Below are 46,187 nucleotides of genomic sequence, written 5' to 3' on the forward strand. Positions count from 1 at the left end.
CGCGCGGAGCGAAGATAGAAATTTTAATGATTTTTGGCTAGTATTTGTGACTTAGGGAATTGCTATATTACCCCCGAAATTTCTTGGGAAAATAGGAGAACATCCATGAAACAAGCCTTTATTGCAGCTGTCGCTGCATCTGTATTCTTATTTGCCGCCTGTAGCAATAGCGATTCGTTAAATGCAGAGCCGGAATCCCTGTCAGAAGAACCGTTGATCGAACCGGAAGAGGAACCGGAAGATGAACCGGAACAGGGACCCACGCGTGTGCTTGATACCATGGGAACCGCAACGGTATTCGAGTTCCCGGGCGCACTCACCGCGAACGAAAAAGAGCACAAAATTACGATTACCCCCAATACAAAGACGATGGAAGCCTGTGTTGCCGAAGGGAACAGCTACACCTGGAAAACGATTTCCGTTGCCGACGCACCTTACAGCTACTGGTATGAATTTCGGGGCGATTCCCTGTTGCTTTACTATATCGACCCCGATGAGGATGACGGCTCTTGGGAAAAACGCGCATACGGTGCAATACTTGTAGGCGGTAAAGATGGAAGTCTCGAAGGAACATGGGAGTTTACCGGCTGCGAGTATACTACGGAAAACCGGAAAATCAAATGCTATGACCCGCTGGACGAACAAACTGCGGTATCGTTCAAGTTTACAGGGAAAAAGGCCGTCAAAATAGAGAGACGCTTCCACGAAAAATACCTTGAAGAACTCGAAGCCGTTAGTTATGTGGATATTCTTATAAGTGGATTGTACGAATCGTTGGCAAGTGTCTACGGTTATGGATATTCTTTAGGCTGGCCTTTTGGATTTTCTTCAGAAGGGGTTATTGAGTATAATAAGAATGCGGCTTCCCGATACAAAGTCGATATTACCGATTCGACCGAAAATAGCCAGACATTCATCATCGGTAAGAAAACCTACACTTTCAAGGTCAACAAGGTCGAGCAGAAACTAGGCGAATATAACGATCTGCTGATGGACATAAGCGCAGAAGTGACAGATGGCACGACCACTTGTAGCGGCTACTATAAAATACAGAATATCGAAAAAGAGCAGTGCAATGCGGAAAATGCTGGCATATTCTATGAAGAAACGGGATACGGGGACAATAACCGCGAGGTCCATTATTCCTATATGTACGTGGACCAGAATGAAGATGAATTCGACAAGTGCATCGATAAAATCGCCGCGAAGACTTTCGATCCCGAAAGTGAATACAGCGATTCCGAAAAATAATTTTGTCAAAAAGATTGCTATATTGGTTGTTGACAAACTAAAATACGGAGAACAAACAATGAAGCATTCCCTGCTTAACGCCCTCGCCATATCGGCAATCGCCACGTCCATGCTGCTCGTCAGTGCATGCGGCGACGATTCATCTTCCAATGCCAGCGGCGGAATTTCGAGAAAGGCCTCGCTCTATGTCGACGAATCGCAGCAACTCCTGGTGATGACTCTCGACAAGCTGACCGAAGATATGTGCGTTGTCGAAGGCGACAACCTTACATGGAAATCCATGGACATTTACGTGAAACCCGACTCCTTGCACTACGAGTTCCACGGTGACACCTTGCTCCTTTTCAGCATTTACCAGGGCAAGCCGGAAAACTACGCCCAGATGCTGACCGGGGGCTCTGCCGGAAACATCTACGGCACATGGACCTATATCGCATGCAGTTTTGAAGCAGACGAAAACGTAACCCAATGTTCCGCCAACAACAAAAAGTACTATCACCGTACCATCACGTTCTCCCATGGATCAGTCGAAGCCGATTATGAATTCCACTTCGACCTCTACCTTGCCGACCACGACGACTACATGAATTCATACTTCATGGCACAGCTTTTCCAGATTCTCGAAGGAAGGTCTTCCGACCTCTACCTGGACGAAGTGATGTACATGGATTCTGCGGAAGTACAGAAACATGCAGAAGATAACGGGATCGTATTCAAGGAAAAGACCAAGACGAACGCGACATTCGAGCTGGGAGGCAAGACGTATACTGTTAGCGCTAAGGTCGACCGCTCCCTGCAGGAATCCGGCTACTACACAGGGAACGACAACAACGAAATCCACGTGGAAGTAAGCGACGGCGCTACAGTCTGCAAAGCGGACTATGTCACACACTACGTCAACAGTTCCTACTGCAAGGCCGAATACTGGGACGACCTCTATTTTGACGATGACTGGGAAGACATCAACCACAACAATTTCACCACCGCCGAAAGGTACAGATACAGCAACTCCGTAACATTCAAGGAATGTATCCAGGGAATCGGCATGAAATTCGACCCCATGGACGGATACAACTTCCCCTCACCCATCGATGGACTCGCCAAGAAGGCCGTACAGGCGGAAACGGACAGCGCCGAACCCCGCCATGAAACCCGCGAAGAAAAATTCTTCCGCAAGTTGATGAAGTACGCGAAATAGCAGGCGCCCCGACGGCACCGTTTCTGAGAGGAGGCCCGAAGGCCTCCTTTTTTTGTAAAAAAATCGGCGCGAATGTAAAATTATCACCCAACCAGTCATAGACGCCGCGAAAAAAGCGTGTATAGAATAGAGGCTCTATGAACAGACACGAATCCATGTTACGCATCGCGGCAAGCTCCGACATCTCGGTTCTGCTCCTCGGCGAATCGGGAAGCGGCAAGGAAGTCGCCGCCCGCTTTGTACATGCCCACAGCAAGCGGGCGGGCGGCCCCTTTGTCGCACTCAACTGCGGCGCGATTGCCAAGGGGCTTGCCGAAAGCATCCTGGAGGGGCACCGCAAGGGGGCGTTCACCGGCGCCACCGAGGAACGCCTCGGAGTGGTACGCTCGGCGGATAGCGGCACGCTCTTTCTCGACGAAATCGGCGAAATGCCGCTCGAAACACAGTGCAAGCTGCTGCGTATTCTGCAGGAACACTCGGTGATGCCGCTCGGCGAAAGTACCTCCATTCCCGTCAACTTCCGCCTGATCTGCGCCACCAACCGCGACCTGCGCGGCGAGGTGCAGGCGGGGCGATTCCGCGAAGACCTCTTCTTTCGTCTGAACGTCTTTCCGATACGCATCCCGCCACTCCGCGAACGCGAAGATTTCGGCAACATCACCGATGAGCTGTGGCGAGAAATCCACGGAATGAAACATCCAGACGCGCCACGCCCAAGTGAATACCCCACCGGAGTTTCCAGGCTATCTGCACGCGAAGTCTCGCTTCTTGCAAGCAGGGAATGGCCCGGCAACGTGCGACAACTCAAGAACATTCTGCAGCGCTATTCGCTGCTTCGTCCTTATGGAATTACCTTGTCTAAAATCCTGGACGAGGAATTCTGCGAGGCGCCCCTGAACCATTCCGCAGCGAGGCCCGCCGCATCCCCAAAAACAGGGGCGCACGAGCATACCGCAGCAAACGACGTCAAAGCCTACTGCGGCTATATCGACTCGCTCTACGAAAAACCGAGGCGCTATTCGGTCTCCCCCACGTGGGACTTAATTTGTACAGAACTTTCACGTAACGACGGCAACAAAAGCATTACCGCGCAAAAGCTAGGAATCAGCCGCGGCTGCCTCAGTTACCAGATCAAGAAGCACAGCAGTTGAAAAGTTAAGTTTCCTAGAAGCGCATGCCGAGTGTCAGGTAGTGGTAGCCGCCGTCAAAGGCTTTTTTCGGGCTGTAGGCGTAGTCGAAACTGACCATGCCGAATATGACGCCAATACCCGCGCTCACGCCATCTTCGGTGTCGGGGCGTGCCGCATAACCGATGCGAAGAGCAAGCGTCTCGTTGTAGTCGAGTTCACCGCCGAAACGCCATTCGGGGTCTTCCATGTCGGCACGGCGGTAGGCGTCGGCAGAAACGTGGAGATCCCAGCGGCTCTGGAACCCGAAAAGCCTTGCAACGGGAACGACACCCGTCACGCCCGCCTGGAGCGCCATCGGGGCGGTCTCGCTTTCACCGTCATAGTCACCCATGTAGCCGAAATTCGTGAGGGTGGCCGCAAAGGCAAAATACTCGTTCACGTGGTAGGCACCACCAATATCGCCGAGGAACGCGAGGGCGGTCTCGTCGTCAATGGTCTGCTGGCTGAAGCGGGCCGTCGCCGCCCAATTGAACACCTTGTTCCTGTTGCCAAGACCCGCCTGGAGCGTCCAGGCGTAGGCACCGTAATCCGATGTCTTGAAGCCTTCTTCGTCACGGCCCTCGATACCGTCGTACCCGAGGAACTCGAAACCCGCCGCGAAAGTGAGCGGAAAATCGAACAGGCTAAACGGGAGCGCCAAATACGCCGTGGTAAAGTCGTCGGCAGTGTATTCGGGGAAGATCACGTGGTTCACGCCCGCCTCGGATTCCTGCACGGCGCCCATGGCAAGCGGATTGCGCGAAATTTCGGAAGCGCTCGTCGCATCCGCGACACCCGCACCCGAAAGGCCAGCGTTACGCGCCGAGACCTGCATCGAAAGGTATTTCATCGAAACGGCGCCCGCATCGACTCCCCAATGCTCCCCGGCAAATACAAGGGAACATGCGGCGAAGGCGATGGCAGCGAAACGTTTCAACATATAGATATAAAATACAAAAAAAGAACTTAGAACTTCGGTTCGGCAAGCTCACCAACCTATAATAAGGTCCTTGAGCTCTACCAACTAACTTCTACGATCTCCAGCCTTCCATGATTTTCATGCAGCCGGCCAGGAGTTCAGCGGAACGCACCTTGTCGTCGGTTTCCACGTAGCAGCGGAATTCCGGGGCGTTTCCGCTCGGGCGCAGGTGCACGATATCGCCGGAATCGAATTCCATGCGGTAACCGTCGGTCTCGTCGATAGAGACGATTTCGCCGTGGAACGGAGCCGGAGTCGAACCGTCCTTGGGCTTGAAGCGGCTGGGCTTCGCGGTGAGGCCACCGAAAAGTTTCTTGCCGAGTTTCTGTTCGCGGATTTCGGCAAGCTTCGCCTTCGACGTCTCGGTCGGGAATTCCTTTAAGCGGTCGCTGAGCGTAAAGCGCTTCGGGAGCTTCTTCAGGAGGTCCACGACGCACATGCGTTCTTCGCGGACACGCACCATCACGGCAATCATCGGGAGGAGCGCATCGCGGGTGGGGAGCGCCTTGAGCGTACGGCTCACGCGCTTTTCAACGCCACCGTCGCGTTCCACGAATTCGCGGGTGAGGTCGGTCTGCAACAGGAATCCGCCGTTCGCCTCGTAACCTGCGACGGAGACGCTCTTGTCCGCTGCATCCACCAGGCTTTCCATGCCGGCGATCACGTAGGGGCTTCCGATGCGGGTACGGCAAATACCCTCAAAGCTGTTCGACTTTTCGAGCGACGTGTTGCAACTCACCGGAGTTGCAATGCGCTTGATGCCAAGCGCCTGGGCAGCGAGGATGCCCAGCACGTCGCCACGCAGCCACATGCCTACATCGTCTGCCAGAAGCGGGCGGTCGCTATCGCCGTCGGTGCTGAAGATGGCATCCACGAAATCCTTGTGCGCAAAGTCGCGTGCCAAGTCCTCGTCTTCCTTGCGAATAGCCTCGGTATCGACCGGAATAAACGTCTCGCTCCTTGCAAAGGGCTTTACCGTTGCGCCCAGACTTTCAAGAACCTTCACCACGATGTCGCGGCCCACGGCGGAATGCTGGTACACGCCGATGGTGAGTCCCTGCAAGGCCTTCGTGCCGAAGAATTCCGGGTAACGCTTCACGTAGTTTTCTTCGGCTTCGGTTTCAACAGCGGGGAGCGCGGGGGCGTTCTTCAGCATGCCCTTCGCATCGAAAATCGCCTCGTCGAAATCCACCGACTGCGAAACGATTCCCTGTTCGTCCTTCTTGGTAATTTCGCCCTGCGGGTGGTTAAACTTGATTCCGTTACGGTCGGCGGGAATGTGGCTTCCCGTCACCATGATAGTCGGGAGCGCCTTGTCGATACCGTACAGCGCAATGGCCGGGCTCGGAATGCGACCGCAGTAGACGACTTTCCACGCGGAATCCTCGCCCGCCTTCACCAAGGCCTTCAGAATACGTTCGGTACTCGGACGCAGATCCCCTGCAATCGCAATCGTATGTTCGCACTTGTAGCTAGATTCGCAGTACTTGATAAACGAACGCGCATACACGTAGCACACGCGATCCGTCATCGCCGTTACCAGGCCGCGCGCACCGCTAGTGCCGAATGCCACGCCGGACTGTTTCATCACTTCTTGCATCGAAACGCTCATAAGAACCTCTAGTTATCGTAAATGCAGCGAACGTATGCTGCGGTATATTTGTGTGCATTATCTGAAGCTACGGACAAGTCCTTACGGTACGCCCAAAGATACGCATATTCAAATTCGTGAGACGTTCCCGTCACGTCGTATTCCGTGGAGCTCCAGAAAAGGGCCTGTTCGCCTTCCTTGATATACTGGCCGTAATACTCGTACTCGCCACCAAGCTGGTTTATAAAATTCTCCTTCGCACTGGGATTGCTGAGAACATAGTCATAAAGGGCGACCCATTCTTCCTCACTTGGAATGTGCGTCCCTTCGGGGCAGATTCCACGGTACGGCAAGTCGATTTCGCCCAGCTGTTCGTGGTCGAACCTCGTATTCACCGCCATCGCCGTCGCCCAGGTGTACAGCCTGCCGTACTTTTCGCAATTGGCTTCATCATCTTCATAGCAGCGGCTGTCCTTCATGGGAACCTCCAGATTCTTGGTCGTCCAGACCTGATCGCCAATCTCTACACGCCCCATGTCGGGATACTCGTAGGTAAGCCAGGTCTCGTCCGCAAAGTCCTCGCCCGAAGACGACTCCACACTAGAAGAGGATTCATCCGCGCTGCTCGAAGATAAGAGATCCACGGAAGCCTCGCCCCTGACGCAGCGCACATAGGCACCCATGTACTTGTGCGGATTGCTTCTCGCTATGGAACCGTCCTTGCGGTAAGCCCAAATCCAGGCGTACTCATAATCGTAACCGGTTCCCGCCGCCTCGTATTCCGTCGTCGTCCAGAAAACCGTTTCCACGTCTTCGGACCTGTAGAAAGACTTCCAGTCGTAAGCTCCGCCAATCTGGTTCGTGAAATACGCCTTGTATTCAGGATCCTGGTTGATATACATTTCAAGGAGCGCCCATTCCTCGTCAGAAGGCAAGTGCGTTCCCTCGGGGCAGATTCCCTGGTACGGAAGTTCGATTTCGCCCAGTTTTTGCCTGTCGTACTTCGGGTCTATACCCATCGCAGCCGACCAGGTATAGATCCTACCGTATTTTTCGCAATTCACCGGATCGTCATCGTAGCACATGCTCCCTTCGACATCGATGTCCAAATTCCTAGTCATCCATTCTAGCGAACCGATTTTCACGAAATCACCCGCCGTGAGCACGAAAGAGCTGCTAGAAACCTTCGCCTTCGAAGACGAACTTTCCGGCGTGTCAAAATTCCACCTGGAAGAACTCGAGAAACTGGCAGAAGAACTTGATTCGGCTTTCAGGGAACTGGAACTTTCCTCCGGTTTCCTGGGCGAAACATTGCGGTAGTAGGTCACGCCGTTATCAACCTTGCAGAAACATTCGTCAAGGCCCCATTCGCTGACCGTCGAGGTCCAGTCCTTAAAATCGCCGTCGCTATCGAACTTGTACTTGCAACCCGAGACATCCGCCCAGATATACTTTTCGCCACGTTCGGTAATGATTTCTATATCGAAACGGTTCTTGGACTTGTTATATTCCGCCGACACGCACCGTGCGTAAAACGAGAACATGGTGTTCATGTACTCGGACAACCTGTCGCAAAGCCACGTTTCCATATAGGAATCGGCAGAAATTGCCTTGGACCAGGCGGAATCCTTTTCGAAGCCGTACTCTTCTGCACAACGGTCCACTACAGGAAATTCCCTTTCGTCCTCTCCGCTTCCGCTACCGGAATCATGGTTACATCCATACGAAAAAAACGACGCGGCACACGCCAACAACAAAATAGAACGGCTAAACTTATTCATGCGCTAAAATATAAAAAAAGAGAGACGCCCCTCGGCCAAAAGCCTAGGAGTCTACAGTCCATACAAGGTATCTTTCCTTTCGCCGTAGCGCCTACTGTTCACCTCGACGGTTCCGCTTGCATTCATACATGCGGTTGTCGGCTTCACGTAACAGGCCGTCGATATTTCGGTTGCCGTTCGTCACCGAAATGCCGTAACTGATGGAAACACGCAAATCACCCGCACGGAATATCGAACAAACGTTCTTGTCCAGCTGTTCGCAGCGCCTTTCCACTTCGTGTTCGGGAATCAGGCGTTCCATAATGACCGTGAACTCATCGCCTCCCAGGCGCGACACCACGCCGTCGGGGAAACATTCGAGCATATATTTCGCGATTTCCTTCAGAATATCGTCGCCACGCCTATGGCCGAACGTATCGTTGACTTCCTTGAACCGGTCAAGATCCATATAGATCAGCGTCATTGGCTTTCCGACATTATTACGGATAAAGTCTTCAAAGTAGCGCCTGTTGTAAAGCCCCGTGAGGGCATCGGTGTTGGCTTCGTTCAAAATCATCTTTTCATAGTTCCACGCCACCGTCACATCGCGTAAAAAGACAAAGTAACCAGACGTATTATGGAAATAGTCGGCAATTTCCTGCTCGATTACTATAAAGTAACGCGACTGCCCGTCAACGTTCAGTACATACTCGCCTTCCCTGGAACGCCCCTTCTCATTCACCTTTTCTTCGCCGACAATCATCATGTTGCGGCCGAACCACTCCCTATAAGAGAAATCCTCGATAGGCTTGTCCCCCAGGCCCACCAGTTTCTTGAAGATGTCGTTCATCTTCAAGGTTTTCCAGTTCACGTCGCAGAGAATCAGCGGGAAGGGAATGTTTTCCACCAGGATCGAAAGTTCCAGACCCATGTTGCCGAAATCCGTCACGTCATGCGCGACACCGACCGTTCCCTCGATATTCCCGAACATGTCGAAAAGCGGAGTCTTGTACGTCTTGAGCTGCTTCATTCCCTCGCTTGTCTTGAGCGGTTCGTCAAAGACGCAGGTATGCCCCGCGTTCATGGTATCCGTCTCGGATTCCATACAAACAAATTCACCCTTCTTGTATTCCTCTTCGGAAATATCCCAGATGTAATAGTGGCCGCGTCCGCGAATGTCTTCCTTGGTCTTGTGGACCGTATCGCAGAATTCCTGGTTCACCATCATGTGGGCGCCCACCTTGTCCTTGAACCATACCAAGTCCGGAACACTGTCAATCGCCGTCGTGAGCAGGTTCTTGTAATGCCAGGCATCAAAACGCGTCTGCAAATTCCCCAGAAGTTTTTCGAAACGCTGCCTGCGGATATCCGACGACTCTTCCCTAGGCCACACGTCCAGAAGCGCTGCGTACACATCCTTGACCTCGGACATATCGCCCAGATAGACCACTTCGAAATGGGGTCGCCCGTTCTGCAGGGCGAGAGCGACATCCGCGGCACTATCCGAGAGCATTACCTCGAAGGCGTCATCGGAGGGAGCATCTACAGAAATGCTCGTATCCCACATCAGGGGGCATACCGTGACAAAGCTCCTGAAAACACGCTTGTCGTCTTCGGATTTTACATCTAGCGAAAAATTCAGTTTCATAGGCAACGCCCCCTATATTTATGCATAAGATATATAATTTTAGACGTAAAAGAAAAAAAACATTGTTCCAAGTTGGAATAACCTTCAAAAGAGGCAAACAAGCGAAAAAAACACCTTTTTTCAAATTTTTATGTCCGCAACATCAAAAAAAGTGTATATTCCCCTAAGACACAAGGGAAGTTTTTAAAACAAACGCCCACAACCCAAGAAGAGGAAATTATGGCAAACAAGTACGCCGGAACCCAGACCGAAAAGAACCTCCAGGCCGCCTTTGCAGGCGAATCCCAGGCCCGCAACAAGTACACCTACTTTGCTAGCTGCGCCAAGAAGGAAGGCTACGAACAGATCGCCGAACTGTTCCTGAAGACCGCCGACAACGAAAAGGAACACGCCAAGCTGTGGTTCAAGGAACTCGACGGCATCGGTGACACCGCCGCCAACCTGAAGGCTGCCGCCGAAGGCGAAAACTACGAATGGACCGACATGTACGAAGACTTCGCGAAGACCGCCGAAGCCGAAGGCTTTGCCGCACTCGCCAAGAAGTTCCGCATGGTCGCCGCCATCGAAAAGCGCCACGAGGAACGCTACCGCGCCCTCCTCAAGAACGTGGAAACCGCAGCCGTGTTCGAGAAGAGCGAAGTCAAGGTGTGGGAATGTCGCAACTGCGGCCACATCGTCGTGGGCACCAAGGCCCCGGCCGCATGCCCGGTATGCGCCCATCCGCAGTCCTTCTTCGAAGTCACCGCAGAAAACTATTAAGACCGCGCGAGCTGAAATTAACTCAGTTCTTATTATTGGCTCGCGCTCTCGCAACCGCCCTCGGTTAATACCGAGGGTTTCGTTGCTCACAGAAGGAGCCAAGTGTCGCAGCAGACTGCGCAAGCTGCATATATCAAAAACGCCTCGTTTACACGAGGCGTTCATTTCTTTTTCTGCGACAGTGTCTTGATATCATATTTCTTCTGGATTTCGCTTACGTACTCGTAATCGGAAAGGAATGCAACAAAAAATATACTTCTGGTTCAAATGGAGTCCGAAACCCCTAGTCCTTCACGCAGCGAATCGAAAGTCCGCTGTCCTTGAATACGGAACCGCCGCCAAAGCTGAAGTTTTCCCAGTAGCTCCAGCTGCGTGCATTGCGCGGACCGCCTAATTCCGAATGGTCTTCGTCGGCTGTCCAGAGATAAGCCTCTCTTCCTAAATCATCGAAGCCCGCGAAGGAATTTCTGCCACCGTACTGGAAGTTGAATTCGTCCACATTGTCTCCAAGATAGGCGATAAGGATATCCGTTTCGGCGTCGCTGGGGATATGGTATCCGGCAGGGCAGAGTCCCCTAGTCACGGTACCGTCGGCCAGGTTCACGTAATTTTTCTGGTAAGATTTATCGAGCCCCATTGCGGCTGTCCAAGTATAGAGGCGACCGTACTGTTCGCAGTTTTCGGGTTTGTCCTCGTAGCACCAGTTTTCGCCGCTGATGTTGCAAGAGGTGTAATCCAAGTTTTCGATCATCCATGTCTGCGTACCGAAAGCTTTAATCTTGTAATGCTTGCAGTCGCGAATGTCGTAAACTTCGTTTTCGTATTCAACATCTGGACAATTTACAGGTTCGTCGGTGCAGGTGACATCTGCACCGCCGTTACCTCCATTGCCGCCATCGTTTCCACCGTTGTCGCTTGCGGAAGTGGAATCATCGCAGGCCATGAATGCCATCGCCAAGGAGATGGCCGCAATTTTATAAAGACTCTTCATGTTTTCCTCACTAAATGAATTTGCACACAAAATAAAAAAAAGACGCCCTCACATGGGAGCATCTTCTAAAAATCTGGTAGAGATCCTTCGACAAGCTCAGGGACCTTATTTCAGTTAGCGAGCTTGCGAAGCGTGAGCTTGGCGATTGGGAGCTATTTCAACTCGACCGTTTCGCTCTTGCCATCGACAGTCACCTTGTACTTGCCGGGGTAGCCACGGAACTTCACGTTGCCATCGGCGTCCGCCGTAAACGTCCCGTTGGTGGTCCACACCTTATGCCACAGGTCGTAAATGAGCTTTGCCGCCGGCTTTTCGCGACCGTCCATGGCGACGATACCGCCGTTTTTCACCCAGTGGCGGCCATCCCAGAAGCCCCACAGCAGAATGCCTTCGACAGCCGGGTGGCTAAAGGCGATGCGCAGGAACATCTCGTAACGCTTGGCCTGTTCCTCTTCGCCAAAATACATACCCTTCTGCCAGTCGCCAAAGTCAAGTTCGGTCACCTTGATCGGGAGTCCGAGAGAGCCGAGCCTGTCGAAGCGGGCCTTGATGAAGGCCGGGTTCAGCTGACGGTCGCCGAAGTGGCACTGCACGCCGATTCCGTGTACGGGCACCTTGCGGTCGAGCATACCCTTCACAAGTTCGTAGAAGCGGTCGGTTTCGCCGGCGGCCACCACGTTGTATTCGTTAATGAAAAGCTTTGCATCGGGGTCTGCACGATGTGCCCAGACATGGGCGGAATCCAGCAAGTCCCAGCCGCACTTGTTAAAGAGGTAAGGTTCGTGGAATGCCTCGTTCCACACGTCGTATTCCTTGATGCGGCCCTTGTATTCCTTGACGTCACGTTCAATGCGGGCCTTGATCTTTTTCGAGATATCCTTACAGCTACCCTGGTTGCCGAAATGCTTGTCGTAGCCGTAACCCTGATGGCCCCACATAAGCGTATGGGCGCGGAAACCCCACTTGTAGTCGTTCACGTAATCCAGGTACTGCTTGAATTCGTCACGGCGGATCTTGCCCTTCTTGGGTTCGTATTCCGGCCACTTGAACTGGTTCTCGGGAACGCCGTACCAGAAATACTTATTGGCAGTCTTCCTATACCAGGTTTCAACACTGTCGTTGGTGGCATAAAGCGCAAGGGCCGTACCGAAGGGGAACGCGTGACGCATGAGTTCCACCTTCACCTGGGCACCCGGCGCAGCCTTGAGCGTCAAGTCCTTCTTGCGAAGGCTATCGATACGGGCGGCGGAATTGTTGTACCAGGTCATGTCATCCATGCCCTCGACCTTCTCGATAGTCACATCGTCCATCTGCAGCCAGCCCTTGGCAAGGCCTACGTGGAAGGTGACGTTGTTGAGACCGTAACCCTTCTGGTCGGCAAGGAAAACCATGGAATATTCCTTCCAGTCCTTCGTGAGCATGAACGAGGCACTTTCCTTCTGTCGCCAGTCAGGAGCGCCCCCCTGAATAATGGCGTTGATAGGCACGTTTCCCTTCGCCTTGAAACTGAGCTTATAATAAGCGGAATCGGCAAGCCACTTGGGCGGCTGCAACTGGAGTCCCCAGGAGGGGTTCGGAAGTTCGGTCACCGTGAGCTTGACACCTTCGCTGCCGTTCACGCCAAGGCCCATTTCGCCGAGCTTGCTTTCGTACTTGGCGGGACCATCGGGGTTGTTCCAGATATACCAGCCGCCATCACCATAAGACAAGTCGCCGTTGGTGAGGAGCGGGGCCGCCATAAGGGCAGAGGCACCCACGGAGGCGCCGATAGCGAACGCCGTCAAGAATTTCTTAAGCATAATCATCCCTTTATTATCAACTACGCAATGCCAAAATGTCAATAGAAGTTACCCAAAACATCGCTGCACTGCATAACCAGTTTAACCTTCAAGGTAGAAAATAAATTGATTTTTCGGGGGGTGGTACAGAAAAAGCACTCATTATACCTATCGGTGTATCAAGTGTTTTTAGAATTAAAAATGAAAAATTAAAAAAGAAGGGAGAGGTCTCTCCCTGGTTCGCACTGCGTAGCTCTCCACCCTCTCTCCTAGGGGTTCCACCCCTAACACCCCGATTCCACTGCCTACAATCGCGACTTGATTAACTTGTACAAATCGGCAAATACTTTGTCTGGAGTGCGGTCCGCATCGATCGCAGAAACGCAGTCGCTGTAGTCACGGGCCGCGGCCAAGTACCCTTGGCGCACCCGCTCGAAAAAGTCCGCTTTTTCGCTCTCCAGTCGATCGGGTGCCTCGCCCCGCTTCGCGGTGCGAGCGCGGCTCGCCTCCACCGTCAAGTCCAGCACCACCGTCAGTTCGGGGAAACACCCGCCGCAGGTGATTTCCGTAAGGCGCTGCACCAAGTCGGCACCTAGACCTCGGGCGTATCCCTGGTACGCAAAGGTACTCCACGCGAATCTATCCGCAATCACGATCTTCCCTGCATCGAGCGCCGGCTGAATCACCTCGTGAATCACCTGAGCCCGCGCCGCATTGTACAAGAGCAGCTCCGTCTTGTCGCCCATGATTCCCTTGAACGCCGGGTCGAGCAAAAGTCCACGAATCCCTTCCGAAATCTTTGCCCCACCCGGCTCGCGCAATTTCACCACGGAGTAACCTTCCCTGGTAAGTGCATCGATAAGCATGTCGATCTGAGTGGATTTTCCGGAACCGTCGATTCCCTCGAGACTAAAAAAATGTTTCGCCGTCTGCATACGCATAAAATAAAAAATAACTGACCCTAAGTAAAAAGGACTGCCTCGCAGCAATCCTTCACATTCACTTCTGATTCCCTCCGCCACAGGCGTCGGAAAAAAAACTAGTTATTGGTCTTGAGGCCCGCGGCTTCAAAATGAGCCTTGTTCTTCGGGTCCGGCAGGGCGACCTTCGTAATCCAGTTGTATTCGGCAATGCCGGCAAGCCCCACGCGTGCGCAAAGCTGGTCGCGGGCCACGTTGTAGGCATTCAGAATCTGGATCTTTTCGGTTTCGTTCGCGTTGTCGATACGTTCGGACCAGCGCACGCCGAGTTCCACGAGGGCGGCACTCGCCTTCACGTAGATACGGGCCTTGTCCGCAGTGATTTCCGAAGAGGTCGGAGCGGTAAAGGCGTCCACCTTTACAATAGGCACACTCTTCGGGGTAGAAGTCTGCACCTGGCTCATTTCGGGAACATTCTGTTCTTCACTGTCGCACGCGGTCACAGTCGCCGCTACGAAAAAAGAGGCGATCATCAACAACGCCACTTTTAGGATTCGTCTTGACATATCAGCCTCTTTTTCAAAATACTAGCGGCTTGTGGGCTCGAACCACAGACCTGCGGATTATGATTCCGACGCTCTACCAACTGAGCTAAGCCGCCAAATTTTTCCCAAATTTAGTCAAAAAGGTTTAAAATTTCAAGGGGTTATTCAAAATAAACTTCAGTTTCTACAAAATTTTCGCCCCATTTGATCACTTGCCAGCCCGGAGCGGCACTCTGCAAGTTAAAATAGGGCATGTTGGGGTCAATCTGCATCTGGGTAGAAGGCGCCACATGGACAATCTGGCGTCCCATGGACACCTCGAACTGCGCGTGGTAGTGTCCGGTATAAATGTGCGTCAAGTTCTCTATTCCTGCGAGCGTTTCCTGGACCTCCACCATATTTCTCAAGTGGTAGCGCAAGTCCATAAAGCGGTGTCCACAAAAACAGGGCGGATGGTGCATGAACAGGATTATTTCGCCCTTGACCTTCGCGGCTTCCGACTTCAGCCATTCAAGCTGCTCCATAGAGACATCGCCGCAGGCACTGTCCAAAAAGAAGATGCTCTTGCCGCATAAATCGTAGCGGTAGAAACACTTGCCGTTCTGAACCTTGCCCTTAAGATCGAGGTACTTTTCCATCACCTCGATACGGTCATGGTTTCCGGGAATAACGCATACAGGAACAGACGACTTCTTGATAAAGTCCGCAAAATACCTGTAGGCACCGGGTTCTGCATCCTCGTTCGCCAAGTCTCCAGATAAAACCAGCAAATCCAGGTCCTGCATGGACTTGGAATCAACCGCCTTCATGAAATTGGCGCGAACGTCAATTCCCTGGACAAGGCTTTCGTCTTCTCCGATATGCATATCGGAAATCTGGCCTATCTTTAGAATTTTAGACGACATTTTGTCTGCATAATATAACTATTATATTACGAATGCGTGTAAAGATTTTCGACTTTATTGAATAATGTGACAAAAATCATGTCAAAAAGGCCAAATTTTCACCATTTTCAACACCATTCTGTCGATTCGCTGTTGACTTGCATTGAAAACTCACCTTCAACACTTATCCACATTGAAAAAAGTGAACACATTTGAAGTTTTCAACATTTTTTTCCGATATTTTTAAGTCTATAACTTTTTGAGCATCATACACTTACAATTCCATTTTCACCATTTTATCCACTATTCACCGTATCAATTACTATTTACTATTTATATAAATATATAGTCTACAATGATATAGATGTGTACTTAGGCGCCCTCCCCTTTCTTGGCCTATTTCAACACAATCTGCTGAGTCAGTGGGACATTTCCTTTGACTGTGAGAATGTAGTTTCCTGACTTGACCCCTGAAAGGTCGATAACACGATCCACATTTCCCTTGTCGATTATATTCCCCTGGATATCCAGGAGTGTATAGTGATTATAATGATGGAATCTATCCAAGTAAACCTGATGACCTGCAATAGATATAGCTGCCCTTTTCATGGTATTTTGAAATCCACCCTTTTCCTTACCTATATAAATCGGAGGCTGACAACAAGGTTGAAAATGTCCTTCCCAATCAATATCTTGAGAATAAGAGGATGGTTCTTCCGTTACCTTTATTTCAGCTTTTCCAGTACAGGTACCAATCGGCCCGATTTCAAAAATTCGAATTCTTCCATATAAGTGGTCTTTGTTAAGATCACTATTTTCGATATTGAAAAAGATAGACTGCGTTGCAGCAAATGCTTCGGCACAACTATCTAGCCTATTGGAATCGGGAGTCCAGACAGGTTGCTTGAAACTGGATATTTCGCTGGAGACGGTTATCGGGTCTTCTGACTTTGGCAATGTTACATAACAGTAGGCTACTCCCGATTTTTCTTCTTTTACTTGAAGACTTGCTTCATCGTCAGATGTATAAGTGATGCACAGACCTCCTGTAGAAGTGATATCTAGAGGTTCACGTCGACCGCTTACCGTATTGAATCCAAAACTGACAAAGTTACTCAAAGAGTTTTCCCTTGGATCTGTCGTATCTGGTTTGTCTATGTAATATTCAATAGTTAAATATCCCAGTATGTCTATCATTGGAGCCGTTAGGGAGCCATAGTATCCACATGTATCAAATGGATATTTAGGTTTTGGATATATTTTATTCTTTTTTCCGTCCTGGCTATATAGGTATTTTCGTCCATCTTGGGTATACCAGTAACCCATGGTGGTACCTTCACATACACCAAATTCATACATACATTCTGCGCCGGTATTGACCTGTTCATTCGTACCGTCATACCACAACTCCGAATTGACGGTTTGTGCGATAGCGGGAATGAATAAAAGTATCAATGCTACTATTCTTTTCATCTTAAAAAGACCAGGATTTTGTTCCTGGTCTTGTGCTAAGAGTTAAGCCTAGTTCAAGGTGATTTTCTTTGTCATCTCGAAGCTTCCCTTGACCTTGAGCAAGTAGCTACCGGACTTCACGTCGCTCAGGTCGATGTTTCCGCTGGTGTAGCCGCTATCGACCGTGTTCCCCTGCATGTCGAAGAGTCTGTAGTAGGTGTTGTCGCCAAATCCATCCAGGGTTACCTTGCGACCCTTTACGTAGATGGAGAGCGTGGACGGTGCCGACTTCTTGGAAACATTGTCTTCGGATTCATCCTCGATGGTGCAGGTGAATGTCGATTCGGTTTCGGTGCAGGTAAGAGTGCTTGCCTTGCTGTTGTTCTTGATGGTGCCGACATTTGCTCCGTTGCACATGACGTTGTAGCCGCTCTTTGTCTTCTTCAGGGAACACTCTGCAGATTCGTTCCTTTCGGACGGATTGTAGACAGCGAATACCTTGATGTTGTCGCAGTAGAAGTAGGTGGAATCGTTCTTCGTGAAGGTCTGGCATTTTGTCTTGTAATCAATGATGGGATCGACCGGAATGCCTGTACCTTCGGATTTATGGGCGAATGTTTTGGGTTCGCTCTTAGAAATATCCTTGCCTCCCTTACAGGTTCCGCTGGGGCCGACTTCAAAGATGCGGAGCTGACCGTCTGCTGCGCTTGCGCCTCCGTCAAGCTTGAATCTGATAGTCTGGGCTTTGGCAAATGCCTGGGCGCAGCTATTGAGTTTATTTGCAGTTGGAGTCCAAGTCGGTTGCAAGAAGTCAGAAATACTCTTGCTTACCGTCTTTACCTTGCTGCTCTTGGGCAAGGTGATATAGCAGGCGTTCTTTTCCGTACTATAGGGGTCGACAACTTCGAGGTTTACGTTTATACTAGATGTATAGGTGGCGCAAAGTCCCTGTGTATCGGTGATATCGAACGGTGTCTTTTCCGTATTCACGATGTTGAATGCAAGTCCAACGAAGTTGTACGGGTATTCTTCTTCTTGTCCTGTCAGTGTGGGATCCTCAAGGTGATACTTGATAGTCACGTAGCCCAGGTTATCGATTTCCGGATAGATATAGGAAGCAGGATCGCCTTCGGCACCATACGGGTAGAGTGCATACGAGCCACCATGGTCGTTTGCGCGATCGTCGAAGTCGTACCAGATGCCCATCGTGCTATTATCATGTACGCCGTATTCGTACATATCGTCAGCACCGGTATTGACTTGATAATCGGAACCGTTGAACCAGATGCCGGTATTTACGGACCTGGCAACGCTAGAGGAACTTAAGTTCAGGGCCGATGAACTGGAGGAATGATTTTTGTTCAAATCGAAACGGAATTTATCGGGTTCGTTCTCTGACATTTTCTTGTCCCCTTGGCATGTTCCATAGGGGCCGACTTCGAAGATACGGAGTTTTCCGTCGCGTTCGGTAGCCCCGCCTTCAATCTTGAACTTGACCGCCGTGGCTTTGCTAAAGGCTTCGGCACAAGAGGATAGCTTATATTTTTTATCTACCCATGCAGGTTGCTTAAAGTCGGAAATTAAGGTGTTGACTGTTTTCGGAGTCGGAGATGAAGTCGCTTTTAATGTTACGTTGCAAAGTGCATCGCTGTAAGTGGATGTGGAATCTTCGACTTCCAGTGTAACGTTATCGTCGGACATATAGGTCACGCAAAGGCCACCCGTCTCGGTGATGTCTACAGATTCATTGTAAAAACCTATGTTGAATCTCATTCCGGCGAAATTGTACGGATATTCGGCTGTCTGTCCGGTAGTAGTCGGATCGACCAAGTGGTATTCGACGGCCAGGTAGCCAAGGTTATCGATGGTTGCGATAAGGGCGGAATTGTTATCTTCATCGAAATACGGGTAAAGAATGTACGAGCCACCATGGTCGTTTGCGCGATCGTCAAAGTCGAACCAGTAGCCGTAACATTCCGGGCCATCGGTATAGTCGCAGTTCAGTCCAGTCTCTACACTGTATTGGGTACCGTTGAACCAAAGACCGGTATTAAGAGCGGTATTGTCTGAAGCTGCGAAAGCCATTGCCGAAGTGATTGCCATAGTCGCAATTACTTGTCTCTTCATAATTCCTCCATGATATAAACACCTAAAAGGTGACATCCAACTTTGAATATAACCTAAATTACAAAAAAGTGTCTATCTAATTTAAAAAAATAAAAAAAATGTGATTTCGCTACAAGGAAAGAAATTCAATGTAAAATAACGCACTCTTAATTTGCACGGAGAATAACACAAAAGTCCCCCTTTTAAAGGGGGAAAAGCAACAAACAGTTTATGTGCAATTAAAGGAGGTTGGCTTCTTTCTTGGGTGCCGGTGCGGACTTTTCACCTGCGCTCTTGAGACCCATCTGGCAGTTGCCCTGGAATACGGCGCCTTCCTGGATAATGAGGCGCTTGGTCTTGATGTTGCCTTCGAACTGCGAGGAGCTTTCGAGAATCAGTTTGTCGGAGCAGTCGATGTTGCCCTTCACGGAACCTGCGATCACGGCGGTAGTGGTCTTGATTTCGGCCTGGACACTCCCCTGGCGTTCCACGATAAGTTCGCCTTCGATAGAGATGCTTCCGCTGATGGTACCTGCGACGCGGACGTCGCTATTGCCGCTGATGTCGCCCTTGATCGTTACGCTATGACCGATCTGGGTAATTTCCTGTTCTTTTGTTGCCATGGTTTACCTCTTGGTTCTTACTTAATAATTTATAAACAGTTCCGGGTCCATTTCCTTGCCGTTCTTGGTAATGGTGTAATGCAGGTGCGGTGCACTGCTGTTTCCCGTGTTACCGACGGTTCCGATAATGTCGCCCTTGCCTACGTTTTTCCCCTTGCGGGTGCGGATATCCTTCAGGTGTGAATAACTCGTCACGTATCCGTTCTGGTGGTCGATGATGACCGTGTTTCCCAGTTCGTCCTTTGAACCGGCGAATTCCACGATACCGCTACCCGAGGCAAAGACGGGGTTGCCGGTCTGGGCCGAAAAGTCCGTACCCAGGTGGTCGTTTTCTTCGCTGAACTTCTTGCTTACGATTCCGACAACGGGAATCACGTTCGGGATATGTTCCAGGCGAATCTTTTCTTCCATTGGTTTCCAGCCGTTGATCCCTTCGTAGTCCACGTCGATTTTTTGCGAGGGCGTGTGGGCGAAACGATTCTTGTCGATCAGGCTGTTGATCTTGTTGGAGTCGTTCTCGATGAAAGTGCCGAGGATATTCTGGATGCGTTCTTCCAGTACCCAGAGCGAGTCGATTCGCGAAAAGAGTTCTTCGTAGTTTGCGTTCTGCTTTGCAAGCTGGGCGTTCGCGGTGCGGATTTTTTCGTAATTCACGAGCGTGCGCCCGATGCGCCCGGCATTGTAGATGACAAAGCCGGCTGCAATCACCAGCACCACCAGGAAAATCTTCAGGAAAAAGAACCACTTCGTGTTGACGCGGTACTTCTTGATCTCTTTGGAATTTTCCGGGATGATCTGTATGGTATAGTAATTGCCTTTCATTTAGCGTTCCATGAGTTCCTGGATTCGGGTGAGGTCGTCCATGGAATAATAGTTAATGACGATGGTACCCTTGGTCTCAGTCGAGGCGCTCGGGTTCAGTTGCACCTTGGTACCGAAGTATGTTTCGAGACGGGACTCGAACTGCTTCATGTCGGCGCTGAGTTCCGGCTTCGGCTTGGCTTCGACTTCGGGCTTGTGGACTTCCGGCTGTTCCTCTGAAGACTGCTCCGGTTCACCCTCTCTCGTCTCTCGTTTCTCGTCTTTCGTCTGGCTAATATCTTCTCCCCTAGCAATCGCCTCGATCTGGCGGACGTTCAGTCCTTCCTCAATGACGCGCTTCGCGACTTCTTCAGGATTTTCGATCTTGTCGCTACAGAGGGCACGTGCCGCACCGCCCGAAATCTTTCCTTCCTCTATCCACAAAAGTACGACTTCCGGGAGCTTGAGAAGACGGAGACTGTTGGTAATCGCGGAACGGGACTTGCTCACAATTTTGGAGAGGTCGTCGTGCGTATAATTATGATTGTTGATAAGTTGTTGATAAGAACGGGCGACTTCGACCGGGTTCAGGTCTACGCGCTGGATGTTTTCGATAAGCGCCCATTCGGCCATTGCCTTGTCGCCCACATTTTCGTAAACCTGGGCCTTGATGGTCGGGAGGCCTGCGAGCTTGGTGGCGCGGGTACGGCGTTCACCGCTGATCAGCTGGTAACGGTCGCCGACCTTGCGGACGACGATTGCCTGGATAAGACCGTGCTGCTCGATGGATTCGGCGAGTTCCACCAGTTCGTCGTCGCTGAAAACCTTGCGCGGCTGGAACGGGTTCGGGTCGATGAGTTCGACGTTGATTTCAACGATTTTTTCGGAGTTGTCAACAGCGGCATTACCGGTCGATTCATCGGCACCATTCTGTGAATTGTTTTCACTGGACTGTTGAATGTCGGACGCTGCCGGAGCGGAGTGATCCTTGAGAATGTCGGCGAGGCTGCGACCCAGTGCGAAAGATTTTTTACCCATTGACTACTTTCCCTTGTTCAAGATTTCTTCGGCGAGTTTCATGTAGGCCTGTGCGCCGCTGCTCTGCACATCGTAAAGAATGGCGGGCTTGCCGTGGCTCGGTGCTTCGGAGAGTTTCACGTTTCTCGGAATCATCGCCTGGAACACGGTGTCGCTCAGGTTCTCGCGGACTTCCTCGGCAACCTGCTTGCAGAGGCTCAGGCGGGAATCGTACATAGTGAGCAGCGCCCCTTCGATTTTCAAGTTAGCGTTCAGGTTCTTCTGGACTTCGCGGATGGTCTTGAAAAGTTCGGTCATACCCTGCAGGGCGTAGTATTCGCACTGCACCGGGATCAGCACGCTGGTGGCGGCGGTCAGCACGTTCAGCGTCAAAAGGTTCAGGCTCGGAGGAGCGTCGATGATGATAAATTCGAACGCCTGCTTCAACACGTTCATCACGCGCTCGAGTCGACGTTCGCGGCTCATGGCGTTCACCAGTTCGATTTCCATGACGGCGAGGTCCGGTCCGGAAGTGATGACCTTGAGGTAGTCGAGGCTCGTGTCGAGAATAGCTTCCTTGATGTTGTCGTAGGTGACATTGTCCGGATTGTCGGCCATGTTCAGGATTTCGTGGATATCCACATCCTGAAGTTCATTGTAGCCGAGACCCTGCGACGCGTTCCCCTGCGGGTCCATGTCGATCAGGAGCGTCTTCTTTTCCAATGCGGCAAAACTGGCGGCCAGGTTGACGGCAGTCGTGGTCTTGCCCACGCCACCTTTCTGGTTGCAGACTGCTATCACTTTACTCATTCATTACCTCGAGTGACTAAGGCGTAAACTTGTTCTTCCTGCGGGAGTGCATATTTATATATGTGTACTTCCGGATTGCTTTCCAGGTGAACAATATTGTTGAAACTTTTCAGCGTGAGGAACTTTCCACCGCGCTTGAGTCCCGGCTGGGCACGTTCCCAGTCGTTTTCGAAAGTCGACAGGGCGCGGCAGCTCACAAAATCCAGATAGGCAAGTCCCGAAGTTTCGAAGCGCTTGCCTACGACGGTCAGGTTATCCAGGTGCAGTTTTTCCTTGGCGTACTTCATGAACTCCACGCGCATGTGACGGGGTTCGACTGCAAAGAATTCCACCTGGGGCATTACGATGGCGAGCGGGAAAATCGGACAACCTGCACCGGCTCCCATATCAGCCCATTTGATAGACGAGAGAGAAGAGACGAGAGACGAGAGAGATTCTTTGTTATCAATTCTCTCGTCTTTAGTCTGTAGCCCCGCAGGGGCGTTCTCTCGTCTAATATATATATAGGGAACCAATGAATCGGCGATGTGCCTGCTCAAAAACTTTTCGGAATCCTTCGCCGAAATCAGGTTGCCAAACTGCTTGGTCTCTACGACCAAGTCCGCAAAATCATAAAGCTTGCCGAGAGTATCGTCGGACAGCTGCACACCATGTTCTGTCAAGAACTGGTTCAAAAGATTCTGCTGATTTTTGTTTTCTCTATAACTCAATGAAAACCTAAAAATTGTTTGGACTTTGGCAAAGCCAAAGGCCGACACCCTGCGGTTTCCAAATAAAAATATGCGAACATATTTTTGCTTGGAAACCTTGGTTGTGTTTGGACACTTCGTGTCCGACCTTAATCGGCTCGGAAATAAAAACAAATAAATTTGTTTTTGCTTCACTCGCCTCATAAGGTTTCACGTGGAACGTTAGCGAGGTGAGTGCAGCGAAAAATACATTAGGTATTTTTCATTGCCGAACCGAAGCAAGTTGGCTCCGAAGGAGCAAACATTGATTGCGTAGCAATCTAACGTGCCTAACATAATTTAGTATTATGATTTGTGAATACAAGAAAAAAGGGCGGGCGCCCTTTCACTTTTTAAAAATATCCGTGGATAAGTTTTTGATAAATGTGGATTTTGTGTGAATAGGAAATAGTTTAGAATGTTCCACGTGGAACACTTATGATATATTTTCTGTTAGCAGGGCGACCGAGGAGGTCAAAATGTTTGGACTTTTCGGGGATAAATGCCGGCTTGTTTTTGCGGAGGATCGAGGTGGTGGAATTGGGGTTGACCAAAATATAGAACATCTTTTCCTCGCTATTTTTGTTCGACACAACGAATCCGTTTTCGGTATTTGTTATAATTTGCTGGGTTGTGCTGGAGAGGGAATCGTAGGAGGTTATGATGCAGGTGTTTTCGTCATTGGGGTCTGGGGTGATGAAGGAGCTTTGTTCCTTTTGGAGTGTGTTTTCGGGTAGGTCCCATACTTCCCTATAAAGGGTGTCGTTTCGCAAGTATGAAATTCTCATGTAACTGATCTTCGGTTCATCGGAGATCGCGGGACTATAGACATAAGCTAGGGAGGAATCCTTTCCTATGATGTAGGTTTCTTCTTGGATGATTTGGTCGTTGTAATAGGTAGTTGTCTTGATGTTTTTTTCAGATTTTTCCTGAACCATCTTTTGATGAATTGTTGAACAATTGTCCTCTACGCATCGGACGATGCTGTCCAGGTTGTTTCCTGTATAGTGGTATTTCATGGAGGCGTAGTAAGTAAAATCGTGAGCGTAGTTTTCGATGTAGGCACTGTCTACCAAATATGTATTTGCGATGCTGGATGTAAAAGATGTCTGGAACATGTCGCGGCAGTTGAAGGCGAAGGCATTCAATGCAATAAAGAAGAGAATTAGGATGAGCTTTTTCATGTTAATAAATATAGTTTATTTTAAATGAAAAAAAGAATGCAGGGAGGGAACCCAGCTCGGAGTTGACGCCTATGGCGTCCGTGGCTTCATTCGGTCATATTGACAAATAAATTTGTCAATGCGACACTCATTTTGCGCACTTTTGCGAAGGCCGCACGGTTCCCTCCCTGCACCCTCCCTTTCCTGGCGCAAGCGCCAACCTTACGGCTCAGCCATGACCATACAAGTATGGCCGCGGCACTCGCCTTGATCGGTTGTGGCCGACGCAGCCAGGCTCGTCCAGACGATGAACATTTTTTTTGATATTGATTGTATTTCACGCAAATGTTGGGACACTTCGTGTCCTACCTTAATCGGCTCGGAAATATATACGAAACTCGAAACTTTAGTTTCGTAGTTGAGTTATCCTCTGCGGGGAGAAACAAGCTTGCTTGTTTCTGCTTCACTCGCCTCATAAGGTTTCACGTGGAACAATTAGAAAGTTATTTCTTATAATATATAGTGGTATATTCATTGCCGCCTGTGCAGGGGCCGGGGGCTTTGATGTATCTATTATAGTCGAACTTGATTGATTTCTGGATGAGGTTACTCCCCTTCATTTCGTATTCATAGGTGTCGATGATGAGGTTCTTTTCGCTTTTCCGGGTACATTTGCTTTCGTTATTCGGGTCGCGATAGATGATCCAGTTCCTGGGAATCCAGCTGTTGACTTCGTGGATGGTATCGTTTTTGATATAGAATATCTGGTGCAGTTCCTTATCCTTATTGATATAGACGGAATCCTTTGTGCGGTAGACCGTAAAGTGCCATCTGTCCTTCGTGGATTTCCAGTCGTATTTCTTGACCTTGCCTACTTTGGTAGAGTCAATTTCCCAGTCGGGAATGTAGGTGGATCTTTCTTCGATATTGTGTGCAGGGCAAGATTGGTATAGGTTCATGCTGTCGAGATGATTGCCTGTCCAATGGTATTTGATAGTATAGACTAGCCCGTTTTGTTCCTGATAGAGACTATCCGGCGACATTTCGCCGGGCATGACGAGTGCATTATTCTCGAAGTTCGTTGCGAAATAATCGAACAGGGGTCGGATACAATCAACCGAATGGGCATTCAAAAATGCCGCTACCAATATTATAAATGTTCTCCTCATGTTATTTAATATAGATTATTTATAGTAGAGAAGGAGATGCCCGCTCAAGGCGGGCATGACAATCTGGAAAAGTTGTATGTTTGGCCTTTGGCTTTGCCAAAGGCCGACATGCTCATACTCGGTCATAAAATATGCAAGCATATTTTGCGACGCTCGTAATCGCATGTTGGGCCTCTGGTTTCACCATAGGCCTACACCCTGCGGTTCCCAAATAAAAATGTGCAAGCACATTTTGTGACGCTCGTAATCGCATGTTTGGACACTTCGTGTCCGACACCCTGGGGCTCAGCAATGTCCATACAAGTATGGACGCTGCATTCGCCCTGCGGATGTTTCACGTGGAACATTGAACTTCATTTTGACAATCTTTGTCAGGGCAATGAAGCTATATTAAAAGTGAACGTCTTTTATGGGAACTTCTATGTGTTGCTCTCTTGTTGCTGCAGTCTTTTTGGTAATGCTATTTATAATGTGGTACTAGATAGTAATCTCTACCCTATTGCCTTCGGGGTCGAGAACGACACTTTCATAATACCCGTCGCCGGTGGTTTGTGGCTCTCCCACTACCTGGATACCGTCATTGGACATTTGTTGGGTGAGGAGGTCCACCTCTTCTTTGGAACCCACAGAAAAAGATAGGTGTGCATACCCGAGATGTTCTGAAGAGGATAATGGTTCTATGTCAGGGCGGTGCATTATTTCTAGCCGGGCGCCACTTTCGAAGGTAACAAACCTGCTGGTGAATTGTTTTGCCGGATTATGGTAAACTGGGTGGACTACCCCATCGAAATACTTTCGGTAGAATTCGCAGACCTTGTCTATGTCTTTTACCCAGATGGCGATATGTTCTATTTTCATAAGGAACCCACTATAATATATATAAAAAGTGTTTATTGAAACCGAGTTTTCAACATCTATTCACATAGTAGTTGATAATTATATGTTTCACGTGGAACGTTTGCAAACCGAGGAAGCGGCGATAAACTTGTTTATCGACATTTCCGAGGTGTAGCAAGTTGGCTCCGAAGGAGCAAACCTGCGATTGTGAGTGTCGCGACGAAATGCTAGCATTTCGGCATGACCGAGCATGAGCATGTCGGACTATGACATATTCATAGTCCCAACAATACATTATTCAATTTCACATTTCGGATTATTTATCTATATTCTTCCTGGAGGTTCTTATGATCGAGATTGAAATTATCCAGGGTGATATTACCAAGCTGAAGGTCGACGCGATTGTGAATGCGGCGAATTGTTCGCTTCTGGGGGGTGGCGGTGTCGATGGGGCGATTCACCGGGCCGCCGGTCCTGAACTTTTGCGGGCTTGCATTCCATTGAACGGTTGCGAAACCGGCAAGGCAAAAATCACTCCGGGGTTTAGGCTTCCGGCGAAGTTTGTTATCCATACTCCGGGGCCTGTCTATGAGGATGGCCTGCATGGTGAACCCGAACTTCTGAAGTCCTGCTATAAAAACTGTCTTGACCTGGCCGAAGAAAATGGATGCGAGTCGGTCGCCTTCCCCGCTATTTCGACGGGCGTTTACGGATACCCCTGGGAGGCTGCCACCGAGATTGCCGTGAAAACGGTTTGTGAATATCCAAATAAGACTGTGAAAAAGGTCATCTTCTGTTGTTTCTCTGCCCAAATGGAAGGAATATATAGGCAGTTCGTTACAGCCTCCCGTTAGTCCTTTTTACTATATTATGAATAGGAAAAAGCCGGTCTGATGGATGGCCGGAAAGACAGTGTTGAAATAAATAGGAGATAATCATGGAAGAAGTCGTAAAATTTCTCAAGGAATGTGGCGCCTACTTTTTGGCAACGGTAGACGGTGACCAGCCGCGTGTCCGCCCGTTCGGTACCGCCAATATTTTCGAGGGCAAGCTCTATATCCAGACTGGCAAGTCCAAGGACTGCTCCAAGCAGATCCAGAAGAACGGCAAGGTCGAAATCTGCGCGATGAACGCCGCGGGTAACGAGTGGGTCCGCGTTGCCGGCACCCTGGTCCGCGACGACCGCCGCGAACCGAAGGTTGACATGCTGGAGCACTACCCCGAGCTCAAGTCGATGTACTCCCCCGACGACGACAACACCGAGACGCTCTACTTTAAGGATGCGACCGCCACGTTCTACTGTTTCACGGCCGCTCCCCGCACCATCAAATTCTAGTATCGAATCTAGAAATAATTCTTCAAAATTCCCGGACTGCTGCTCCGGGATTTTTTGTTCTCCCCCTTCTCGCCATCCTGACGCCCCTAGGGCGGAAGGGTCTAGAATCTACATTTTTACTTGAACAATAACACTGATTGTTGATAAATTTTGTAAACATTCTATTAACACCACGTTTCATGTAAAACCCGAATCATATTTGTATGGTGGATAAATTTGGGATTAATTTCCGCCACTTACCAACAGTAACGAATTTTTATCCGTATTTTTGAAAATGTTCCACGTGAAACATTTGGCAAATGTGAATATGTTGTGTTATTGTGTCAAAACCTGTGGAAACTGATTTTTAATGTATCAACAAGATATTAACATATATTTGGAGGTGTACGACGTCCAAAATAACGATGATTTTTACTAGAACAGTACTTGTTGATAGATGCTAAATTACTAATTTTAGGTAAGTCACCGGTTATTGAGGTAGATTCTATGCAGCCCTATATTCATCATTTTGCCAGCTTTTTAAGATTACACCTTGATTCCATTTCGGTAGGCCTGGTTGCAACGCTCCTGATGATTTACGGTGCCTTCATCAATAACTACTTCAAGAAGATTACAAGGAGCATTCCATTTGTGGGTCGGTTTGCCCTGTTCGTGGTTCTGTGCAGTGCGGGTTATGCGTTCCTGTCGTCGCAGATGGTGCGTTTCCTGAAAATGTTCCTGCGCGGACAGACGGACCTTGCGCTTATCGGAATTATCGCGGGCGCCTTCATCGTGCTAGCCTTTCTTGCCCGTAGCGGAAAGGACGTCTGATTTTTTTCCGCCCTGTTTACGGATGAATCCATTTGTGTGAATCCGGTGGCGACCTCGATGATAAAAATGAGTGTATATTGATGGCGCTGCGGGTGTCCGTAGCGGTTGTGCGGGGAATCCGCTTGAGGTTTTTATGAGTTCGGTTCTCAGGTTCGGAATTTTAGGAAGCGGATTTATCGCGACGAAAATGGTAGAGGCTGTCAAGGCGCTCGAAAGTCGCGGAATGGGAGTTGAGGCCTATGCGGTTGCCTCGCGTACGCTTTCGCGGGCGCAGAAGTTTGCCGCCGATTATGGAGTCAGGCATGCCTATGGCAGTTACGAGGAACTTGCGAACGATCCGCAGGTAGACCTGATTTATGTGGCGACGCCGCACTCCGAGCATTATAATAATATTCTGCTTTGCCTGGAACACAATAAGAACCTGTTGGTGGAAAAGGCGTTTACCGCAAATGCGCTAATGGCATCCGAAGTGATTGCCCTTGCCGAAGAAAAGGGCGTGTTCCTGTGCGAGGCGATGTGGACGCGTTTCTTGCCCGCGGTGCAGATGGTGAAGGACTGGATTTCCGCCGGGAAGATCGGCAAGGTCGAAAGTGTGGAGGCCGATTTCTCGATGCCGCTCACGCATATCGATCGCCTGCGCAAGCCTGAACTGGCCGGTGGCGCCCTCCTGGATTTGGGCATTTATAGCCTCACGTTTGCGGACATGTTCCTGAATGGCGACGCTGCGAACCCTATTGTCAAAACCGAGTCTAAGTGTGTCAAGTTCTCTACGGGTGTCGATGCCACGGACTGGATGGACCTGGTTTATGCGAGTGGACAGGTGGCGCATCTCAAGACCTCGATGGTGGCGCCGCTCAAGAACGAAGGTGTCATTTACGGCACTGAAGGTTTTATCCGGGTGCAGAACCTGAACGACATGGTGGAAATCCAGCTATTCGATGTTGCCGGAACTTTGGTGGAATCCGTCATTCCTCCTCGCATCGAAAATTGCTACGAGTACGAGGTGCTGGGCTGCAAGGCCGCCCTGGAGAAAGGCCTCAAGGAATGTCCCGAGATGCCACATTCGAAAACCATGCAGATGATGACGCAAATGGATAGCCTCCGTGCCGCGTGGGGTGTAAGTTACCCGTTCGAGCTCAGCCCCGGCGAAGTCTGGGACCGCAGCGGCGACAGGTCAATTCTCGAAGTTTATGATATTGAAACGGGCAAGTCGGAAGTGCTCGACGAATTCGACCGCGTGATAGAGGCGCCCAACTGGAGCGCCGACGGAAAGTTCCTTACTTTCAATAGCGAAGGCCGCATCTATAAATACGAGATTGCGTCGGGCGACGTGAGCGAAGTGCCGAGCTATTTCGTGGACAACTGCAACAATGACCATGTGCTTTCGCCGGATGGCGAAGGTCTCTACGTGAGTCACCACACCAAGGAAGACGGACTTTCGCGCATTTACAAGATTTTCTTTGACGGACGCATGCCGGAGCTCGTGACTCCGCTTGCCCCGAGCTACCTCCACGGTATCACTCCCGATGGCAAGGCACTCGCCTACTGTGCCGAACGGAATGGCGAATATGACATATACACCATTCCTGCGGTGGGTGGCAACGAAACGCAACTCACTACAGCTCTCGGCTTGAATGACGGTCCCGAATATGACTGCGACGGGGAATATATCTGGTTCAACTCGGTCCGCACCGGCCGTATGCAGGCGTGGCGCATGAAAGCCGACGGCTCCGAACAGACGCAGATGACGTTTGACGCACACTCAAACACCTGGTTCCCGCATATTTCGCCCGACCGCACGAAGGTCGTGATGCTAGCCTACCATGAACGTGACGTGCGCCCCGGCGAACATGTCCCGAACAAGAATGTGGAAATCCGCCTGATGACCGGCAGCGATAAGATCGGCTGGAGTGAGCCGCGTACGATTCTCAAGCTGTTCGGCGGCCAGGGAACGATCAACGTGAACTCGTGGGCCCCCGACAGCAAGCGCTTTGCGTACGTGAGATATTCCAGGTAGGGAATTTTACCTCCCCAGATATTCCTTGACGGCGTCTACAAAACGCTGGCCGAATTTTTCGATCTTCTTTTCGCCGAAACCGAATACGTTATGCAGGTCGCTTAACGACTGTGGCATTTGGGCGGCGAGATCTTTCAGAGTCTTGTCGGAGAGTACGACGTAGGCTGGCCAAGAATTTTCGTCGGCGATTTGCTTGCGGACTTTCCGCAGAATTTCGAATAGGGCACTTGTCTCGTCGCCGCCATCGGCCTGCCCGCTCCATGTTGCCGTTGTTCCGCGGCCTTTTGCGAATTTGCTGCGTCCGCTTCTTGCCCTGCTTTTCGGTTCGCTGTCCTGCCTTGCCTCGACACTTGCGGCGAGCGCGAGTTCCGCAGTTTTCTTGCCGAAAAGCACCTCGTTTCCGCTTTCGGTAATTTTGAGATGGTTGTTTTCGTTGTAGGCGATTTCGATGTAGCCCAGTTGCAGCATCTGGAGCAGGTAATCGTGCCAATGCTTGAGAGTCGTCTTTTCGCCCGCGCCAAAAGTCTTCAGTTTGTCGTATCCGTTCTTCACGATTTCTTCGCTGCGGGTCCCCTTGAGAATGTCCGCGGTCATCGTGAAACCGATGCGTTCGCCGGTGCGTTTGATGGCCGAAAGTGCCTTTTGCACGAGGATGGTTCCGTCGAAGCGCCGGGGCGGATGCTTGCAGATGTCGCAGTTTCCGCAGTTGCTGTTGCCGCTTTCGCTGTTTTCGCCGAAGTAGTTGAGCAGAATTCTGCGGCGGCAGATTTGCGATTCGGCGTATTCCTGCATACGGTCGAGTTTTTCGGAGTTGATATCTTTTTGGCCGCTTTCGTTCACGAAGCTGCGGAGGGTCACGATGTCCTGGAAGTTGTAGAACAGCACCGTTTCGGAAGGGAGCCCGTCGCGGCCCGCGCGCCCGATTTCCTGGTAGAAGTTCTCGATGCTTTTGGGCAGGTTGTAGTGAATCACGTAGCGGACGTTGCTTTTGTCGATTCCCATGCCGAATGCGACGGTCGCACACACGACATCGACGCGGTCATTGATAAAGTCCTCTTGCACGGCGTTGCGTTCATCGGCGCTCATTCCCGCGTGGTACGCCTTGGCCGAAATTCCAGCGTCCACAAGCTGTTCCGCGACTTTTTCGGTGTTCTTTCGCGAAAGGCAGTAGATGATCCCCGATTCGTTTTCGTGCTTCGAGATAATGGAGAGAATCGCCCTCAGCTTGTCCTGCCCCGTGTAGCCACGTCGTACGTCTAGACTTAAATTCGGGCGATCGAACGAACTGACGAAAAGCTTGAATTCGCGCAGGTTCAGTTGACGAACGATGTCTTCTTTCGTTAACTTGTCTGCGGTAGCCGTCAGCGCCATGAGGGTGGCGCCAGGGAACATCTGGTGGAGTCCGCCGAGCTGCGTATATTCGGGCCGAAAATCGTGCCCCCACTGCGAAATGCAATGTGCCTCGTCGATAGCGAACAGCGAAACGTTCAGGCTGTGCTGCATCCACGGAATTTCGCGTTGCAGGCGTTCCGGAGAAATGTAGAGGATCTTTGTTAAACCCGACTCACACCGCTTACGGATTGTCTCGTTTGCGGATTCGTCATTGTTACTGTTGAGCGCGTCCGCTCCGATTCCGTTTGCGTTGAGTGCATCCACCTGGTCTTTCATCAACGAAATCAGCGGCGAAATCACCACCGTGATTCCCTCGAAAATCAGCGCCGGAATCTGGTAGCAAATCGACTTGCCACCCCCTGTGGGCATCAGCACCAATGCATCGTGATGCGCCACGACATGCTCGATGATATCTTCCTGCATCGGGCGGAAAGAATCGTAGCCAAAGACGGCTTTCAGGATTTCGCGGGCAGCGGACATAAGGACGTTTGCGGTATTGGTTCGTAGCTTTTGCTGGATGCTAGTTTATTCGCAACTAAAGCCTTGCAGTTCAAGGCCCGCGCGCATCTCGCCGTAAGTCGAGGTGCGTTTCATATCCATCGCCTTCATGAATCGGCAGTCATTGTCGATATGCATGCGGAATCCGGTCATGGTGGGTTCCACCTCCCCCTTGCCGCTTGCACGTACGTGCTCAATCATCTGTTCGCGCCTGTCGCCCATTTCCGGCGGTACGAATACGTCTGTCACGATGTCGACATTTTCAATTTCGGTGGCGCCGAATACAAATGAGATGGTCACCAGGTTCTTTAGCCCGTGGAACTGGCCGGGTGTTTTGCAAACAAGGTTCTTCGGAGAATTTTTTGCTTTCTTGGCTTTGACGGGCTTGGCGGCGTTCTTATTGGGCGTGTAATGCAAAGCTGCGAGCAGTTCCTCTTCTTTGACTGCGCCGACCAATTTATTCACAATTCTGCCGTCCTTGATGAGGAAAAACGTGGGGAAAGCCTGAATCGGGAGCGATGCCTTGATATTGTCGATACCCGGTTCGTCAATGCCGACCGATGCAATCTTGATGTCGCTGTAGTTTTTCGCGATGCTGATGAGTGTCGGAATCATGATGAGGCAAGGCGGGCAACTGGTCGAAGAAATTTCCAGGATGACCGGTTTCTTGGATTGCAGAATTTCACTTTCGAAATTGCTATCGTTCACCTTGACGATTTTAATGTCTTCCAGCGCCGTTTTTGCGGCTCCGTTTGCAATCTGTGCCGCGCCTGCGTTGGATAAGGTTCCTGCAACTAAGGCCACCACGCAGGCAACTGCCGCGATATTCGTCATAAAAAATTTTTTCGGTTTCATGGGGAACAATGTAGAATTTTATTACTTTTCCATATATTCCCGAGAGGTTCCCTATGCCGAATACACTTCCCGATCCGATGACGGTTCACCCGATTGCGGGCTACGACAAAGAGATTTACGTGAAACCGACACTCAAGAATCCGCAGATTGTCGTGGGCGATTTCACCTACATTGCCGATAGCGATTTCGAGAGCCACGTGACTCACTTGTATCCGTGGAATGAAGACAAGTTAATTATCGGAAAGTTCTGCCAGATTGCCGCCGGCGTGGAATTCGTGATGAACGGTGCGAACCACCAGATGAATGCGGTTTCGACATTCCCGTTTTACACGCTTGCGGGCTGGAACATGGCGCCCCCTGCGAAAAAGGATTTGCCGCTCAAGGGCGATACGGTGATTGGGAACGATGTGTGGATCGGGCAGAATGCAGTCATTTTGCCGGGTGTGCATATTGGTGACGGCGCGATTGTCGGTGCGAATGCGGTCGTGGGGAGCGACGTGGAACCCTACACAATCGTGGCGGGGAATCCGGCGCAGTTTATCCGCAACCGTTTCGACGACGAACTCGTGCAAATTCTGCTCCAGTGGAAATGGTGGGACAAGCCCGTCGAAGAAATCAACGAGCTTATCCCGATTCTCACGAACAGCGATCTGGAATTTGTCAAGTCACGGGTGAAGGAACTTAGTGTGAGCAAGCCATAATCAGTAGGATTGCGAACACTATTGTGCCGAGGCAGCCGCTACACATGGCTTACCTGTTGCGGTTTCCGCGGCGGATGTAGTCGGCGTCCACGTTCTTTTTCCAAGCGCCTTCGTTGATGCGATTGTTTCGAATGTCGCTCACCAGGCAGCATTCCGCCATGTACATGGTTTTAATGCCTTCGCCGTCGTTTACGAAGTTTGCCGCGCGGTCTTCGAGAATGCCGAAGCTTTTCGCGGTTTCGATGGCATCGATGTTTGCACCGAGGAAAATGAATTCCCAGCCGTATTTCTGCTTCTGGCGTTCAATCATCTGCTTCACGCGTTCGGCGGAATACTTGCTGCTTGCGTTTTCGTAGCCGTCGGTGGTGATGACGAAGATGGTCTTTTCGGGGCGGTCTTCATCGCGGGCGTACTTGTGCACGTTTCCTATATGGTGAATGGCGCCGCCGATGGCGTCGAGGAGTGCGGTGCAGCCGCGGGCGTAGTATTCCTTGTCGGTGAGCGGGGCGATGCTTGCGAGCGGTACGCGGTCGTGGAGTACCTCACTGCAGTTGTCGAAGAGGATGGTGGAGACGTATGCCTCGCCCGTTTCCTGCTTCTGCTTTTCGATGGTGCTGTTGAATCCCCCGATGGTGTCCTTTTCGAGCCCGCTCATGGATCCGCTGCGGTCGAGGATGAATACGATTTCGGTGAGTCCCTGTTTCATGATTGCCTCCGTGCCGCTATTTGTGCGGCTTAGATGATGGTCGCTGGCTTGGTGCGTTCGCGCCTTTGCGTTCGCGATCGGTGAACGGAAACAATTATAGATGCCGAAAAGGCAAAAATGGTCGCTTGACAGGCGACATTTTAAAAGGGACTATTTTGGCGTTTTTAGCGGTTATGCGCCTAGGGATGGTTGCCCAAACTTGAAAAGCATGCTGTTGATTTCCCAAATGTCGTACTTTTCGCGTTCAATGAAAAATTTGACAATCAGATCACCTGTGTTGGAGGGTGAAAGCGCGAGTCCCGCGCGTGCGAGCAGGTCGGCCGTTTCGTCGAGATTCAGGTGCAGGGCGATGGCGAGTGCGAGCGCTGTCTTCTTGGTGGGCTTGTAATCCACGTTGCTACGGATCTTGGAAAAATGCTTGCGGTCAAGATTCGCCTTCTTGTAGACGTCGACATCGTCCAGGTTCTTTTCGTGAATCAAGTGGAAAAGCTTGTCGCAGAAAGTCTCGCCCGGTTTCGCAAGAATGTCGTCGAGGGATTCGGCGCATAGACATTTTGCATTGTCGTGCAGTTTGTCGATGCAATCTTCAATGTTGAGTTTAATGCAATCCCTTTCGCAGTTTGCATTGTTCCAATTGGTGTTCCTGAGAATATCTCGGCGCTGCCTCAAGTAATCGTGTACATCGTTGTATTTGTCTTGTACATAATTGTCGTCGATATAGGCGTGAATATCGCTGTACAGGTCTTCGGAAACTTCGAATGACTTGCGGTCAAAAACGACCAGCTGCACGTCCATCTCGTTTGTCTGCAAAAAGGCGCTGATAGCCTTTAACGCAATCTTCAGCGCGCTGTCCTTGGGGAACTTAAACACGCCGCTTGAAATCAGCGGGAATGCGATCGATTCGCAGTCGAGTTCCTTCGCCTTTTCGAGTGCGCCCGTGTAGCAGTTTTCAAGCGCAAGCATTTCGCCGGAAGCGCCACTGTTCCACTTGGGCCCGACGGTGTGGATGATGTATTTTGCCTTCAAAGCGAATGCGGGGGTCACCGCGACTTCGGCGACCTTCAATGCCCCGACTTTTTCACGTGCCGCAAGCAGTTCCGCGTGGCCAGCCGCCTGGTAAATATGGTACTCCGCGCCACCACCGCAAATGGGGTTCTTGTTTGCGGAATTCACGATGGCGTCGGCCTTGACTTTGGTGATGTCGTTGCGAACAATTTTTAAAGGCATAGTAACAGTCCGGTTTGACCTTAATATAGTTAAAAACCCAAATTTAGGTGCTAAAATAAAAAGGTCACTGAGTGGTACACTGAGCTTGTCGAAGTGACTGAGAAATAGATGTGGGTAACGAAAGGTCACTGAGCCTGCCGAAGTGACCGAAAAAAATTGGCCAGAATTGTGGAATTTATATATATTTGAATTGTACTTTTAACGGAGACTGGATGTTATCTAGTAAATCTTGGTTCATTGTTTAAGGCCTTGGGAGACTTTCCTTAGGCTGTCTTCCAAGGTAATTTTTGCCGAAACAGTAAAAATTAATAGGCAACTAGATTGCCGGGAGATAAACAATGAAAAATTACACTATCCGCACGGAACAACCGCGCGACTTTAAGACCGTCGAAAACCTTACCCGCGAAGCCTTCTGGAACGTGTACCGTCCCGGATGCACCGAGCATTACGTGCTGCACTGCTACAGGAGCGAGCCCGACTTTGTGCCGGAACTCTCGCTCGTGCTGGAAGTGGACGGCGAAATCATCGGGCACGTGATGTACGCGTGGTCGCATATTGACGCCGACGACGGACGCAAAATCCGCATGATGACCTTCGGGCCCATCAGCATTCGTCCCGATTACAAGCGCAAAGGCTACGGAAAAATCCTGCTTGACCATTCCATGCGAATTGCCGCCGAGATGGGCGCGGGCTGCCTCCTGATTTGCGGGAACATCGCGTTCTACGGCAAGAGCGGCTTTGTAGTCGCGAGCACCAGGGGAATCCGCTACGCTGACGACCCCGAAAGCGACGCGCCTTACTTCCTCTGCAAGGAACTGCAAGAAGGGTTCCTCGACGGAATCACCGGCAGCTACCACGATCCTGAACCGTACTTTGTCGCCATGCGCAATCCCGAAGCATTCGAGAAGTACGATAAGGAGTTTCCGCAGAAGGAAAAGCTCGTGTTGCCTGGGCAGCTCTAACCCTGTCACCCTCGCGAAAGCGGAGAGCTCTTAAATGAAGGGCGTCGGAGTAATCTGGCGCCTGTTTTCTAAAGTAGTCAAATTCAACCACTTTAAGTCACTTTTTCAAAGAATATGTCCTATTTCTATTCGCTCCATTGGAAACAATTTTGCCTTCTTCTACAAGATCAGCGAGATAAATCTTTGTGCGAGAAATCTTCAAGCCGATGTAAGCAGAGATTTCTTGAGAGCGGGCTTCTTCGTGTTCAGCAAGGAATTCAACAATCATTTTCTTGAACTTTGTCGATTTTTTATCGCCACTTTTATCGCCGTTTTCGGCGTTTATCGCCACTTTTTCGCCATATTTATCGCCATTTTCGGGATTTATCGCCGTTTTATCGCCACTTTTTAAGTTTATCGCCACTTTTTCGTCGTTATTGTGGCGATAAAAGTTCACCCGGAACATATCCCCGATTTCGGTGAATTCGGGGAGTGCCACGCCGTATTCCTGGCACATCGTATTAATCCGCTGAAAACCGGAGCCCCACCCTTCGAGAACATGAACCTTTTCCAGCGTGCGAGCAAGAGTCTTGTTACGGATAGACGAGCGGCCACTTAGTGCCTCTTCCAAAGTCAGCGTTCCGTAAAGAGTTCCCGGCGAAGAAATCTCCACGCGGTCATCATATACAGCCACTTGCACGCTGGAATTCATTTGATAATTCCTATGAATTGCGGCATTGATAATCAGTTCTCGGATAGCCTTTGGCGGAAGTTCATACTTTTCATCATGAACGACTCCGTTTATTTCGATAGCCATATTCAGGTGGTTGAGAACGAATTTATAAGCGTCGTCAATCTGCTTGCAGAGCGGACCTTCGTAGTCCTTCTTATCCAAAAAGTCGGCCCGCATTGTTCCGCGGAACCGTGCACACTGAATTCGCGAAGTATATTCATGCTTGCCCAAGAGAATAGCCAACGCATTCGTCGCCTTGTCATGCGAACGACCTGCAAGCAAGTGCAAGTTTTCCAAATCAGCCTTTGTGATTTTTCGTTTGGAACGTTTTGAAAAATCCTTGCAAAGAAATTCTATATCATCATCGGTCACCTTGAGCGATCGGTACGGAAGTTCATCGTAAGAGATGTTTTTTCCGCGATTTTCAAGTTCACTAAGGGCAGCCAAATCGGCGTTGCGAGTGGTTGCTCCAAGGCGGATATACGTTCCGTTTTCTTTCCCCTGCGACTTTATATAATACGGGGTCGCCATTCCTGGGAACACCTGAATAATCAAAAGCTGCGCACCCTCAACAATTTCTGCCGTTATGTCGAACATTATTTGCGGTTCGCACATCTGCGAAATCTTGTCGGCAATACCGTCCTTGAGTTCGAACAGGTCGGCTTTTTTAGGGATGCCGATAAACTCCCGTCGATTATTCACGCCGATGACGAATTTACCGCCGGCACCGTTTGCAAAGGCGACGATAGACTTAATCCACTTTACGGAATCTTCGGGCAATTCCACCTTGTATTCCAAGGTGCGACTTTCGCCATTCAGAATTTCTTGCTGTAAAGACATCCGCTTTTCCTCTTGTCCTTAAAGTTAATCCGTCATCCCATTAAATATACATTCTTGCCAAGACATAATTTGACATTTTAGAATTTTTATCCGTCAAGTTTTTTTCACTATTTTTTCTAACATTCAGTCCCGCAACAGACTCGGCCATCATCGATTTCTACATCCATTTATTTCGAATATCAGAGAACTCATTATTATCATTAGACTCGTTCTCCCATCTTAAAACTTCCTTTTCAGCAGAACAGTCAGCATCCTTTTTCATAATATATGCTAAACGCATAGATCTTTGACGAATGATTAATTTTTCGTCAAAAGATAGTGCAGAATTTTCATTTCCATAATCAGTAATTATTGCTAAATGTTCCAAAATTTTCATTAATAATATTTTAAATTCTTTTGCCATTGCGTTATTTTGTTCAATAAACTTAATTAGAAAATCGATGTTATGATAAATCAAGACGTCATCATCATAAAGAATTGAAAATAACAAAGCCTTAAAAAGAAATTTTACTTCATCTCCACTTTGAAGGGTACAAAATATTTCATCAAGACAATATAAAGCGTCTATTCGTTTGTTTGAGTCCTTGTTGGCAATATTTATTTCCAATTCTGTTCGCATTTTATTTCTATTTTGAGAATCACTTATTATTAGTCGTACATAGAAACAAGATAAACCAGACTGTTCTATAATTTTTAATAAATCGTTCAATTTTGTAGATGCATAGTAGTTTTTATTCACTTTTTTTAGTAATAGTCCTATAGTTCTTTGCATCAGACAATAACAAGGAATAAACTCTTCTCGCATTTCCTTATTATTCAAAACATCATTGTTACTATTCCCAAAAGTTACAATTTTATCAACAAGGGGTTCCTGATCCACCTCATCTAAATAATTGTTGTCAATCAAATAGTTGATAATCATGAAAAAATTATTCATTTCAGAAACATATTGTGTCGAAATTCCCTCTTGAGTTATAAACAACTTGCACTGAAAAGATTTTACATAATCCCTTAAAACATTTAAAGGATTATAATTAGGAGGGTATGGAAGGTTTACAAAGCATGTTTTTGAGTAATAAGGCATAAATGGCAAACCATCATCACCTATTTTATCCCAAAGAAGGTTCGCAAACCTCTGTTGTTCACCGTTATCTAGGAAATTCAATTCATAAAGCCTTGCTAGTGTTATAAAGCCCCATTTTCTTATGGTTATACAAGATGAGGACATTGCCTTATAATAAGGGGTCAGAAGTTTTTTGTCAAAGTTAAATGATTCACTAAACACATTTCTAGAAGCTCTTAAATATTCAAAAGGAGACAACAATATTCCCTCTTCTAAAGGCGATATATTCTTGGGAATAGGAAGTTTTAGCATATCCGAAAAAAATAATTCTATTTCGGTAACCAATAATGACTTGGCAAATCGCTTTATCAGGGTCTCAATACCCAAATACCTATCTCGTGATTGAGATAAAAGAATTGAATTGAGCAATTTGAGAATTTTGAATTTTATTTCCGTATTACATTTTGGCACCAGCCGCGAAATAATTTCTGGAATTATTTTGGCCAAAACCTGTGCGAAATTATTTTCATCGGTTTCTTCAAGTGAAATTTCTTTTTCATTCTCACTCAAAGTAGAAATCAAACTTTCGCAAAATTGATTTACAGAATCTGTTGAAAGATTGTTTATTGCTTTTCTTGTAAACAACGTATCTGCAGCTTTTTGATCGGCAATCCGACAACATACCGATATAGCCCACATTAAATTGTAATCAGAAATTCTAGCAATTGAAGATTTGGCTTCGGTTTCAGAGAAGTTATATATTACACGTTTATTATGAATACAAAATGGAATTCCTACATTTTCGCAATATAATAAAAAAGCAAAAGCATTTTCTTGTTCGCGAAAAGAACGTCCTAAATGACGAGTAATTGTTGTTTCACCAACATCATATTTATTGTGAATATAAATTTCTTTTTCATGTTTATACTCCGGTGACAACAAGACCTTAAAATGATTGTATTCATGAATGGGATCGCATAAGTATTTTTTTAATGTGGAAAGGCGGTCTAAATAATCTTTTTTCTGAGTTCTAGAATCATTGACATTACAACAGGCAAACAAGAGGCTTTGATATAAGTCCAAAATATATGATTCCTGAGATAATAGGGAACAATTTGTAGATGATTCTGTCGATTTTTCTTGTTCCCTTATAGAAAGCAAAGATTCTTTAACTATTTCTATTGCTTTTTGCAAATTCCCTATTTCCGCTAGAATACCAGCTTTTTTTGCATTTTCAAATGGAGTGCTACTCGGGAAAAGCCATTGTTGCACTATTTGTTTTAATTTGGGATAATCTAAATAGAATAAAGCGAATAAAGCATTTTCGTAATCCAAATCGCCTTTTAACTTTGATGGAATATTGCTTAGTGAGGATAACTTTAAATACAAATTATTCCATTCACTAGTTTTTCCATTTTGTCTGTAACATTTAAGCAAACAAACGCCTATTACTATTTTATCTTCGCAATCATAGCTATTTCCTAGAATTTTTTCGGCAAAAGATGCCGTTTGCATATCCATTGGGTGTAAACATCTGTCCAACCGCCAACACAATTCAAAAATAAATTTAAATTGGACATTCTTGTCGATGAAATCATCTTTAGCACTTAACGCAAAAATCCAATTTTGAGTCTTTAACCAAAAAGAATCCCTTTTTTCCTCAGGAAGAATAACCCAACCAGGATATGTTTTTCTTTCATTTTCCCATATCGAAATAGTATCAATAATGCTTTTTTCTATAGCATTTGTTTCGGGGTAAAAAGCATTTGCTTTATTATATGGCCATAAAAGAATGTTGTTTTTTCGGGATTTTTCCGAGAGGTATGATATAAAAATATTTAATGCGTCATAATGATTATCAGCCAAATTCACTAGAACAATATTTCTTTTGTTAAGTAGTTTTTTTTGTGAACTAGATAAATTGAATGACCCAATCAAATATATTTTAGAAGAGCCTTTTTCGAGGTTGTCTCTTAACCATCCAAGCCATTGCAAAAAATTCGGATCATCGCCCGAAAAACCGATTAAACACAATGTATTTTCTAGCAGTGATTGTTGCACTGTGTTGACAAGAGGAGCGTTTTTTTGGGGGTAAATTCTGTAATCTTCTTCTGTGATGGTAAATGGTCGAAAAGAAACAAAACTTCCATGTAATTTTATTATTCTTGGTTTTGTGGCGTAAACTAAATCATCTTTTGAATAAACAGTAGTATATTTACGATCAAAGACATTCTTGGCAGCACGTTCTAACAAAGTATCATAATTGGTTGTAAAAACATCAACCCAAGGTAATCCCAATAATTTTTTATGCAAATCTGAGGGCTCATATTCCACATCAGGAATATTCTTTTGCAACATATCATCTAATGTTGGTCGTCCAAAAGCAGCATCAACTTCTTCTGCTAATTTTAAAACATTTAAATAATTTTTTTGGGGTGTTTGGGCGTTTTTCCCATAAAGTTTTTCGTAAAATAAATCCCCTAATTCATTCCAATCAGGAAATTTTTTACAATGATTTCCACTAGAAATTGCATTTTTGCTAAACCCGGCTCCTACCATTATCGCCGCGTGATTTGTAAAAAGACGATTGGCAATTTCATCTAAAAATATTTTGTTATCTGCGGAAATCATCTTCAATCCTCCTCAAAGGCGTCTTTTAGGATGCTTTGCATGAGTTGTTTGGTGGTGGTTTCGCGGGTGGCGATTTGGGTTTCAAGTTGGGTGATGGTTTGTATGTGTTGCTCTACTCGGGCGACGATTTCTTTTTGTTCTGCTAGTGGAGGGAGTGGTATTTTTAGAGTTTCGAGGATTCCCAAATTAATGTTCTTTTGAGCTGTTGCCGGAGCGTATTTTTCCAGAATAACTTTAATAGAATCGATATAATATCTTACGAAATTTGAGAAATCTCCATCAATATAAGGCGTAAAGCCAACAACGCTATCAGGGAAGCATGCGTCGTATGTTAAAAATCCCGTTTCAGCAATATTTGCAGCAATGGTTATGCACAAGGTTCCTGCTTTCCACATTTTACTTTGAGCCAAGCCAAAATCATTATAAAATTTAGATGCCGGTTGTATTTCGTAACCATAATATTTTGATTGCGACACATCCCCTGTTTGAACAAATGGGTATTTACCATTGGAAAATAGACGAATATCATTTCTTGGACGATGTTTCGATTTACCTCTTTCTAAATCGCCTAACTCAGACAAATTGACAAAAAGCCAACTTTGAGGAATGTCTAATACAAAATCACCATCTATTTTTTCCTGAATATTATTTGACGATCTAATATTTGATTTAGATAATTTCTTTTCGGACTGAATTTTATCAAATAACGCTTGAGCATCGTAGTCGGGGTTGCCTTTTTGGACGGGGTGTTGTTTACGCCAGTCTGCGGTGAGTTTTCCTTCTATGGCTTCTTGGAGGATGTTCTGGCGGAGTTGTTTTGCGTAGGATTTTTGTTTTTCAATTTCAGATGACAGCAGTTCCGTCATTTCTAACTGAGATGAAATTTCTTTGACAATCTTTTTCTGAGTCTCTAAATTAGGGATTGATATTTCAAGAGGTAGTAAATCTCTTTCATGAATAGATTTTTGCGCCGATCCTGTCGGAGTTAGTGTAGAAACTAGATTGGCAAAAATGGGAGACCGAAGAAGATTTTTCAAATATTGCGTGTCAATCACGGTATCATCAACAGAAAACATTGGCATATTTTCTGTCGCGATACAACTATCAACTTCTTCAGGGGCAAGCCCTATTGAACCTTCATGCAAACCTTGACGAGTGAAAATAACTGTATTTGGATATTTTTTCAAATCAATCAAGAATTGCCGTTTTCGACCGATTTCTTTCCCAATTTTTGTACAGCGATATTTAACACCATCTTTTGATGAAATGGTTACTTGACGGTATTGTTGCGCATCATCTACATAAATAGTAATTCGATACTGTTTAAGAAACTCGCCAATTTTTACTTTCTTCCATTCGCTCATATTAACCTACACTCACATCAAATGCCAAAGTTTGTTCATTAAATTCCGATTTTAAATTAATCTTTAAATCGGGCATCTTATATAATTCTTCGCATATTTTATTATGGAATGAAACTAGCCATAGATACTTTTTCAGAATTTTTAATCTTATTGCTTCTTCAGCTTCATTATTTAATGACTGACTAAATTCACTCACCTTCTCCTCTACAAAATTTTTGTGTTTTTTCAAAACCACGAAAATTTCTTTAAGACATTCGGGATTGTATATCGGTTTGCGTTGGCGACCATCTCTAACATTTTTTTCGAATTCTTCAAAACTTTCTATGCTTTCAGGTTGCAAAGTGTTTTTGGGAAACCATATCCACGGGTTTAACGCGACGATATAATTCAAAAAACTCTTGTTATCGGCATTTTTTATGAGTAAATCTCGGCAAGATGCATCAATAATATATTTCTGAAGATCATTTTGTATCTCTGAATTCAAGTCATTTAAAATACAATCCGCAACAATTATCCTTGGATAAACAGTGGTGCTTTCAAGTTCCACAGCATCAATCAATGCTTTCCCGCCCACAAAATCATTTGTCAAGTATAAAGGCCCTTTGGTTATTCCTCCACGAACAATCAAATGATAGCCCTCAAAAAAAATACGTTGTATGGTTGCAATCAAGCGCAAAAAAGAAACTAAAAAAATTGCAGAAATTGAACTTGTTGTTTTTTTATAACAAATAAGAATATTGTCTGAAAAAATCTTGTATTCAATATCAGTTTTTTTATCAATTGATTCGTTGGACGGAGCATTAATAATTGATACAATCTGTTTCATCAAATCAACGGAAGATTCAATTGATTCAATCAATTTTGCAGAAATATCCTCCGATTTCTTGAAGGCTTCCTTATACCCCAAAACATCAAAGTAGGCTACATAATATTCAGAGAATTCCATCCAACCCTCTATTCCTTACTTCAAGCTCTTTTTCAAATCGGCAATAAGTTCTTCACTTGCCTTGAAGGATTCGTGGAGTCTCTGTATGAGTTCGGCGGTGGAATATCCAATTTCTTCTTCAGGAATAGTTGGGTTCTTGATGTCAAGATTGAAGCCCCTCTCTTCAATTTCCTTTATCGAGACTTTCCAGGCAACATCGGATTTCTTGCGCTTATTCCACCACTTTTTGAAGGACTCAAATTCCGCTTTCCGGATAGGCTTGGTCTTGGAATACGCCTTCATTCCTGCAGGTACCTTGTGCTCGTAATACCAAACATCCTTGGTCTTTTCACCCTTAGTAAAGAAGAGTATGTTTGTCGCTATACTAGGCACATAAGGTGTAAATACAGAAGTTGGAAGTCTCACAATAGTGTGCACATTGCATTGCGTCAAGAGTTCCTTGCGGATTCGCTCCTTCAAGCCGCCACCTGTAAGCGAGCCATCAGGCAACACAACTGCTGCGCGACCACCGTCCTTAAGATAACGCATAATCAAGAGCAAGAATAGGTCTGCACTTTCCTTGGTACGGAAAGCGACGGGATAGTTCGTCTCTACGCCATCGCTCACAGAAGCACCGAAAGGGGGATTCGCCAAGATGACATCCACTTGGTCTTTGCGACCGATGCTCGTATATTCGCGGTTCAAGCTGTCGGTGTAAAGGATATTCGGCACTTCGATGTCGTGCAAAATCAGGTTCGTTACGCAGAGCATGAACGGGAGTGGCTTGAATTCTTGCCCGCGAATGGTCGCGTTGAGTGTTTTCAAGTCTTCTACGGAATGAACATCTTGCTTGCGGATGTTCTCGATAGCACAGGTCAGGAATCCGCCTGTACCGCAAGCGGGGTCAAGCACGCGTTCGCCAAGTCGCGGGTTCACGATTTCCGTCATGATTTCGGTGATGGCACGCGGGGTGTAGAATTCACCATAGTTGCCCGCACTCTGCAGGTCTCGCAACAAAGTTTCGTAGATGTCGCCAAACAGATGGCGGTCTTCGGATACGTTGAAGTCAATCTCGTTCAGCTTGTTCACCACCTGACGGATGATGGTGCCGTTTTTCATGTAGTTGTTGATGCCGTCGAAAATGTCGCGAATAAGAATAGCGCGCTTGTTGCCGGTAGAAACGTCTATCTTTTTCAGGCCAGGAATCAACTTGTTGTCAACGAATTCCTGCAAGGCGTCGCCCGTCATGCCTTCGCTATCGGCAGCCCAGTTGCGCCACTGCAGTTTTTCAGGGATTACCGACTTGTAGTCATCATCCAGAAGTTCCATTTCGGAATCCTTGTCGTCGATAATCTTGAGCGTAATCATCCAGCCCAGCTGTTCAATGCGCTGTGCATCGCCAGAAACACCCTGGTCTTTTCTCATGATGTTTTGCAGGGTCTTGATAATTCCACCGATGTCGGCCATTAGGCTACTCCTCTATAAATTTCATCTTCCAGTTCGCGCACCGCCTTCAAGTAATCTTGCTTGGTACCGAACAATTCAACAATTTCTTTCGGGGTTCCAAATTTAGTAATGGGATTCACTTTTAAGACCGAGGCATCCTCAATATTTCCGATTCCTTCTTCGGCATACTTGTCCAGAAGGGCTTCCAGAACAGCTCGTGCCTTGTCGCCATACTTGGCAAAGTAATTGCGCTTGCGAACGTTTTCGACGCGTTCCTTGCGGGTGAGCGCCGGAGCATCGTAAGCGATATGGCAAATCAGGTCGAAAATATCCAAGTCACGTTTGATTTCTTCTTGCAGGTTTTCGGCAATGATTCCCTGTTTTTCAAGTTCCTCGATAATCGCCTTTTTCTTTTCAGCACTATTCCATTCTTGCAAAAATGTTTGCAGGTCGCGATAACGGCCTAATATGCCTTGACGGGTAAATTCGCGGAGCGTAGTCGTAATGAGTTTGCCCGAGGGGT

39 protein-coding genes, 1 tRNA gene and 1 pseudogene are annotated in these 46,187 nt (G+C 47.9%); 11 read left to right on the forward strand and 30 right to left on the reverse strand.

Going from position 1 to position 46,187, the window contains the following annotated elements; translation table 11 throughout:
* Positions 1–105: 105 nt before the first annotated feature.
* The 3 genes from Q0W37_RS11050 (at position 106) to Q0W37_RS11060 (ending at position 3,600) form a co-directional block, all read left to right on the forward strand.
* A complete protein-coding gene (locus Q0W37_RS11050) occupies positions 106–1,251 on the forward strand; it encodes a hypothetical protein (protein WP_297701571.1) in 1,146 nt (381 codons plus the stop codon).
* A 58-nt stretch (positions 1,252–1,309) separates the two neighbouring features.
* Positions 1,310–2,449: a hypothetical protein gene (locus Q0W37_RS11055; RefSeq protein WP_297701573.1), complete on the forward strand. Its 1,140-nt coding sequence runs from the start codon at positions 1,310–1,312 to the stop codon at positions 2,447–2,449.
* Between the two features lie 137 nt (positions 2,450–2,586).
* The gene (locus tag Q0W37_RS11060; protein WP_297701575.1) at positions 2,587–3,600 is read left to right on the forward strand and encodes a sigma 54-interacting transcriptional regulator; all 1,014 of its coding nucleotides are present in this window, start codon (positions 2,587–2,589) and stop codon (positions 3,598–3,600) included.
* Positions 3,601–3,613: 13 nt separating this feature from the next.
* On the opposite strand, the gene Q0W37_RS11065 is transcribed toward Q0W37_RS11060, so the two are convergent.
* The 4 genes from Q0W37_RS11065 to Q0W37_RS11080 form a co-directional block, all read right to left on the reverse strand.
* Positions 3,614–4,558 carry a PorV/PorQ family protein gene (locus Q0W37_RS11065; RefSeq protein ID WP_297701577.1) on the reverse strand — a complete coding sequence of 315 codons (945 nt, stop codon included), beginning with the start codon at positions 4,556–4,558 and terminating at the stop codon, positions 3,614–3,616.
* A 91-nt stretch (positions 4,559–4,649) separates the two neighbouring features.
* Positions 4,650–6,209 carry a phosphomannomutase gene (locus Q0W37_RS11070; RefSeq protein WP_297701579.1) on the reverse strand — a complete coding sequence of 520 codons (1,560 nt, stop codon included), beginning with the start codon at positions 6,207–6,209 and terminating at the stop codon, positions 4,650–4,652.
* An 8-nt stretch (positions 6,210–6,217) separates the two neighbouring features.
* On the reverse strand, positions 6,218–7,969 hold the full coding sequence (locus tag Q0W37_RS11075; protein ID WP_297701581.1) for an FISUMP domain-containing protein: 1,752 nt from the start codon (positions 7,967–7,969) through the stop codon (positions 6,218–6,220).
* A gap of 91 nt (positions 7,970–8,060) precedes the next feature.
* Entirely contained in the window at positions 8,061–9,596 is a 1,536-nt protein-coding gene (locus tag Q0W37_RS11080) for a sensor domain-containing diguanylate cyclase (protein ID WP_297701583.1), read from the reverse strand.
* A 219-nt stretch (positions 9,597–9,815) separates the two neighbouring features.
* Between Q0W37_RS11080 and rbr the strand changes: the two genes are divergently transcribed.
* Positions 9,816–10,355 (forward strand): rubrerythrin, encoded by a 540-nt coding sequence (rbr, locus tag Q0W37_RS11085; protein ID WP_297701585.1) that lies wholly within the window; start codon positions 9,816–9,818, stop codon positions 10,353–10,355.
* 283 nt (positions 10,356–10,638) lie between these two features.
* Here rbr and Q0W37_RS11090 read toward each other — a convergent pair whose 3' ends face one another.
* The 16 genes from Q0W37_RS11090 to Q0W37_RS11165 form a co-directional block, all read right to left on the reverse strand.
* Positions 10,639–11,346 (reverse strand): FISUMP domain-containing protein, encoded by a 708-nt coding sequence (locus Q0W37_RS11090; protein ID WP_297701587.1) that lies wholly within the window; start codon positions 11,344–11,346, stop codon positions 10,639–10,641.
* 152 nt (positions 11,347–11,498) lie between these two features.
* On the reverse strand, positions 11,499–13,145 hold the full coding sequence (locus Q0W37_RS11095; protein ID WP_297701589.1) for an endo-1,4-beta-xylanase: 1,647 nt from the start codon (positions 13,143–13,145) through the stop codon (positions 11,499–11,501).
* A gap of 284 nt (positions 13,146–13,429) precedes the next feature.
* Positions 13,430–14,059 (reverse strand): dTMP kinase, encoded by a 630-nt coding sequence (gene tmk / locus Q0W37_RS11100; protein WP_297701591.1) that lies wholly within the window; start codon positions 14,057–14,059, stop codon positions 13,430–13,432.
* A gap of 104 nt (positions 14,060–14,163) precedes the next feature.
* Positions 14,164–14,610 carry a hypothetical protein gene (locus Q0W37_RS11105; RefSeq protein WP_297701593.1) on the reverse strand — a complete coding sequence of 149 codons (447 nt, stop codon included), beginning with the start codon at positions 14,608–14,610 and terminating at the stop codon, positions 14,164–14,166.
* Positions 14,611–14,632: 22 nt separating this feature from the next.
* Positions 14,633–14,705, reverse strand: a tRNA-Met gene (locus Q0W37_RS11110).
* A 45-nt stretch (positions 14,706–14,750) separates the two neighbouring features.
* Positions 14,751–15,494: a metallophosphoesterase gene (locus Q0W37_RS11115; protein WP_297701595.1), complete on the reverse strand. Its 744-nt coding sequence runs from the start codon at positions 15,492–15,494 to the stop codon at positions 14,751–14,753.
* Between the two features lie 375 nt (positions 15,495–15,869).
* On the reverse strand, positions 15,870–16,946 hold the full coding sequence (locus tag Q0W37_RS11120; protein WP_297701597.1) for a hypothetical protein: 1,077 nt from the start codon (positions 16,944–16,946) through the stop codon (positions 15,870–15,872).
* A 48-nt stretch (positions 16,947–16,994) separates the two neighbouring features.
* Entirely contained in the window at positions 16,995–19,052 is a 2,058-nt protein-coding gene (locus tag Q0W37_RS11125; protein ID WP_297701599.1) for a hypothetical protein, read from the reverse strand.
* A 218-nt stretch (positions 19,053–19,270) separates the two neighbouring features.
* Positions 19,271–19,654, reverse strand: a complete 384-nt coding sequence (locus Q0W37_RS11130) for a polymer-forming cytoskeletal protein (protein ID WP_297701601.1) — start codon at positions 19,652–19,654, stop codon at positions 19,271–19,273.
* A 21-nt stretch (positions 19,655–19,675) separates the two neighbouring features.
* Positions 19,676–20,476 carry a M23 family metallopeptidase gene (locus tag Q0W37_RS11135; protein ID WP_297701602.1) on the reverse strand — a complete coding sequence of 267 codons (801 nt, stop codon included), beginning with the start codon at positions 20,474–20,476 and terminating at the stop codon, positions 19,676–19,678.
* A complete protein-coding gene (locus Q0W37_RS11140) occupies positions 20,477–21,493 on the reverse strand; it encodes a ParB/RepB/Spo0J family partition protein (RefSeq protein WP_297701604.1) in 1,017 nt (338 codons plus the stop codon).
* A gap of 3 nt (positions 21,494–21,496) precedes the next feature.
* Complete coding sequence (locus Q0W37_RS11145; RefSeq protein WP_297701606.1) at positions 21,497–22,282, reverse strand: ParA family protein; 786 nt, start codon at positions 22,280–22,282, stop codon at positions 21,497–21,499.
* A complete protein-coding gene (locus tag Q0W37_RS11150; protein ID WP_297701608.1) occupies positions 22,279–22,956 on the reverse strand; it encodes an RsmG family class I SAM-dependent methyltransferase in 678 nt (225 codons plus the stop codon). Before Q0W37_RS11150 ends, Q0W37_RS11145 begins: the two co-directional genes overlap by 4 nt.
* Positions 22,957–23,423: 467 nt before the next feature.
* Positions 23,424–24,194, reverse strand: a complete 771-nt coding sequence (locus tag Q0W37_RS11155) for a hypothetical protein (RefSeq protein ID WP_297701610.1) — start codon at positions 24,192–24,194, stop codon at positions 23,424–23,426.
* Positions 24,195–24,676: 482 nt separating this feature from the next.
* A complete protein-coding gene (locus tag Q0W37_RS11160; RefSeq protein WP_297701612.1) occupies positions 24,677–25,321 on the reverse strand; it encodes a hypothetical protein in 645 nt (214 codons plus the stop codon).
* Positions 25,322–25,819: 498 nt separating this feature from the next.
* On the reverse strand, positions 25,820–26,200 hold the full coding sequence (locus tag Q0W37_RS11165) for a VOC family protein (protein ID WP_297701614.1): 381 nt from the start codon (positions 26,198–26,200) through the stop codon (positions 25,820–25,822).
* Positions 26,201–26,526: 326 nt separating this feature from the next.
* On the opposite strand from Q0W37_RS11165, the gene Q0W37_RS11170 reads away from it, so the two are divergent.
* The 5 genes and pseudogenes from Q0W37_RS11170 (at position 26,527) to Q0W37_RS15440 (ending at position 30,342) form a co-directional block, all read left to right on the forward strand.
* The gene (locus tag Q0W37_RS11170) at positions 26,527–27,033 is read left to right on the forward strand and encodes an O-acetyl-ADP-ribose deacetylase (protein ID WP_297701616.1); all 507 of its coding nucleotides are present in this window, start codon (positions 26,527–26,529) and stop codon (positions 27,031–27,033) included.
* A gap of 83 nt (positions 27,034–27,116) precedes the next feature.
* Entirely contained in the window at positions 27,117–27,515 is a 399-nt protein-coding gene (locus Q0W37_RS11175) for a pyridoxamine 5'-phosphate oxidase family protein (protein ID WP_297701618.1), read from the forward strand.
* A gap of 486 nt (positions 27,516–28,001) precedes the next feature.
* A complete protein-coding gene (locus tag Q0W37_RS11180) occupies positions 28,002–28,325 on the forward strand; it encodes a DUF3392 family protein (RefSeq protein WP_297701620.1) in 324 nt (107 codons plus the stop codon).
* A gap of 133 nt (positions 28,326–28,458) precedes the next feature.
* A pseudogene (locus Q0W37_RS15435) lies at positions 28,459–28,818 on the forward strand (Gfo/Idh/MocA family protein); the annotation flags it as partial.
* Between the two features lie 597 nt (positions 28,819–29,415).
* Positions 29,416–30,342 carry a transporter gene (locus tag Q0W37_RS15440; protein ID WP_367186273.1) on the forward strand — a complete coding sequence of 309 codons (927 nt, stop codon included), beginning with the start codon at positions 29,416–29,418 and terminating at the stop codon, positions 30,340–30,342.
* Positions 30,343–30,348: 6 nt separating this feature from the next.
* Here Q0W37_RS15440 and recQ read toward each other — a convergent pair whose 3' ends face one another.
* Both recQ and Q0W37_RS11195 read right to left on the reverse strand, forming a co-directional pair.
* Positions 30,349–32,214, reverse strand: coding sequence for a DNA helicase RecQ (recQ, locus tag Q0W37_RS11190; protein ID WP_297701624.1), 1,866 nt, complete (start codon positions 32,212–32,214; stop codon positions 30,349–30,351).
* A 45-nt stretch (positions 32,215–32,259) separates the two neighbouring features.
* Positions 32,260–33,066, reverse strand: coding sequence for a co-chaperone YbbN (locus Q0W37_RS11195; protein WP_297701626.1), 807 nt, complete (start codon positions 33,064–33,066; stop codon positions 32,260–32,262).
* A 98-nt stretch (positions 33,067–33,164) separates the two neighbouring features.
* On the opposite strand from Q0W37_RS11195, the gene Q0W37_RS11200 reads away from it, so the two are divergent.
* Positions 33,165–33,788: a CatB-related O-acetyltransferase gene (locus Q0W37_RS11200; protein WP_367186274.1), complete on the forward strand. Its 624-nt coding sequence runs from the start codon at positions 33,165–33,167 to the stop codon at positions 33,786–33,788.
* 49 nt (positions 33,789–33,837) lie between these two features.
* Here the strand turns inward: Q0W37_RS11200 and Q0W37_RS11205 are convergent, their stop codons facing one another.
* Together Q0W37_RS11205 and Q0W37_RS11210 are read right to left on the reverse strand one after the other, a co-directional pair.
* On the reverse strand, positions 33,838–34,494 hold the full coding sequence (locus tag Q0W37_RS11205) for a hypothetical protein (RefSeq protein WP_297701630.1): 657 nt from the start codon (positions 34,492–34,494) through the stop codon (positions 33,838–33,840).
* 171 nt (positions 34,495–34,665) lie between these two features.
* Positions 34,666–35,721, reverse strand: a complete 1,056-nt coding sequence (locus Q0W37_RS11210) for a macro domain-containing protein (RefSeq protein WP_297701632.1) — start codon at positions 35,719–35,721, stop codon at positions 34,666–34,668.
* Between the two features lie 338 nt (positions 35,722–36,059).
* On the opposite strand from Q0W37_RS11210, the gene Q0W37_RS11215 reads away from it, so the two are divergent.
* Complete coding sequence (locus Q0W37_RS11215; RefSeq protein WP_297701634.1) at positions 36,060–36,683, forward strand: GNAT family N-acetyltransferase; 624 nt, start codon at positions 36,060–36,062, stop codon at positions 36,681–36,683.
* Between the two features lie 97 nt (positions 36,684–36,780).
* On the opposite strand, the gene Q0W37_RS11220 is transcribed toward Q0W37_RS11215, so the two are convergent.
* From Q0W37_RS11220 to Q0W37_RS11245, 6 genes are all read right to left on the reverse strand, one after another.
* Entirely contained in the window at positions 36,781–38,235 is a 1,455-nt protein-coding gene (locus Q0W37_RS11220; protein WP_297701636.1) for an ATP-binding protein, read from the reverse strand.
* Between the two features lie 157 nt (positions 38,236–38,392).
* Positions 38,393–41,929: an SIR2 family protein gene (locus Q0W37_RS11225; protein WP_297701638.1), complete on the reverse strand. Its 3,537-nt coding sequence runs from the start codon at positions 41,927–41,929 to the stop codon at positions 38,393–38,395.
* Between the two features lie 2 nt (positions 41,930–41,931).
* Positions 41,932–43,293 (reverse strand): restriction endonuclease subunit S, encoded by a 1,362-nt coding sequence (locus Q0W37_RS11230; protein ID WP_297701640.1) that lies wholly within the window; start codon positions 43,291–43,293, stop codon positions 41,932–41,934.
* A 1-nt stretch (position 43,294) separates the two neighbouring features.
* On the reverse strand, positions 43,295–44,239 hold the full coding sequence (locus Q0W37_RS11235) for a hypothetical protein (RefSeq protein ID WP_297701642.1): 945 nt from the start codon (positions 44,237–44,239) through the stop codon (positions 43,295–43,297).
* Positions 44,240–44,254: 15 nt separating this feature from the next.
* Positions 44,255–45,685, reverse strand: coding sequence for an N-6 DNA methylase (locus Q0W37_RS11240; protein WP_297701643.1), 1,431 nt, complete (start codon positions 45,683–45,685; stop codon positions 44,255–44,257).
* Positions 45,685–46,187, reverse strand: a 503-nt coding sequence (locus tag Q0W37_RS11245) for a type I restriction-modification enzyme R subunit C-terminal domain-containing protein (RefSeq protein ID WP_297701645.1), incomplete at its 5' end; no start/stop codon positions are given. The genes Q0W37_RS11240 and Q0W37_RS11245, both read right to left, overlap by 1 nt.

The organism is uncultured Fibrobacter sp. (assembly GCF_947166265.1).
Classification (GTDB): Bacteria; Fibrobacterota; Fibrobacteria; order Fibrobacterales; family Fibrobacteraceae; genus Fibrobacter.

Coding starts and splice junctions, on each gene's coding strand:
- Q0W37_RS11220 (WP_297701636.1), bottom strand. CDS start 38,235: ATGTCTTTACAGCAAGAAATTCTGAATGGCGAAAGTCGCACCTTGGAA.
- Q0W37_RS11105 (WP_297701593.1), bottom strand. CDS start 14,610: ATGTCAAGACGAATCCTAAAAGTGGCGTTGTTGATGATCGCCTCTTTT.
- recQ (WP_297701624.1), bottom strand. CDS start 32,214: ATGTCCGCTGCCCGCGAAATCCTGAAAGCCGTCTTTGGCTACGATTCT.
- Q0W37_RS11135 (WP_297701602.1), bottom strand. CDS start 20,476: ATGAAAGGCAATTACTATACCATACAGATCATCCCGGAAAATTCCAAA.
- Q0W37_RS11050 (WP_297701571.1), top strand. CDS start 106: ATGAAACAAGCCTTTATTGCAGCTGTCGCTGCATCTGTATTCTTATTT.
- Q0W37_RS11060 (WP_297701575.1), top strand. CDS start 2,587: ATGAACAGACACGAATCCATGTTACGCATCGCGGCAAGCTCCGACATC.
- Q0W37_RS11055 (WP_297701573.1), top strand. CDS start 1,310: ATGAAGCATTCCCTGCTTAACGCCCTCGCCATATCGGCAATCGCCACG.
- Q0W37_RS11120 (WP_297701597.1), bottom strand. CDS start 16,946: ATGAAAAGAATAGTAGCATTGATACTTTTATTCATTCCCGCTATCGCA.
- Q0W37_RS11200 (WP_367186274.1), top strand. CDS start 33,165: ATGACGGTTCACCCGATTGCGGGCTACGACAAAGAGATTTACGTGAAA.
- Q0W37_RS11145 (WP_297701606.1), bottom strand. CDS start 22,282: ATGAGTAAAGTGATAGCAGTCTGCAACCAGAAAGGTGGCGTGGGCAAG.
- Q0W37_RS11115 (WP_297701595.1), bottom strand. CDS start 15,494: ATGTCGTCTAAAATTCTAAAGATAGGCCAGATTTCCGATATGCATATC.
- Q0W37_RS11065 (WP_297701577.1), bottom strand. CDS start 4,558: ATGTTGAAACGTTTCGCTGCCATCGCCTTCGCCGCATGTTCCCTTGTA.
- Q0W37_RS11230 (WP_297701640.1), bottom strand. CDS start 43,293: ATGAGCGAATGGAAGAAAGTAAAAATTGGCGAGTTTCTTAAACAGTAT.
- Q0W37_RS11215 (WP_297701634.1), top strand. CDS start 36,060: ATGAAAAATTACACTATCCGCACGGAACAACCGCGCGACTTTAAGACC.
- Q0W37_RS11155 (WP_297701610.1), bottom strand. CDS start 24,194: ATGAAAAAGCTCATCCTAATTCTCTTCTTTATTGCATTGAATGCCTTC.
- Q0W37_RS11180 (WP_297701620.1), top strand. CDS start 28,002: ATGCAGCCCTATATTCATCATTTTGCCAGCTTTTTAAGATTACACCTT.
- Q0W37_RS11240 (WP_297701643.1), bottom strand. CDS start 45,685: ATGGCCGACATCGGTGGAATTATCAAGACCCTGCAAAACATCATGAGA.
- Q0W37_RS11095 (WP_297701589.1), bottom strand. CDS start 13,145: ATGCTTAAGAAATTCTTGACGGCGTTCGCTATCGGCGCCTCCGTGGGT.
- Q0W37_RS15440 (WP_367186273.1), top strand. CDS start 29,416: ATGGATAGCCTCCGTGCCGCGTGGGGTGTAAGTTACCCGTTCGAGCTC.
- Q0W37_RS11130 (WP_297701601.1), bottom strand. CDS start 19,654: ATGGCAACAAAAGAACAGGAAATTACCCAGATCGGTCATAGCGTAACG.
- Q0W37_RS11205 (WP_297701630.1), bottom strand. CDS start 34,494: ATGAAACAGGGACTCACCGAAATCGTATTCATCCTCGACCGCAGCGGA.
- Q0W37_RS11140 (WP_297701604.1), bottom strand. CDS start 21,493: ATGGGTAAAAAATCTTTCGCACTGGGTCGCAGCCTCGCCGACATTCTC.
- Q0W37_RS11075 (WP_297701581.1), bottom strand. CDS start 7,969: ATGAATAAGTTTAGCCGTTCTATTTTGTTGTTGGCGTGTGCCGCGTCG.
- rbr (WP_297701585.1), top strand. CDS start 9,816: ATGGCAAACAAGTACGCCGGAACCCAGACCGAAAAGAACCTCCAGGCC.
- Q0W37_RS11080 (WP_297701583.1), bottom strand. CDS start 9,596: ATGAAACTGAATTTTTCGCTAGATGTAAAATCCGAAGACGACAAGCGT.
- Q0W37_RS11125 (WP_297701599.1), bottom strand. CDS start 19,052: ATGAAGAGACAAGTAATTGCGACTATGGCAATCACTTCGGCAATGGCT.
- Q0W37_RS11210 (WP_297701632.1), bottom strand. CDS start 35,721: ATGCCTTTAAAAATTGTTCGCAACGACATCACCAAAGTCAAGGCCGAC.
- Q0W37_RS11090 (WP_297701587.1), bottom strand. CDS start 11,346: ATGAAGAGTCTTTATAAAATTGCGGCCATCTCCTTGGCGATGGCATTC.
- Q0W37_RS11170 (WP_297701616.1), top strand. CDS start 26,527: ATGATCGAGATTGAAATTATCCAGGGTGATATTACCAAGCTGAAGGTC.
- Q0W37_RS11165 (WP_297701614.1), bottom strand. CDS start 26,200: ATGAAAATAGAACATATCGCCATCTGGGTAAAAGACATAGACAAGGTC.
- Q0W37_RS11070 (WP_297701579.1), bottom strand. CDS start 6,209: ATGAGCGTTTCGATGCAAGAAGTGATGAAACAGTCCGGCGTGGCATTC.
- Q0W37_RS11235 (WP_297701642.1), bottom strand. CDS start 44,239: ATGGAATTCTCTGAATATTATGTAGCCTACTTTGATGTTTTGGGGTAT.
- tmk (WP_297701591.1), bottom strand. CDS start 14,059: ATGCAGACGGCGAAACATTTTTTTAGTCTCGAGGGAATCGACGGTTCC.
- Q0W37_RS11195 (WP_297701626.1), bottom strand. CDS start 33,066: ATGACGAATATCGCGGCAGTTGCCTGCGTGGTGGCCTTAGTTGCAGGA.
- Q0W37_RS11225 (WP_297701638.1), bottom strand. CDS start 41,929: ATGATTTCCGCAGATAACAAAATATTTTTAGATGAAATTGCCAATCGT.
- Q0W37_RS11175 (WP_297701618.1), top strand. CDS start 27,117: ATGGAAGAAGTCGTAAAATTTCTCAAGGAATGTGGCGCCTACTTTTTG.